Origin of the sequence: Cetobacterium sp. (assembly GCF_051653945.1) — a bacterium.
In the GTDB taxonomy this organism is placed as follows: domain Bacteria; phylum Fusobacteriota; class Fusobacteriia; order Fusobacteriales; family Fusobacteriaceae; genus Cetobacterium_A.
On sequence record NZ_JBOFXD010000121.1, the window covers coordinates 1 to 56,453 of the forward strand.

65 protein-coding genes, 3 tRNA genes and 1 pseudogene (1 of these 69 running past the window's edge) are annotated in these 56,453 nt (G+C 27.4%); 19 read left to right on the forward strand and 50 right to left on the reverse strand.

Features of this window, described 5'->3' with window-relative positions; all coding sequences use genetic code 11:
- The first annotated feature begins 31 nt into the window (after positions 1-31).
- Both ACRC8M_RS13505 and ACRC8M_RS13510 read left to right on the forward strand, forming a co-directional pair.
- Positions 32-926 (forward strand): annotated as a pseudogene (locus ACRC8M_RS13505) (IS256 family transposase).
- A 680-nt stretch (positions 927-1,606) separates the two neighbouring features.
- Entirely contained in the window at positions 1,607-2,332 is a 726-nt protein-coding gene (locus tag ACRC8M_RS13510; RefSeq protein ID WP_438529616.1) for a Fic family protein, read from the forward strand.
- 255 nt (positions 2,333-2,587) lie between these two features.
- Here ACRC8M_RS13510 and ACRC8M_RS13515 read toward each other — a convergent pair whose 3' ends face one another.
- The 23 genes from ACRC8M_RS13515 to ACRC8M_RS13625 all read right to left on the reverse strand — a co-directional run bounded on the left by ACRC8M_RS13515 (position 2,588) and on the right by ACRC8M_RS13625 (position 24,679).
- Positions 2,588-3,382, reverse strand: a complete 795-nt coding sequence (locus ACRC8M_RS13515) for a hypothetical protein (protein ID WP_438529617.1) — start codon at positions 3,380-3,382, stop codon at positions 2,588-2,590.
- A gap of 2 nt (positions 3,383-3,384) precedes the next feature.
- Positions 3,385-4,338, reverse strand: a complete 954-nt coding sequence (locus ACRC8M_RS13520) for an ATP-binding cassette domain-containing protein (RefSeq protein WP_438529618.1) — start codon at positions 4,336-4,338, stop codon at positions 3,385-3,387.
- Positions 4,307-5,791 carry a DUF262 domain-containing protein gene (locus ACRC8M_RS13525; protein ID WP_438529619.1) on the reverse strand — a complete coding sequence of 495 codons (1,485 nt, stop codon included), beginning with the start codon at positions 5,789-5,791 and terminating at the stop codon, positions 4,307-4,309. The genes ACRC8M_RS13520 and ACRC8M_RS13525 overlap by 32 nt, the downstream gene beginning before the upstream one ends.
- Before the next feature lie 109 nt (positions 5,792-5,900).
- Complete coding sequence (locus tag ACRC8M_RS13530; RefSeq protein ID WP_438529620.1) at positions 5,901-7,436, reverse strand: restriction endonuclease subunit S; 1,536 nt, start codon at positions 7,434-7,436, stop codon at positions 5,901-5,903.
- On the reverse strand, positions 7,429-8,856 hold the full coding sequence (locus ACRC8M_RS13535; protein ID WP_438529621.1) for a type I restriction-modification system subunit M: 1,428 nt from the start codon (positions 8,854-8,856) through the stop codon (positions 7,429-7,431). Before ACRC8M_RS13535 ends, ACRC8M_RS13530 begins: the two co-directional genes overlap by 8 nt.
- Before the next feature lie 12 nt (positions 8,857-8,868).
- Positions 8,869-12,135 carry a type I restriction-modification system endonuclease gene (gene hsdR / locus ACRC8M_RS13540; protein ID WP_438529622.1) on the reverse strand — a complete coding sequence of 1,089 codons (3,267 nt, stop codon included), beginning with the start codon at positions 12,133-12,135 and terminating at the stop codon, positions 8,869-8,871.
- A 127-nt stretch (positions 12,136-12,262) separates the two neighbouring features.
- A complete protein-coding gene (locus ACRC8M_RS13545; protein WP_438529623.1) occupies positions 12,263-12,388 on the reverse strand; it encodes a hypothetical protein in 126 nt (41 codons plus the stop codon).
- Positions 12,389-12,662: 274 nt separating this feature from the next.
- Positions 12,663-13,754, reverse strand: a complete 1,092-nt coding sequence (locus ACRC8M_RS13550) for a DUF2971 domain-containing protein (RefSeq protein ID WP_438529624.1) — start codon at positions 13,752-13,754, stop codon at positions 12,663-12,665.
- Between the two features lie 366 nt (positions 13,755-14,120).
- Positions 14,121-14,771, reverse strand: coding sequence for a hypothetical protein (locus ACRC8M_RS13555; RefSeq protein ID WP_438529625.1), 651 nt, complete (start codon positions 14,769-14,771; stop codon positions 14,121-14,123).
- On the reverse strand, positions 14,772-15,863 hold the full coding sequence (locus ACRC8M_RS13560; RefSeq protein ID WP_438529626.1) for a hypothetical protein: 1,092 nt from the start codon (positions 15,861-15,863) through the stop codon (positions 14,772-14,774). It abuts the gene before it with no gap.
- Positions 15,864-16,513: 650 nt separating this feature from the next.
- A complete protein-coding gene (locus ACRC8M_RS13565; protein ID WP_438529627.1) occupies positions 16,514-17,395 on the reverse strand; it encodes a hypothetical protein in 882 nt (293 codons plus the stop codon).
- A gap of 75 nt (positions 17,396-17,470) precedes the next feature.
- Positions 17,471-18,556 carry a hypothetical protein gene (locus ACRC8M_RS13570; RefSeq protein WP_438529628.1) on the reverse strand — a complete coding sequence of 362 codons (1,086 nt, stop codon included), beginning with the start codon at positions 18,554-18,556 and terminating at the stop codon, positions 17,471-17,473.
- A 29-nt stretch (positions 18,557-18,585) separates the two neighbouring features.
- Positions 18,586-18,708, reverse strand: coding sequence for a hypothetical protein (locus ACRC8M_RS13575; protein ID WP_438529629.1), 123 nt, complete (start codon positions 18,706-18,708; stop codon positions 18,586-18,588).
- 139 nt (positions 18,709-18,847) lie between these two features.
- Positions 18,848-19,345: a hypothetical protein gene (locus ACRC8M_RS13580; RefSeq protein WP_438529630.1), complete on the reverse strand. Its 498-nt coding sequence runs from the start codon at positions 19,343-19,345 to the stop codon at positions 18,848-18,850.
- A 166-nt stretch (positions 19,346-19,511) separates the two neighbouring features.
- The gene (locus ACRC8M_RS13585) at positions 19,512-19,652 is read right to left on the reverse strand and encodes a hypothetical protein (RefSeq protein ID WP_438529631.1); all 141 of its coding nucleotides are present in this window, start codon (positions 19,650-19,652) and stop codon (positions 19,512-19,514) included.
- On the reverse strand, positions 19,652-20,284 hold the full coding sequence (locus ACRC8M_RS13590; RefSeq protein ID WP_438529632.1) for a hypothetical protein: 633 nt from the start codon (positions 20,282-20,284) through the stop codon (positions 19,652-19,654). The genes ACRC8M_RS13585 and ACRC8M_RS13590 overlap by 1 nt, the downstream gene beginning before the upstream one ends.
- Complete coding sequence (locus tag ACRC8M_RS13595; RefSeq protein WP_438529633.1) at positions 20,277-20,495, reverse strand: hypothetical protein; 219 nt, start codon at positions 20,493-20,495, stop codon at positions 20,277-20,279. The genes ACRC8M_RS13590 and ACRC8M_RS13595 overlap by 8 nt, the downstream gene beginning before the upstream one ends.
- A 14-nt stretch (positions 20,496-20,509) precedes the next feature.
- The gene (locus ACRC8M_RS13600; protein WP_438529634.1) at positions 20,510-21,037 is read right to left on the reverse strand and encodes a JAB domain-containing protein; all 528 of its coding nucleotides are present in this window, start codon (positions 21,035-21,037) and stop codon (positions 20,510-20,512) included.
- Entirely contained in the window at positions 21,034-21,489 is a 456-nt protein-coding gene (locus ACRC8M_RS13605; RefSeq protein ID WP_438529635.1) for a hypothetical protein, read from the reverse strand. Before ACRC8M_RS13605 ends, ACRC8M_RS13600 begins: the two co-directional genes overlap by 4 nt.
- Positions 21,490-21,542: 53 nt before the next feature.
- Complete coding sequence (locus tag ACRC8M_RS13610; protein ID WP_438529636.1) at positions 21,543-21,740, reverse strand: hypothetical protein; 198 nt, start codon at positions 21,738-21,740, stop codon at positions 21,543-21,545.
- A gap of 12 nt (positions 21,741-21,752) precedes the next feature.
- Complete coding sequence (locus ACRC8M_RS13615) at positions 21,753-22,247, reverse strand: siphovirus Gp157 family protein (protein ID WP_438529637.1); 495 nt, start codon at positions 22,245-22,247, stop codon at positions 21,753-21,755.
- Between the two features lie 180 nt (positions 22,248-22,427).
- The gene (locus ACRC8M_RS13620) at positions 22,428-23,051 is read right to left on the reverse strand and encodes a Rad52/Rad22 family DNA repair protein (RefSeq protein ID WP_438529638.1); all 624 of its coding nucleotides are present in this window, start codon (positions 23,049-23,051) and stop codon (positions 22,428-22,430) included.
- 83 nt (positions 23,052-23,134) lie between these two features.
- Complete coding sequence (locus tag ACRC8M_RS13625; protein WP_438529639.1) at positions 23,135-24,679, reverse strand: hypothetical protein; 1,545 nt, start codon at positions 24,677-24,679, stop codon at positions 23,135-23,137.
- Between the two features lie 150 nt (positions 24,680-24,829).
- Here ACRC8M_RS13625 and ACRC8M_RS13630 point away from each other — a divergent pair, with 150 nt between their 5' ends.
- The 6 genes from ACRC8M_RS13630 (at position 24,830) to ACRC8M_RS13655 (ending at position 30,245) form a co-directional block, all read left to right on the forward strand.
- Positions 24,830-25,951 (forward strand): hypothetical protein, encoded by a 1,122-nt coding sequence (locus ACRC8M_RS13630; protein WP_438529640.1) that lies wholly within the window; start codon positions 24,830-24,832, stop codon positions 25,949-25,951.
- On the forward strand, positions 25,948-27,444 hold the full coding sequence (locus ACRC8M_RS13635) for a BREX system Lon protease-like protein BrxL (protein ID WP_438529641.1): 1,497 nt from the start codon (positions 25,948-25,950) through the stop codon (positions 27,442-27,444). The genes ACRC8M_RS13630 and ACRC8M_RS13635 overlap by 4 nt, the downstream gene beginning before the upstream one ends.
- An 84-nt stretch (positions 27,445-27,528) precedes the next feature.
- Positions 27,529-27,696 (forward strand): hypothetical protein, encoded by a 168-nt coding sequence (locus tag ACRC8M_RS13640; protein ID WP_438529642.1) that lies wholly within the window; start codon positions 27,529-27,531, stop codon positions 27,694-27,696.
- Positions 27,697-27,773: 77 nt separating this feature from the next.
- Positions 27,774-28,808 carry a tyrosine-type recombinase/integrase gene (locus ACRC8M_RS13645; protein ID WP_332579481.1) on the forward strand — a complete coding sequence of 345 codons (1,035 nt, stop codon included), beginning with the start codon at positions 27,774-27,776 and terminating at the stop codon, positions 28,806-28,808.
- 135 nt (positions 28,809-28,943) lie between these two features.
- Positions 28,944-29,999 carry a DNA polymerase IV gene (dinB, locus tag ACRC8M_RS13650; RefSeq protein WP_438529643.1) on the forward strand — a complete coding sequence of 352 codons (1,056 nt, stop codon included), beginning with the start codon at positions 28,944-28,946 and terminating at the stop codon, positions 29,997-29,999.
- A gap of 78 nt (positions 30,000-30,077) precedes the next feature.
- Complete coding sequence (locus ACRC8M_RS13655; RefSeq protein ID WP_240220740.1) at positions 30,078-30,245, forward strand: hypothetical protein; 168 nt, start codon at positions 30,078-30,080, stop codon at positions 30,243-30,245.
- Positions 30,246-30,365: 120 nt separating this feature from the next.
- Here ACRC8M_RS13655 and ACRC8M_RS13660 read toward each other — a convergent pair whose 3' ends face one another.
- On the reverse strand, positions 30,366-31,397 hold the full coding sequence (locus ACRC8M_RS13660; RefSeq protein ID WP_438529644.1) for a FomA family porin-like outer membrane protein: 1,032 nt from the start codon (positions 31,395-31,397) through the stop codon (positions 30,366-30,368).
- 166 nt (positions 31,398-31,563) lie between these two features.
- On the opposite strand from ACRC8M_RS13660, the gene ACRC8M_RS13665 reads away from it, so the two are divergent.
- Positions 31,564-32,187, forward strand: a complete 624-nt coding sequence (locus ACRC8M_RS13665; RefSeq protein ID WP_438529645.1) for a hypothetical protein — start codon at positions 31,564-31,566, stop codon at positions 32,185-32,187.
- A gap of 44 nt (positions 32,188-32,231) precedes the next feature.
- Here the strand turns inward: ACRC8M_RS13665 and ACRC8M_RS13670 are convergent, their stop codons facing one another.
- The gene (locus ACRC8M_RS13670) at positions 32,232-32,405 is read right to left on the reverse strand and encodes a (2Fe-2S)-binding protein (protein WP_438529646.1); all 174 of its coding nucleotides are present in this window, start codon (positions 32,403-32,405) and stop codon (positions 32,232-32,234) included.
- Positions 32,406-32,545: 140 nt separating this feature from the next.
- Between ACRC8M_RS13670 and ACRC8M_RS13675 the strand changes: the two genes are divergently transcribed.
- Positions 32,546-33,091 (forward strand): helix-turn-helix domain-containing protein, encoded by a 546-nt coding sequence (locus ACRC8M_RS13675; RefSeq protein ID WP_438529647.1) that lies wholly within the window; start codon positions 32,546-32,548, stop codon positions 33,089-33,091.
- A 33-nt stretch (positions 33,092-33,124) separates the two neighbouring features.
- Here the strand turns inward: ACRC8M_RS13675 and ACRC8M_RS13680 are convergent, their stop codons facing one another.
- From ACRC8M_RS13680 to ACRC8M_RS13695, 4 genes are all read right to left on the reverse strand, one after another.
- Complete coding sequence (locus ACRC8M_RS13680) at positions 33,125-33,745, reverse strand: MarC family protein (protein ID WP_438529648.1); 621 nt, start codon at positions 33,743-33,745, stop codon at positions 33,125-33,127.
- A 252-nt stretch (positions 33,746-33,997) separates the two neighbouring features.
- Positions 33,998-34,074 (reverse strand) — tRNA-Met (locus tag ACRC8M_RS13685).
- Positions 34,075-34,081: 7 nt separating this feature from the next.
- Positions 34,082-34,157, reverse strand: a tRNA-Trp gene (locus ACRC8M_RS13690).
- 3 nt (positions 34,158-34,160) lie between these two features.
- Positions 34,161-34,237: transfer RNA gene (locus tag ACRC8M_RS13695), tRNA-Pro, on the reverse strand.
- Between the two features lie 152 nt (positions 34,238-34,389).
- On the opposite strand from ACRC8M_RS13695, the gene ACRC8M_RS13700 reads away from it, so the two are divergent.
- The 3 genes from ACRC8M_RS13700 to ACRC8M_RS13710 all read left to right on the forward strand — a co-directional run bounded on the left by ACRC8M_RS13700 (position 34,390) and on the right by ACRC8M_RS13710 (position 37,014).
- A complete protein-coding gene (locus ACRC8M_RS13700) occupies positions 34,390-35,154 on the forward strand; it encodes an exodeoxyribonuclease III (RefSeq protein WP_438529649.1) in 765 nt (254 codons plus the stop codon).
- Between the two features lie 98 nt (positions 35,155-35,252).
- A complete protein-coding gene (locus tag ACRC8M_RS13705) occupies positions 35,253-35,666 on the forward strand; it encodes an Hsp20/alpha crystallin family protein (RefSeq protein ID WP_438529650.1) in 414 nt (137 codons plus the stop codon).
- Positions 35,667-35,730: 64 nt separating this feature from the next.
- Entirely contained in the window at positions 35,731-37,014 is a 1,284-nt protein-coding gene (locus ACRC8M_RS13710) for an MFS transporter (protein ID WP_438529651.1), read from the forward strand.
- A 54-nt stretch (positions 37,015-37,068) separates the two neighbouring features.
- Here ACRC8M_RS13710 and ACRC8M_RS13715 read toward each other — a convergent pair whose 3' ends face one another.
- The 4 genes from ACRC8M_RS13715 to ACRC8M_RS13730 form a co-directional block, all read right to left on the reverse strand.
- On the reverse strand, positions 37,069-37,704 hold the full coding sequence (locus ACRC8M_RS13715) for a hypothetical protein (RefSeq protein ID WP_438529652.1): 636 nt from the start codon (positions 37,702-37,704) through the stop codon (positions 37,069-37,071).
- Positions 37,705-37,780: 76 nt separating this feature from the next.
- Positions 37,781-37,975: a hypothetical protein gene (locus ACRC8M_RS13720; RefSeq protein ID WP_438529653.1), complete on the reverse strand. Its 195-nt coding sequence runs from the start codon at positions 37,973-37,975 to the stop codon at positions 37,781-37,783.
- 80 nt (positions 37,976-38,055) lie between these two features.
- Complete coding sequence (gene gltS / locus ACRC8M_RS13725; protein ID WP_438529654.1) at positions 38,056-39,243, reverse strand: sodium/glutamate symporter; 1,188 nt, start codon at positions 39,241-39,243, stop codon at positions 38,056-38,058.
- 243 nt (positions 39,244-39,486) lie between these two features.
- Positions 39,487-40,422 (reverse strand): nucleoside hydrolase, encoded by a 936-nt coding sequence (locus ACRC8M_RS13730; protein ID WP_438529655.1) that lies wholly within the window; start codon positions 40,420-40,422, stop codon positions 39,487-39,489.
- Positions 40,423-40,556: 134 nt separating this feature from the next.
- Here ACRC8M_RS13730 and ACRC8M_RS13735 point away from each other — a divergent pair, with 134 nt between their 5' ends.
- The gene (locus tag ACRC8M_RS13735; RefSeq protein ID WP_438529656.1) at positions 40,557-42,065 is read left to right on the forward strand and encodes a DUF1846 domain-containing protein; all 1,509 of its coding nucleotides are present in this window, start codon (positions 40,557-40,559) and stop codon (positions 42,063-42,065) included.
- A 41-nt stretch (positions 42,066-42,106) separates the two neighbouring features.
- Here ACRC8M_RS13735 and ACRC8M_RS13740 read toward each other — a convergent pair whose 3' ends face one another.
- Positions 42,107-42,856 (reverse strand): hypothetical protein, encoded by a 750-nt coding sequence (locus ACRC8M_RS13740; RefSeq protein ID WP_438529657.1) that lies wholly within the window; start codon positions 42,854-42,856, stop codon positions 42,107-42,109.
- A gap of 75 nt (positions 42,857-42,931) precedes the next feature.
- On the reverse strand, positions 42,932-43,759 hold the full coding sequence (locus tag ACRC8M_RS13745) for a mechanosensitive ion channel family protein (RefSeq protein WP_438529658.1): 828 nt from the start codon (positions 43,757-43,759) through the stop codon (positions 42,932-42,934).
- 145 nt (positions 43,760-43,904) lie between these two features.
- Here ACRC8M_RS13745 and ACRC8M_RS13750 point away from each other — a divergent pair, with 145 nt between their 5' ends.
- A complete protein-coding gene (locus tag ACRC8M_RS13750; RefSeq protein ID WP_438529659.1) occupies positions 43,905-45,284 on the forward strand; it encodes a TldD/PmbA family protein in 1,380 nt (459 codons plus the stop codon).
- Between the two features lie 23 nt (positions 45,285-45,307).
- Here the strand turns inward: ACRC8M_RS13750 and ACRC8M_RS13755 are convergent, their stop codons facing one another.
- The 15 genes from ACRC8M_RS13755 to ACRC8M_RS13825 all read right to left on the reverse strand — a co-directional run bounded on the left by ACRC8M_RS13755 (position 45,308) and on the right by ACRC8M_RS13825 (position 53,693).
- Entirely contained in the window at positions 45,308-46,402 is a 1,095-nt protein-coding gene (locus tag ACRC8M_RS13755) for a hypothetical protein (protein WP_438529660.1), read from the reverse strand.
- Positions 46,365-46,817: a Panacea domain-containing protein gene (locus ACRC8M_RS13760; RefSeq protein ID WP_438529661.1), complete on the reverse strand. Its 453-nt coding sequence runs from the start codon at positions 46,815-46,817 to the stop codon at positions 46,365-46,367. Before ACRC8M_RS13760 ends, ACRC8M_RS13755 begins: the two co-directional genes overlap by 38 nt.
- 516 nt (positions 46,818-47,333) lie before the next feature.
- The gene (locus ACRC8M_RS13765) at positions 47,334-48,686 is read right to left on the reverse strand and encodes a recombinase family protein (protein WP_438529662.1); all 1,353 of its coding nucleotides are present in this window, start codon (positions 48,684-48,686) and stop codon (positions 47,334-47,336) included.
- Positions 48,687-48,828: 142 nt separating this feature from the next.
- Positions 48,829-49,032, reverse strand: a complete 204-nt coding sequence (locus tag ACRC8M_RS13770; RefSeq protein ID WP_438529663.1) for a hypothetical protein — start codon at positions 49,030-49,032, stop codon at positions 48,829-48,831.
- A gap of 79 nt (positions 49,033-49,111) precedes the next feature.
- The gene (locus ACRC8M_RS13775) at positions 49,112-49,483 is read right to left on the reverse strand and encodes a hypothetical protein (protein ID WP_438529664.1); all 372 of its coding nucleotides are present in this window, start codon (positions 49,481-49,483) and stop codon (positions 49,112-49,114) included.
- A complete protein-coding gene (locus tag ACRC8M_RS13780) occupies positions 49,480-49,896 on the reverse strand; it encodes a hypothetical protein (protein ID WP_438529665.1) in 417 nt (138 codons plus the stop codon). Before ACRC8M_RS13780 ends, ACRC8M_RS13775 begins: the two co-directional genes overlap by 4 nt.
- Positions 49,896-50,282 carry a hypothetical protein gene (locus tag ACRC8M_RS13785; protein WP_438529666.1) on the reverse strand — a complete coding sequence of 129 codons (387 nt, stop codon included), beginning with the start codon at positions 50,280-50,282 and terminating at the stop codon, positions 49,896-49,898. Before ACRC8M_RS13785 ends, ACRC8M_RS13780 begins: the two co-directional genes overlap by 1 nt.
- Positions 50,283-50,561 carry a hypothetical protein gene (locus ACRC8M_RS13790; RefSeq protein ID WP_438529667.1) on the reverse strand — a complete coding sequence of 93 codons (279 nt, stop codon included), beginning with the start codon at positions 50,559-50,561 and terminating at the stop codon, positions 50,283-50,285.
- 3 nt (positions 50,562-50,564) lie between these two features.
- Positions 50,565-50,783, reverse strand: a complete 219-nt coding sequence (locus ACRC8M_RS13795; RefSeq protein WP_438529668.1) for a hypothetical protein — start codon at positions 50,781-50,783, stop codon at positions 50,565-50,567.
- Positions 50,770-51,807 (reverse strand): hypothetical protein, encoded by a 1,038-nt coding sequence (locus ACRC8M_RS13800; protein WP_438529669.1) that lies wholly within the window; start codon positions 51,805-51,807, stop codon positions 50,770-50,772. Before ACRC8M_RS13800 ends, ACRC8M_RS13795 begins: the two co-directional genes overlap by 14 nt.
- Complete coding sequence (locus ACRC8M_RS13805) at positions 51,804-52,505, reverse strand: ParA family protein (protein ID WP_438529670.1); 702 nt, start codon at positions 52,503-52,505, stop codon at positions 51,804-51,806. Before ACRC8M_RS13805 ends, ACRC8M_RS13800 begins: the two co-directional genes overlap by 4 nt.
- Complete coding sequence (locus tag ACRC8M_RS13810) at positions 52,477-52,812, reverse strand: hypothetical protein (protein WP_438529671.1); 336 nt, start codon at positions 52,810-52,812, stop codon at positions 52,477-52,479. The genes ACRC8M_RS13805 and ACRC8M_RS13810 overlap by 29 nt, the downstream gene beginning before the upstream one ends.
- Positions 52,806-52,928 carry a hypothetical protein gene (locus ACRC8M_RS13815; protein ID WP_438529672.1) on the reverse strand — a complete coding sequence of 41 codons (123 nt, stop codon included), beginning with the start codon at positions 52,926-52,928 and terminating at the stop codon, positions 52,806-52,808. The genes ACRC8M_RS13810 and ACRC8M_RS13815 overlap by 7 nt, the downstream gene beginning before the upstream one ends.
- A 101-nt stretch (positions 52,929-53,029) precedes the next feature.
- Positions 53,030-53,431, reverse strand: coding sequence for a hypothetical protein (locus ACRC8M_RS13820; RefSeq protein ID WP_438529673.1), 402 nt, complete (start codon positions 53,429-53,431; stop codon positions 53,030-53,032).
- Between the two features lies 1 nt (position 53,432).
- On the reverse strand, positions 53,433-53,693 hold the full coding sequence (locus tag ACRC8M_RS13825) for a hypothetical protein (protein ID WP_438529674.1): 261 nt from the start codon (positions 53,691-53,693) through the stop codon (positions 53,433-53,435).
- A gap of 194 nt (positions 53,694-53,887) precedes the next feature.
- Here ACRC8M_RS13825 and ACRC8M_RS13830 point away from each other — a divergent pair, with 194 nt between their 5' ends.
- From ACRC8M_RS13830 to ACRC8M_RS13845, 4 genes are all read left to right on the forward strand, one after another.
- Positions 53,888-54,562 carry an XRE family transcriptional regulator gene (locus ACRC8M_RS13830; protein ID WP_438529675.1) on the forward strand — a complete coding sequence of 225 codons (675 nt, stop codon included), beginning with the start codon at positions 53,888-53,890 and terminating at the stop codon, positions 54,560-54,562.
- A gap of 130 nt (positions 54,563-54,692) precedes the next feature.
- A complete protein-coding gene (locus ACRC8M_RS13835; protein WP_438529676.1) occupies positions 54,693-54,920 on the forward strand; it encodes a hypothetical protein in 228 nt (75 codons plus the stop codon).
- Between the two features lie 94 nt (positions 54,921-55,014).
- Entirely contained in the window at positions 55,015-55,218 is a 204-nt protein-coding gene (locus tag ACRC8M_RS13840; protein ID WP_438529677.1) for a hypothetical protein, read from the forward strand.
- A 210-nt stretch (positions 55,219-55,428) separates the two neighbouring features.
- A protein-coding gene (locus ACRC8M_RS13845; protein WP_438529678.1) for a replication initiator protein A crosses the window boundary here: on the forward strand, positions 55,429-56,453 show its 5' portion. It continues 7 nt past the right edge of the window; 1,025 of the gene's 1,032 nt are visible here — the first part of the coding sequence; it begins with the start codon at positions 55,429-55,431; its stop codon lies off the right edge, out of view.

Here is a 56,453-nt window from a genome sequence, read left to right on the forward strand (position 1 = left end):
TAATTAAATTAATAACTGAGGAGGTTTTTTTATGGCTAGAAAAAATTCAGAAGTAAATCCACTTGTTAAACAATTAATTGAACAAAATAAAATTAAATCTGCTGATGATGCTCAAGATTTTATGAAAAATATGTTTAAAGATATGGTTAATATCTTGATGCAAGCTGAATTTGATGAATCTATTGGATATGATAAATATGACAGAGAATCAAGCGCTAATACTACTAACAGTAGAAATGGGTATAATTCTAAGCAAGTTAATACCTCTCTTGGAAAAGTTCAAGTTGATATTTCTAGAGATAGAGAGGGGCAGTTTGAATCAACAGTTGTTCCTAAATATTCTAGAGATATCTCTGATATTGAAGATAAAATTATCTCTATGTATGGGCGTGGAATGACTATTTCTGAGATTAATGCTCATCTTGAAGAGATTTATGGATTAACATTTTCAGCATCACAAATTAGTAGAATAACTGATAGAGTTTTCGAAGAGATAGATACTTGGAAAAATAGACCATTACAAAAATGCTATCCTTTTGTATTCATGGACGCAATATATTTTAATATTAAAAGTAATGGAAAAGTTTCAAATAGAGCTGCATATGCTGTTTTAGGAATAGATTTAGAAGGAAAAAAAGATATTTTAAGTATTGTAATAGGAGAGAATTATCGCATTTTTTTATTTTCCTATGGAAATTAGAAAGATGATCTACACTACCAATATAATTGAAAGTTTAAATAGTCAATTTAGAAAAGTTAGTAATTCTAGATCTGTTTATCCTAGTGAAGATACTTTGTTAAAGGTCCTTTTTCTTTCTAGTAAAAATATTATGAAAAAATGGAACCAAAAAGTAAGAGGATGGGAAGGAATCCTAAGAATGTTAGCAATAGAGTATGAAAGTCGTTTAGAGAAATATTTGAAATAAAAAAGCTATCTTAGCAACAAGTACCTTGGAGTACCCAATCTAAGATAGCCTATTTGGACATTTAAAATTTGATAGCTAAGAAGTAAATTTACACTAAATTTGGTACACTCCCACGCTAAATTTAAAAAATATAAACTTTAAAACTTTTTTATAAAACCTGCAGTCTAAATATTATAATAAGTGTTAAAAGTAATAAATAATTTAATCCCCCCAGATAAGAACCTCTCTCCCCCAGAGGTTCTTATTATTTTTTGATATTTTCATAAATATATTCTCTTTCTATACAACTTAATTAATCTAATTTTGTTACTAAATTGTTACCAAAATAAAAAAAATATGATAAAATTTAGTGATAATCTTAATTATAATAACCTAAAAAATAGTAAAAAAATACCAATTAGACTAATAACCAAATTAATCAAGAGGAGGAGATATGAGAAAATTAATAATGCACTACGATATGGACGGTCATTTTTCTTTTTAGTACTTCCTTTTATTTACAAGGCTTATCAATGGTCTATTTTATTAATTGTTAGCTACATGTTAGCTATGTCAAAAAAAGAGAGGATTTTTATAAAATTTTTCTAACTTTTCTAAAACTCAATTTTATATTCTAAGATTGTATTTAGATAGATTAAATATTATAATATTACTATAATCATTAAAAGTGAGGTGTTATCATGAATAATAAATTAGAGAAAATTTACGAATTAAAAAATGAACTAGATCATAGAAGACCTCTTAATCAAGGTGAAATAAAAAGAATAAAAGAAAATTATATAATTAAAAATACATATAACTCAAATGCTATTGAAGGAAACACTCTTACTGAAATGGAAACTAGAGTTATTATTGAAACTGGAATTACTGTTGCTAAAAAAACTTTAAGAGAACATTTAGAAGTAAAAAATCATGCTGAAGCTTTATTTTTTATTGAAGATTTAAAAAAAGTAACTTTATCTGAATATATTATAAAATCTATTCATGCTATTATTTTAGATGGAATTGATAGAGCTAATGCAGGAAAATATAGAAGTGTTGATGTTAGAATTGGGGGTGCTACTCATGATGTTACCAGTTCTCATTTAATTCCTCAAGAAATGAATGATTTATTGGCTTGGTATACTTCTGAACCTATTACTATTAACAGAATTATTGAATTTACTTGTAAGTTTATTAATATCCATCCATTCATTGATGGAAATGGTAGAACTTCAAGATTATTAACTAATCTTGAGCTTCTAAAGCTTGGATATCCTCCTATAACTATTTTGGCTACTGATAGATTAGAATACTATCAAGCTCTTGATAAAAGCTACTATAAAGATTATGAAGAAGCCTACGACTTCTTTTATAATTGTATAATTGAAAGTTTAAATGAATATTTAAGTTTTACAACTTTTTAAAAATAAGAATTTCTATGTAGTTAAAAAAATATCATTTTTATTGATATATTTTGATATTTTATTCTTTTTGTGAACATCCACTTTAGTTTCTTAATAACACAATAACTTACATTATTAAAATAATTTTATTTCTATTAATACTCTTTTTTACTTCTTATGTTAGAATTCTTTCAAATTAGTAATAATGAAAAGAGGTTGGACAGTAAGGTCAACCTCTTTAATTCTTTCTATTTCTTTATTTAAATTATAACTTTTTTATTCTAAAACTTCTAGCAAAGTTATCATTTCTATCAATTCATCTCTTTTTTGAACTTCACCTTTACTACATTTTAGAATTCCACAATTTTCTAAATATTCTAAAAATTCATCATCCAAACTTGATTCTGAGAATTGCTTAATATGGTTTTTTAAACTACTGCATTTTAAAAAATTAGTTTTATACATACTCTTAAAAATATTAGTAAATATAATATCTACTCTCGAATTTAAGTCAAATTTTTCAATATATTTACTATCTCCTATAAAAACTTTAAATAATAAATCAAACTCAATTGTAGGATAATGTCTATAATTTCTGCTTGATAAATTATAATCAAAATTTTCATCTTTAAAATAAGTCAAAGAATCTTCAAAAGAACAGCTCATATCATTTCTTGTACTCAATTTACAATTAATATCTAAAAAACACAGATCACCTCTTAGCAACTCACTACTATTTACCTTTGTTTTTTTTCCATTACAAATTCTACAAATAGGAATGATATTTTTTTTGCATTTTTTAGTGCTCTCTTTCGTTATTGATTGATTTATAATATGCTCTCTTTCAAAATAGATTCCATTACTATGATTTATTTCTAGAGAAAATCCACAAATATAACATTTATTTTTTGAAATCTCTAGTAACTCTTTCATATATCTATCGCTTTGCTGTGTTCCTTTTGCAAAATAATCTTTCTGATTAAAATTAACTGTATAACATAAGTGCCTATCACTGTCAACTATCTCTCGGTACTTATTATAATCATATATATAAAATGGTATCTTTATCATAACTATAATCCAATACTCCTTTTTAAAGAGTTATATATAACCTTCTCTTTAAAAGATAAAGTTTCATAATTTAAAGTCCCAAAAATTCTTTCATTAAAAGAACCTTTCTCCAAATAATCTTTATATAAACTCACTAATGTTTTTAATTTTTCACTTATATAGTGCTCTCTCGTAGAAGCATCAAATACAGCTTTCTCTAATCTATCTTTTGTTGGAAAATCTTGTGAATAGTAAACTTTAATCACTTTTCCTCTTTGAATTTTCAAAATTTTATAATTTTCTGGTAAATTAAATACTGTTTCAGAATTATGTGTTACTAATACTATCGCTGCTTCAGATTTTTTAATTTTTTTAATATTTTCTAAAAAATTAACAAAATTAGTTTTATGATTATAATCAATAGAGTCATCAGCTTCATCTAATAGGATATACTTTATTTGGGGAGTCAATAGTTTGTATAAAATAACAAAAGTTCTTATTAAAGAAATATATCCACTCGATTCTAATTCTACAAACCCTTCTGAATCCTGATCTTTTATTAAAACTCTATCTTCTACTCTAATCTCTATATCTAGGAATTCTTTTAAAAGCATGTTATACTCATCCTCATGATTAGCTAGCTCTCCATATATCAACTGACTTATTGGTGATTCATTTAACAAATCATTTTTATAATCAATTTTTATTTCTGTTTCTATTAGTGAAGATAGATCAGACTCCACCCCTTCCTTAAATTCAGCATCTTCTCCTATTTTCCCTTGAGTCATTTCTTTACTCAAAAATATAAACTCTTTAGCTGAATATTCATATGCAGGCTTTTTCTTTCCTTCTATTCTTGAAAAAATGTCCAGTAATTGATATGTTTTTCCAGAATTATTCTGTCCCACAACAACATACCCTGATAGCCTTAAGTCATTTTTTTGGTCATCTGTTATTAAATCCACTACATTTTGCATAAGTTTCAACAACCTCCCCTAACATTTTTTTCAACTCCTGCAACCTTATTGAACTTAAAAGACCATTGTCTTTTATATCATAATTTAATATCTCATTTGAAATTTTTATCTCTGAGTAATTAAAATTTTCTTTTTCTAATATCTTATAGTATTTTAAAATTATATAAATACAGATATAGTTCTTTATTTTTCCAGTTCCTTCAAAACTTATTTCAAAAAATCTTTTTAAAGTTTCAAACTCTAAATTTAAAAGTTCGGTATTACTTCCATTTATAGATATATAGTCTGAATAATTATTTATTATCTCTTCTGACTTCTCTTCTATAATATCATTTGTTGTAAATATCTCTTCATCTAATATAAACTTTAATTTATCTTTTAAATTATAATAATATGATAAAAATTTAAATAGTTGCTTCACGTCCTCTTGTCCTGATTGCTTTGTTCTTATTCTATTCCAAACTTCATTTTTAACTTTTCTACTACCTGGAATTCTTCCTGTTTCTTTATTATAATCATTTATTTTTTTATATAAGAGATTTTTATAATAAATTCCATTTCTTATTTCTTGAGCTGTTAATGGACTTCCAGCACTATTATATAATCTAAATATATCAACAGCTTCTGATGGATTATCTCCTTTTACTAATATAAACCCTAGCTCTTTTGTCAATATTTTACTTTTTTGTTTTTCTGTTAAAATACCTTTATTTTTCTGGCTAACACGATAGCTTATATTTAAAGTTTTTTTATTATTTTCGCTGTCAAATATATCCACTTCAAATACCTCGTCAACTGTTAGTTTAAATTTTTGTTCTAAAATATTTTTAGCATTTTTTATCTCATCTAGTCTTTTTTCTAAGTCCAAATTTTCTAACTGTCTCAAAGCTTCTCTTTCGTAAACCTCAGGATTATAATAATAATTACAATACTTAACAATTTCATTCATATTTTCACTATAATTTATTTTTCTTACTTTATATTTAGGAAAAATACCATAGTAATACATTAGTAAACTCGTCAATCTTTGTTGTCCATCAATTATAAGTTTTATATTCCTTTGTTTCTCCTCTTCCCTAGAGCTGTAGGCATAAAGTTTTGGAATAGGGATATCTCTCAAAATAGATAAAATAAACTCTCCAACCTTTTTTTTATCCCAAACATACATTCTTTGAAATTCAGGCATTTGCATTTTTTGTTTAGAAAATTCTTCAATTAAATACTCTATCTCATAACTTACTTCTGAGTAACTTGTTGTTTTGCTTATATAGTTATTGAAAACTTCCGCTTCATTTTTTGATAATAATTTACACAACTCTTGATATTTTAATTCTATTTCTTCTTCTGTAGCTTCATTTATAAAATCTTTTATCTCTTGAATATCTTCAATTTCATCTTTATTTTCTTCTAATAATTCAAGTGTTTTTTCAATTAATTTTTTTCTATTCTCCATTTCAACCTCCAAGTTTTAGCTTTATTCAGTTTATCTTATTATAGCTTCTACTTTAGAATATTTATCACTCATCAATCATATCTCACCTATAGTTTTATCTTTTAAAATTTTATTTCTCCAAGATATTCTTCAATACTTCAAGTGAAGGAACGTCTTCAAGATTTCCTGTCCCCAGTTCACCTCTAAACGCCTTATCTAGAATTGATTTTTCTAAAAGCTCAATCATCTCTTCTATCTCTAGGATTTCATTGATTTTATCTTCTTTTTCTAAAACATTATCTAAAATTCTTACTATCTCTTTTTGTTCTTCTATTGGAGGTAATGCTACCTTTTGTTCTTTCATATCTGTTAAATGATAATTTTTTATAACTCCACCTTTTATATCACTATCTATATTTATTTTATTCATGTAATCATCTATGCCATAACATAAATATTCACTTAAAATAATATTTTTATAGTTTTTTATTAAAGCTACACTTACGAATAAACTAAATTCTTTTTTTGTTTTAACTACCGCTGTCCTTCCTATAGTCCCTGATTTAGTTATTAGTATATCACCTAATTCTGGATTGCATCTTTTATATAAAATTTCATGCTCTTCTTTTGAGATATATTTTACATCACTAAAATTTATATTTCCATTTTTTATATTTTTAACAGAAATAAATGGTATTCCATTTTCTATATATGTAGGTGTTTTATGCGCTCCATCTGTTATTTTTGAAGTAATTGTTGACATTTTTATCCATTCCCAATTTTCTGGTATTTCATAAGGTTGTTCTTCTTTTGGGATAGCCATTTCTTCCACTGACTGTAATTTAGGTTTTAACGGTCTCTTTTTCCCTTCTTCTAATGCTTTTTCACATTCTTCTTCCCATAATCTAATTTTTTCTTTGTTTAAATTTTCTAATAAAATTTTAGAACTTTCTATTGAATTAGATTCACGCCATTTTCTTGTTAGTTCTCCACTAAATGCTAAATTTAAAATACTAGCTCTTCTATTTTCAAAAGTTTCTTTTGCTTGTGCTATTAATTCCTTAGCTTCGTTTATTCTTCCAAGCATAGAGTCTAATTTTTTTACTATTCTTTCTTGCTCTTCTAATGAAGGTAATGGAACTTTAAAATTTTCTATTCTAAAAATTGCTAATTTAGGTTGACCACTAGAAACTATCGATTTAGATATTTCATTTTTTATAAAAGAACTTTCTAGATAATTTAAAAGATATTTCTTTTTTACATAATGTAAATTTGTTAATTTCACTGCATTTTCAGTTAAATGAGAATTATTTAATTCTTCTGGAATTAACCCAACCTTACCTATTGTCCCAGCAATTGACATATATATATCTTTATTTGTAATCTTATATTTTTCAATTTTTTTTGAAACTTCATCTGTTATATATTTTAAATTATTTAAATTTATTGTTTTATTTTCAAAATCTGTAACTCTTAAATAAAAATTAGCCGTCTTTTTTTCAGAGTAAGAATACCCTTTGGGTATTCTTTTTCCTCCTTTAACTTCACAGATTCCTTTTAATTTAATCCACTTCCAACTACTTGGTATTACATATGGTTGGTCTTTGACTAATATAAGAGCCTCTTTTAGTTTGTCTTCTATTGTTACCTCTTTTTTCTTACTCATTGCTTTCAACTCCACAAATATGAAGTTCTTTTATAACTCCTCTTAATAAATCCATAGCTTCTTCTAATTTTGATATAGCTTCCTCTGCACTATCAATCGGATTTGGTAAATCTTCTGAATCTATAATACTTTCATCCTTTATAAGTCCTAAATCTAAAGAGTAATCTTTTTTTACAATATCATCTAGTGAGAATCTATTCCATCTCTCGATTTTTTCTTTCTCTTCTTCATTATTAAAAGTTCTTTCAAACTCTTCAAAATGCTCTTTTGTCAATGGTGTTGTCTTTCCAAAATTAGGCATATTGGTTCTTAAATCATAGTACCAAATCTCTTTAGTATTCCCATGTTCTGTAACTCCTCTATCAAAGAATAAAACATTTGTTTTTACTCCTTGTGCATAAAATATTCCCGTAGGTAATCTTAATATTGTATGAACATTACATTTATTCAACAAATCAATTCTTATATCCTTACCAACTCCACCTTCAAATAAAACATTGTCTGGAATTATTACTGCTGCTCTCGATTTTCCATTTTTCTTTAGTGAGTTGTAAATTATTTGCATAAAGTTTAATTGCTTATTTGATGTTTCATGCATTAAATCATCTCTTGTTGCTCTTTCTCCACCTTTCTTAGTTCCAAATGGTGGATTAGATAATATTAAATCATAGTTTTTTAAAGATTTTCCTAACTCAGATAAAGTATCTCCTTGGATAAAATAATTACTATCTATTCCATGTAATAAAGCATTCATAACACCAAGTCTATGAGTATCTGGAACTAGTTCACAAGCTGAAAAAGCTTCTTTTTCTTGAAACTCGTATTGCTCTGCTGTTAATGTAAAATAATTATCTGTTTTACTTTTTAAATATTTATCTGCTTCTATTATAAATCCAAATGTTCCACCAGCTGGATCAAATATTCTTTCTCCAATTTCTGGCTTTGTCATTCTAACTATTGAATCTATTAAAACTCTAGGAGTAAAATATTGTCCCGCTCCAGATTTTTTTTCAGAAGCATTCTTTTCTAAAAGTCCTTCATATAAATCTCCTAAATCTTCTTTATCGACAGAATACCAATCTATCTTATCTATTTCACTAAATATCTTTTTTAAGTTAGCAGGTTCTTCTATTTTTGTTTGAGCATTTCTATATATAATTCCTAAACTTCCACTCTTATTACTTAAATCTATTAACATTTGTTGATATGTTTTTTTCAACTCAATTCCATCTAATTTTTTTAATTCATTCCAAGTATATTTATTATCTATACCTATTTTCTTTTCTGTATCTAACTCTGAAGCCATTTTTAAGAATAATATGTATGTTAGTTCTGTAACATATTCATGATATGTTATTCCATCATCTCTTAATACATTACATAAATTCCATAATTTTTGTACAATTTCATTATTTGTCATTTGTTTCTCCCATTAATTTAAAATTAAATCTTGTTTTAATATGCCTATTATTTCATTTAACATCCCATCTAACTGCTTATCAATTCTATTATAGCCACCATACTGTTTAAATTGAGATGTTTCTAAATCATCCTCTGTTAAAATTTCATTATTTTCTAGATATTTTTCTATTCTTTCTAAAATTATTTTTTGTGGTGCTGTCCACCGATTTAATTTTTTTATTTTAGACATAACATCATTAATCTTTTCTTTTTTATCTATTATTGGTGAACCTTTTATAGCATATTTTATAAAAGTCATCATATTTGTTAGAATATCTTCATTCTTTACTATATTATAAGCCACTTCTAAGTTCTTTTGTTTAAATCCTTCTTCATCTAGTAAAGCAATAATCTCTTTCAATTCTTTTCTAGTAAATCTTTCTGGTGACATTTTTAAAAGTTTTAAAGCATCTATTTTATCTTCATTTTCAATAATAAATTCTTTGAAACTCTCTAAATAATCCTCTGGCCTTCTATTTTCAAACTCTTGATAAACTTCTTGAACTTCATCTTCGTGATCTGCTATAACTTGTTTATTTATTCCTAACTTTAAGCTATCTATATAAATTAAAAACTCTTTTTCTTTAATCAGTTCCTCATACATAATTTCTTTTGGAAGATTATTTAAATACTCTACATATTCATCTACACTTGAGACTTCATCTTCCCTTTTAGCATTAAAAAGAGCTTTAATATAATCTTGGCCCCTTTTTTCTAATCTTTTCTTTTTTCTTTGAAGTCTTCCTACTATTTCATCCTTAAAATAGTTAGTAGCTTCTATATTCCCACTAGAACTTTCTAAGTCAGAATATAATTTTTTTATATTTGATTTAGGGTTTGTTACAACTGGCTTCATGTCGCTATGCTCTTCTAAATCTACATAAATGTCAACAGCATCATATATTTTAAAACAATCCTTTCCAATATCATCACATCTTCTTGTAGCTCTTCCTATCATCTGCTCGTATAAAATTCTACTTTTTACTTTTCTTAAAAATACTAAATTAGATATTGCAGGTACATCTACTCCTGTTGTTAATAAATCTACCGTTACCGCTATCGTTGGATAAGGTTCATTTTTAAATTTCTTTATTAGCCTTCCTACATCCTTCACTGAACCTGTTAATTTTTCTATCATATCATTATTCATTTGAGGTTGCCCATAAGTATCAAACTCTTCTTTTAAAATTCTAACAATCATATCTGCATGTTCATCTGTCGCTGCAAATATAAGTGTCTTTTCTGGTCCAAAAGGATTTATATATTTTACTAAAGCCGAGCATACAGCTCTGTTAAATCCTTCTGTTATAACTGTTGTATTGAATTTATCTACATCAAAATCTAATTGATCTTCAATATTCTTTATAACATTTACTTTTTTTGTTTCATTATCATAGATTTTAACATCTGCCCCTTTTTCATAATGAATCCCATCTGATGATAATTTTGTTTTTATAATATAAGGTGGCTCAAAATCTACTAAATATCCATCTAAAACTGCTTGTCTATAAGAATATTGATATACTGGCTCTCCAAATATTTCATATGTATGTAAAGCTGGTGTTGCCGTTAATGCTATTTTATCAGCTTGAAAATAATCAACAACACTTCTATACTTACTTCTATAATCCAACTCGTCCCTAAAGTTCTCTTCATTTTCATCTTGAATTTTATCTAAAATATATCCTCTATGAGCTTCATCTATTATAATACAGTCATACTGTCCTACTGTTGGTTTATTATCTGAGTATAAAATTCTTTTCATTAACCCCTGAACAGTAGCTATATGAACTCTTGTTGTATCCTCTGGAAATTTATCAGTTAAACCTTTTATATCATAAATTTTTGAAATAGGTAACTCACTTTCAATTTTAGCATTATCAAAAGTATCTTTTGTTTGTTCTCCTAAAGTTGATCTATCCACTACAAATAAAACACGCTTATATTTTTCTGCTTTTAATATTCTATAAAGAATAGCTAACGCTGTCCTCGTTTTTCCTGTTCCTGTTGCCATTGTTAAAAGTACTTTATTTTGTCCATTTATCAAAGCATTCTCAACAGCTTTAACTGCATCTATTTGATATGTTCTAAGATTCAACCCTGTACTTGATGATAGGTAATCTAAAGATGTTTCTTTTAATGTGTGATTAGCTAACATCTCATCTTTTTCTAATAGTTCTTTCAAATCTCTTGGAGAATAAAATCCTTTTAATGGTTTTACTGAATTTTTTTCTCTTCTACCATCCAAAAACCATATTCCAGATTTATCTATTAAATGGGGGTTAAAATCTCTTCCATTACTTGAAAACATAAAAGGAGCTTTGTATTTATTTAAAAATGGAGCTCCTTCACATAATTCAACTTCATCTTTTAAAATTAGACCTTCTGAATACATTCGACTATCTCTTTTTAAAGCTCCACCTATATCTACACTATATCTTTTAGCCTCTAGTACTCCATATAACTTTTTACCATAAAACAGTGCGTAATCTACATATCCTACTGCACCATTATCTTTTTCACATGGCCATTCTGCTATGGCTAAAAACTTTTTTGATTCAGGTAAACTTTTTTTAGTTTTATAATTCAAATTTATTGTATCTGCTTCCCACCCTGCATCTATCAACTGTTGATCTATTAAAATTCTAGTTTCTGCTTCTGATAAGTCTACATTATTTTTAATACTTTTTCTAAAATTATTTCTTTCATCAATAGTTTTCACTACTATTTTATCTATATCTATTTTTTCAAATACCTTTTCTTTTTCGTCCTTCTCAACTATTTCTAATAGTTTCTCATAGGCTTCTTTATAATTTATATCTTGTGGACTATGAAAAGATACCTTTGTAGAATCAAATTTTATATCACTTCCATAAAGTTCATTAAACCATGCTGATAGCTTTACTACCAAAGAAAGTAATACTTCCGCTTCTTTTTTGTCTTCAAATCCTTTATGAACAGCGTCGTTTCCTTTTCTTCTTATTAAATGAAGTATATCTTCTATCTCTGGTGATATTAATTCGTTATTCTTTAAGATTCGAATTCTATCTAATTGATTATCACTTTCAACATCTTGCATCCTTTCGGCTTTTATAATTGCCTTTGCGATATATTCACCAAGTTGTCTTATTTTTATCATAGCTGTATTCGGATCATTATTCAGATTATACTCTGCCATCTCTCCAATTCTAGCCAATATATTCCAATCTTTTCTCAAAAAACCAAAGTTACTTTGCATGGAACACTCCCCCTAATATGGTAATTAATATTTTGTATTTTTCAATTATATTTTACCATAAAACTATAATAAAAAGCAAAAAGCTATTGATACTAGATTTACCAATAGCTTTTCTTATATTAACAACTTATTCTTCCCCAAAATAATCTAAATCGATTCTTTTTATTTCGTAAATTTGTTCTGTATATAATCCAACATCTACAAATGCAATCTCTTCTTTCATTGCATTTATATTTTTTAATATCAGTTTCATTACTTTTAATACTCTAGCTATACTTTGGAAAAAATTATGGTCTACTTTTCTTATCTCTAAATTTTCTTACACTATAATACCATAAAAAAAAAAAGTGGATTGTCCACTTTTAAGTTAAATTAATATATTCTGCTTGTAACTAAAATCTATCTCACATTACTAATTAAATTATTAAGAACTTTTTTAATTTATATTTCTCTTATTTAACAATAGTCATTTAATCTATATTATTCGGTTAAAATTTTAATAAAAAATTATTAAACAAATTGGTTAACTAATTAAACTTAGCATCTTTATTTAATTCAAATTTTAATTTATAACTATCTTCTTCTATTTTAGAAATAAATAAATCAATATTTTTTTCTCTGATTATCTCTTCTATTTTTTCTATTTCTTCTTTAGACATTTTACAACCACAATACACTGCTTTTATTGGAAAAAATTTTATAATCTGATCTGGATACTCCTGTTTTAACAAAGCTAATCTCCATTCCTTCTCATAAGACCATACGTGATATTTTCTTAAGAGCCCTAACAAATACCAGGATAAAAAAGTATCACCATTAAAATTATAATTTATAATTTCTTTTCTATTTTCTGAATACACAACTGGAAATAGGTTATTAAAAGTATTTTTTTCTTCCTCATTAAGTTTTAAGTAATTATTTTTAGCTTCAGATAAATCATACTCTATACAAAATCCTTTATGATTATTAGCATAATGTGACCACATTAAAATATTATCTTTTTCTGTTGTTAAACAAGATACTAAAAATTTATCAGTTAAATTATTTTTTTTCTCTAAAAAATCATCATTTAAAGCCTTTAATATACCATAACAGATTTTATCTGGAACAGGTACTTTTTCAAAGCTATAATTTCTAACTTTATAAATAAAAATACTTAACCTTAATCTTTCTTCTTCTGTATGACAATAATTAAAATTAATAGAAGTTTCTATATCTAAAGTTTTATCAAAGAATTTTTTTAATTTTTCAATCAATAACTCCTTAGAATTATCTTTATTTTCTATACCCATTAATCTAGCATAATAATTTATAAAATAATTCCAATGCTTTTCTCGATTAATATAAATACCACAATCATAAGGGTCATTAAAATTACTAGGATTACTCAAATATATATCATTTGTTTTCAGAGCTAACTGAGAATAATTAATATCTTTATTTATTTCTTTATTAAAGGTTAAAGTATTTGGAAAAAATTTAAATATAGTTTCTGGTTTTTCATAAAAAACTTTTAAAAAAAATTTTTCATTACTATTTGAGAGTTGTTCTAATTCTTCATTTGAAATTGCTTTTCCATTTATTAGATTATAATTCATAAAATCTATATTATTTATCATAATTTTCTCCTCTCAAAATCTATAATGCAAAAGAGAGTCCAACAAATTTAAATGAAATTTACCTAACAAAATATTTATGTGAATATTTCTTCTATTCATATTTTACTTGATAAAACTCCATATATTCTCATTAGTTAGTTTTGTATTTTTACTAGATTATATCTCACATTCTTTCTTTTTTCAATAAATCCCTTTGATTGATGATTTCCCACTAAATAAAATTACAGTAATTTTAAGAAAAACCTTGACAAATATACTTTTTTGTTTTATCCTATCTTTGATAGGATAAAACAAGATTTTCATAAAAACATATATAATAACAAAATTTTTAAAAAATATTTTTGGATTTTTTTAATTTTTTTTATTTTAATAATATCCATATCCAGATAACGTAATTTTTCTGATAAAATTATCATCCATCTCAATCTCCACTTTATTAAATTTCCTAATTTTTCCTAGATACACGCATTTATATCTGTTGTAGCTATTATTAATAAATTCTTCCTCCGTTAGATCTATGCTGAAATTATCCAATAACCTCAAATACGAATTTTGCAAAATTACTGAAACATCATACAAAGTTATTTTTCTAGCTCTCTTCACTCCTATATTACTTCTTATTTTTATTAAATTATCTGGATTATTTTTTGATAAGTTATACCTTACAAACACTGGTTTTAATAAACTGTGAACATCTTGTAAACTTAATCCAGATGAAAACCTAGCTATAGCTTGGTTCCAATCAACGATTCGGTTATCTATTAAAAAAGCCATAAAAGAATCTGAAATAGTTATATAACCTTGTAATAAAGTTGTTGGTAATGTATTGTATTTTAAATACTCATATTTCATCTCACCATAGTTTTCACCATAATTGGGGAATACAGTTTTTATAGCCGTATCGTAATCTACATTTTTTTCTCCTAATATTTCATTCATATAAATTCTACCTTTTTCTGTTATTATAGCTTGTTCTATAACCATTTTTTGCTCTGGGGCTTTATTTTCTAAATACATTTATTTTTCACCTCTTATTTTTATTAAATCTTTTTGGATCTTTTCAAAAGTTTCTTTCATATTGAAAAATTTTATTCCTGTTGCCTTTTCATATATTTTTAAAATTTCTCTAATAGTTGAACACGCTTGGTATGCTGAATTCAAGTTATCCGTAGTTTCCATTACAGCTTTTCTAACTAATTCGTAATCCCATATTTCATCAATGAATCTATAGATAAATGCCTGATAATTAAAATTAGGGTATTCTCTTTCCTTTTTTATAGTTTCCTTTAGCCACTCTATCCTATCTTTAGAAGCACTATCAAATAACTCTTTATTAAATAGATTATTGAGTATATCATCCGCAAACTGCTGAACATAAGCATTGAATATATCAAACTCCATAAAATCCAATACTTCAAAAGGTTTTCTTCTAATCCTTTTACTAGCTTCAATCCTAACCCGTCTTGGCAAATCTGGATATTTCTGTAAAATGGAATGTAACCGCAACGAATCTTTACTATAATAATCACAAAACTTCCTATACTGATTGTAGATTACTATTTTTCTATTATATGCTCCTACATTTTGTGTGTCGCTAAATATTAATGTTTCTACCTCATTATTTCCTGTAACAGATACATTTTTAGGTATTGAAAATGGATTCCTTTTTATATAAATACTATTTAATAACTGATATAAGTTTCTATATCCATTAAAACTATCACCACTATTAAGCAAATGTGTAAAAGCCACATCTACTCTTTTAATCTTTATCGCTACATTTGCTTCAAACCATCCTAGCAATACTTCAGCATTAGCTCTTACTCCAACACCTATCCCTTCAAAATAAATAAACTTTTCTATTGCTTCTATAAAAGCTTCATTGACCTTTAAGCACTCTTCTTTAGTTGTTATTAGATAAGCATTGGTATTATCAAAGAATCTAGGATAGGATAATCTAATACTCAAACTTTTTCCATCACTCTCCTTTAGCAAATCATAATAGCTTCCTTTACTAAAAAATTTCCTTAACAAATTAAATATCTCAACTTCAATATAATCACCTACCGTATTTTCCAATTCAAAAACAACATTAATCGTATCCAACATTTTTATTCATCCTCCTAAAAAAATAACTCTTTATGTCAGCTGACGCACATAAAGAGCTTCCCTAGAAGAAACAACCCCAAGAAAATTTTACTCACATAACTTCACATCTCTATTTACAGTGAGTGTAGTTCTACCAAACTTAACTAGCATCCGTCTCAAACTCTTATTTATCAATCATTTTTTAGTTTTTTTATAGCTTTTAACCTTAATTATCTCTATTTTAACTAATTTTACTTTAATATATAAAAAAATAAGATAAGTTTCTATTTAGTGAATCTGTACTAGATAATACAGAATTTCTATGTGTTTAATAATTTTTTTATTAAAGCTGTCCTTCTAATTTACATTCTTTTGTTTAAAAAACTTTATATTTTTAAAGGAAATGATAAAATTAGCTATTTTAAGGGTGTTATAAGGGAATTGCCTATCTAAAGTCATTTGTACCCTGTAAGAGCCGTTTAACAGCATTTTAGAGGGTATTGAGGATTAATAAATGACTCTATTTAGTTTTGAATTTTAAAAGTTATTAATAATTAAAATACATATATCGTTCCTCCTTAGATAGTCGTCACTCTATAATATATATTTATCTCTTTTTACAAAAAAAGAGATTGATATTTTAACCAATCTCTTTCTAATTTATTTTTTATTTAGTTAGCCCAATGCTTTTGTGCTTGTTCAAATATACCTTTTTGGATTTTTATTAAATCATTTAAATTTTCTTTTTCTTCTTTTGTTAATTTTTTAGATAATGCAAACCCTTCTAGTCTTAACTCCATTTCATTAACTTCCATGCTCAAATAATAAGTATCCCCTTCTTCATCAACTTTAAAATTTTTAACCTTCTCATTTAAGTTTTTTAATATAGCTAACAACTCTGACGTGTTTATAGGTTTATCCTCATAATGGTATTCACCACCACCTGCTGAAACCATTTTTATTCTTCCATTTGGATAAAATTCAACCTCATCATACCAAGGTTCATCTTCTATTATTTCTTCTTTTACTATAGGTTTATATCCATATCTATCTATAATATCTAAGTAAACCATCCCTATATCTGCTGTATCTATACTGATCTTTGTGTTATCTTTTTTATTATAAATTTGTATATTTTTTGTATCTAAACTAACATAGTCGCCATCTTGTTCAGTTGGAATCTTTATTAATATTAAATCTGTTGACACTGCTACAACTTTACCTTTTTTAGTTTTTCCATCTATTTTCCATTTTAATTTTTTCATCTCTGGTAATCGAGAATTTTCCCTTTTTATTTGTTCAAGCAATACGTTTGGTGCTACTTGATAAGCTAAGAATATCCCTTGCATTTGATAATCCTCAAAACCTAAAGAATCTTTATTTAATAAATAAAACTCACTCTGTCTTAGCAATCTATTTGCTAAATCTTCAATTTTCTCATTATTATTTGTATTTATACTTTTTACTGTATTTATATAGTCAGAATCACTAACTCCACCACAACCTGTTAATAATCCTAGCATTAAAATAAACAATATCAACATTTTTTTCATTTTATTTTTTCCCCCTTTTTATAATAATTCTATATCTGAAATGCTAAATTATATTTTTATTCTCTGTTGTTCTATCTAAAAATATTTTACTTTCCCCAGTACGTATTCTGGTAAATAGAAATCTTTTTTCTTAACCTTTTCTTTTATTATTATATCTAGTCCATCTATTATCATTTTATTAGCTTCTAAAACTTTATCTATTTGTGTAGATAATTTTTCTTCTCTCTTATCTCCTAATTTTTTTAGTTGTTCTATTTTTTTATCTACATTCCCAGCTTTAGTTGATAGTTCTACTAATCTTTTATTTATATATTTTACTTCGTCAAAGTCTCCTGCTTGTATTGTAAAGCCCAACTCCATATTAGCACAATTATATTCATCCCATATTTTCTTTGATTCTTCTTCTAATTTTTCAAGATTATTATTTTGAATATCTAATATAATATCTAAAGTATCTACAACATCTGAGTTAATAATCCCTTTGTATAATTCTTTTAACTCTTGCAAATCGGAGTCATTTTCATTTAATTCTATTTGTGAAATAACATTTGATTCAAAATTAGTTTTTTGATTCGCAATACTTGAAACAACAAAATTAAATAAAAAATCTTCTGTAATCTCTTCTTTTTCCTCCACTTTTCCTTTAAGTAACAATTCTAAATAATCTAAAAAATTTATATACTCCTCTTTTGAATTTAGCCAAGAACTTCTCCAACCATTTTTTAGCTCTAATACTTCTGTAGCTTTTTTAACAAATTTATCTCCTAAATCTTCAGTTGTTGGATACAACACTATTTTCTCTATTTGATTTTCAACTTCTTTAAATTTTTTAAGAATCTCTTCTTTTCTTCTTTCAATTTCCTCTTGATTTTTATTAATGTTTTCATTCATATTTAAATCTGATACTTTTTTACTTTCTAATAATTCTATCTCTTTTAGTTCTATAGATTTAATTAGAGAGGATTTTTTCAAATTGCTTTTCAATTCTTCTACTTTTGATGTAAACTCTTTAATATTCATGACAGTATTTAACTCTAATTTTAATTCATCTATTTCTTTTTGAATCTTATTAGTATCTTCTACATTTTCTTGCACTTTTACAGTTGTTAACTCTTCAATTTTTAAAATCTCTTGTTCCATTTGTTCTAAAAATTTTTCCATTTATTTCTCCTCCAAGTATTATATATTTTTTAGTTTCCACCTTTATATTCAACATAATGCCCACATCCAGATCCACTCCCAGACCAAACCCTATTCCCTGTTACTTTACAATACTTCCCATCAAAAAATCTACAATTTTTACAAGCTTTCATTATAACCCCTCCATATATTTTTAGATATAATCCAATTAAAAATTATATCTTAATTTATAACTTTTCTCTATTTGAAACTTTTTTAATTTTTTTTAAAATTTCTTCTAGAATAATTTTCAGTTATAGTTATACTAAATTTTCAGAATATTATCCTTAGTTCATTCATATAAAATTCACCTTTATCTGTTCTTAGTTTTATATAATCAGTCATCTGACACCTTTTTATCTCCTCTACAATTACCTCTTCTAATCTATTTCCTATTGAAATGTGGAGTTTCTCCCTTTTCGAGCAATAATCTTTTAAGACAATAAGCTTATCTCTAAAGAGAATAATCTCTCTATAAAAAGGATTTAGATGAGCATATCCAGTAAATATACCTCTAATAAATTTTGGCTCATCTTGAATACCATTACTAATAACCTTATAGTACTCTGTTGTAGATTGAGTTAAAGTAAACTGTAAGTATGTTTTTTGATCTAACTCTTCTCGCTCTATTCCTTCTATCTTTCTAATAGAGAATATTATTAATATCTCATTGCATAGTTTTTCTCTAGTCATATTAAAATGCTTAGAATCTCTATCTAATATATCTAAAATAAGTTTAGACACCATTATTTTTATCCTTTTTTTAGACATTTATCTCCCCTTTCTAATTAATAATTATACCATGTATTTCATGGCGTAGAAATACAACTTCTTCAAAGTAACTTCTCTTTATTTATAAAGGGTTTATCTAAGTTTATATAACAATATTAACTAAAAAATGAGTTGTACTTTTACAACTCATTTATCTTTTTAGCTATTATTCTATCCATGCTTCTATATCACTCTCTATTTCTTTAGTTTCATACAAATCCTCTAAGTAGCTTTCTGCTCTATTTTTACTCTTGAACTCTCCATAGGAATATTCCTCACCATCCAACATTACAATGATTTCATACATTATGCTACCTCTTCTTTGTAATCATAGTCATGAATAATCTCTCCATCTAATATATAGTATCTTCCGTATAGATTAAATCCACACTCCTCATAATATAGCCATATGTCATTTGCCTTTTCTCCTATTGTCTCTTTACAGATATTTACAAAACTTTCAAATAGCTTTAGCGATATTGGACTCCAAGCAGTGCTAAATAAAAGTTCTTCTGTTGTTATTCCAGAAAATAGAGAGTTCCACTTAGTTCCCCAGTTATTTACACACCAGTCATACCACAATACTAACTTTTCTCCTGTGTAGCTTCTTAGTTCCTCATGGGAATATTTTTCATCTACATAACGGTCTATGTTTACTAACTTTCCATCTATTTTAACTTTTAAAATCTCATTTTTAATAATACTTTCTAATAGTTTCTGCTCTAAATTATCTGGATTCTCATAGTAATACTTACTAAACGCTTCTAAAGTATTAGCTTTAAAAGCTCTAAGTAACATGTTATTAGGTCTTTTAACAACCTTGTTGAAGTCAAAATATAGATCTCCAAATTCATCTCTTGATAAAACTTTCTCTTTTATTTTCTCTAGTTCTTCTTGTGTTACATTCAATCTGATTCTATTAAAACAGTAGTTAGGCATTTTTTATTCTCTCCTTTATCTCATTTATTGTATATTGCTGTACATTGAATTCATTTAACAGTTCTTCTAGTTCCTTTACATTCTTAGCTTCTTCTGTATACCATTCTCCCCAAGCTATAATATTTACTACAAATCCATCCCCCGTAATGTCTACTTGAATATCCTTAGTACCCAAGCAATTGATGCTATCTGCTGATATAATCTTATCCATAATCTCATCTCCGCTTAATATTCAATCAGCCCATTTTCATAGAAGCTAAAATGGTTTTCATCACTTATAATGATATGATCCAAGAGCTTAATATCAATTACCTCTAGTAACTCTTTTAATTCTGTTGTAAGCTCAATATCTTTTCTACTTGGTTTCAAATCTCCACTAGGATGATTATGAGCGAATATAACGCCCTTAGTTGCATATTTTAAGGCTCTCTCTACTATCAGTCGAGGATAGACTACACTTCTATCTACAGTGCCTCTAAATAGTGTTTCTTCCCCTAATAAACGATTAGAAGAGCTAAGGTATATAATCTTAAACTCTTCTGTATTTTTTAACGATATATCACTTCTCAAATAATTAAGAAGCTCTGTTTTGCCCTTTACTGTTGCGAGATCTTTCTTTCCTATGTTTCCTTTGCTTATTGTAGTCATTAATTCTTTGAACTGTGATAGCTCCTCATTTATCTCATAAGATTTGATTTTACTTACTACCTCGTCTATATCCTTACATTTTAAAAACTTTAATATTTTCTTCATAAATTTCCTCCTATCTCTATAAAGAATGAATTTCTTTTATCTTCATATTTTTTCATCTCATATAAAAACTCATCACAAGCTTTCTGGTAATTAGTTTCAAGTATTAAGAATATATCTTGTGCTACTCCATACTCTGGGTCTGTCTCTAAATATTCTCTACAACATCTATACTTACTTGTAGGTGGATTTAATGTTAATACCTGAAATGCTCTTAATGGTGGTTTATACAATTTTGCTCTAATCTTTTTCTTTGTTGTAGTTATTCTCATAGCTATTTTCTTCTCTGTACTGAATCCCCTTTGCTCTATATCTCCTTCTAGTAAGAAGTCTCTCTTATATACTTCTAAAGCTTTCTTAAACGATTCAAACTCTTGGATTGTATATTCTGTTATTTTAAACTTCTTAGTATCTTTTGGTTTATGTGCTACTGCTCTATGTAAATAATATTTCATAATTTCCTCCTAAATTAAAAGAGGTCATCTCTAAGGACAACCTCTTTATGATTTTATTTTTTATCTATTCTACTATTAAATATGAAATTCTCTAGCTCTTGGTTATATTCTGTAGTTCCAACCTCATATTCGAAATTTTCCATATATTCACTCTCTGCTCTTTGAAATTCTTCCATCGCTTCATCTAAAGTTTGAAAATATCCTCTAAACTCTAGTTGATATGTTCCATTATATGTATTTACACTATACAAAATATCCTCTCCTTATCTGATCTGTAGTGAATATTTATCTTCTAAATGTACACCTTTTATATTTTTTCCTTGCTTCAATATTTCTGATAACATTCTTTTATCTGGTACTAACTCAATCTTCTTTTGAATATATTTTTTAGGTATAAGGTCTAAATTATCTATTGCTACTGACACACTCTTTCTAAGTCCTAAGTTCCCAAGCTCTGTTTCAATTTTATTTTTGTCTAAATTTAAAAGGATATCTGTTAGATATTTTTTTAAACTATTAACCTTTTTCTCTTTTTGTTTTCTGAGCTTTTCAAGCCTATCTTCCTCTTGTAATAAAACTTCAACCTCTAGAGAAACATTCCTAATGTATTTTATGATGTTACTACTCTTACTTTGTAGCTCATCTTTTAGAAACTCCATTACAAACTCATAGTTTTCTCTATCTCCTTCATTTTGCTCTGACTCTAGAAAAATATCTAAAGTATCTATCATCCCATTAACAATTTCATATGCTTTCATTAACTTCCTCCTCTAAAATAAAACCTCTGGAATAGTGTCCAGAGGTCGCTTAGTATTATCTAATTTTTCTAATGCTTCATATATTTCCATACCAAAACTCCTATTTTTTATTTATTATGCTATCTAAAGCACCTACTGCTGTTCCTACTATAACTAAAACTCCACCTATCATTCCTAACATTACGCAACCTCCTTAAAATTTAATAAATATTTACAAGCATTTATAATCTTTGTATCTTTGCTGTTCGTTGTTAAATATATTAGATAATCCTTATTTTCTTTAAAAACTTCTCCCAAAGTTTTACCTTTGTATTTTCCAAAAGTAAGCTCAATATTTTTAGCTCTCTCTTCCTTTGATTCTTCAATTGAAACATCAGAATGATGTTTATTTATTTTAGGTGTCTCTTTAAAAATATAACTTTTTCCTCTTTGCTCTATTGGCAGCCATTGTCCTTCAACTTCATAAAGATACCTTCCAATACCCCAAACAGAAGCAACTCTTTTAAAAGCACAAGATATTCCACCTTTTATTGCTTCATAATCTGTAGTTCCCGACCCATCCTCTTTAGCTATCCACTCATTATTAATTTTAAGTTCTAGCTTAGCAATAAATCCACCATTTATCTCCTTATATGAAACTCTCCAATTTTCAATTCCTACAACTTCATCTAGCCTATTTTGTATTGCTCTGGCTTGAATGTATGCTAGAGCTAATCCTTTAGTTTTATCTGAGTTAGTAGCACCAACTCTAAATTCTAGTTCATCATCTGAAAATGGTTTTTCTAATTTTTCTTTTAGATTCATTCTAATACCTCCATTCAAAAAATTAAAAAATCCTAAGCTCTATTTGTCTTAGGATTTATTATTATACAGTTTATAATATATATTTAATATTGTCTTAATTTTTGATTTATAGAGATTACTTGATAATTATTTAAATTATATTTTTCTACCAACACATTTAAAAAATAAATTACTCTCTTTATAAATTCAAGTAATTTTTTTAATTCAAAATTTTCATCATTAAATTTAAATAGTTCTTTTGTATATTCAAGTAGTTCCTTTTCTATTTTTTTAGTCAATTTATATTCAGTTTCCATTCCTTCCGAAAGATACATACCTCTTGTTATTTTTTCGGAAATATAAATTTTTTCTTCTTCTGAAAAAAAATTATTAAATTCTTCTTTATATCTTAAATAAAACTCATTTTGTGATAATTCTAAAATATTTTTCTCTTTTTTGAAGTTTTCTATCTCTCTATGAAATTTTAAAATCTGTTGTCTCGGTGTATTTCTACTACTTGGTAATTTTGTATTATTTATAAAAATTTCTTGGTAAACAACTTTTAAATTTTTAAAATTATCAATATCTAATCTTCTTCCTGTTATTAAATTTAAATATTCTATAATCGCTTTTATCATAGAATACTTTTGCTGTATTTTATTATCTCTAATACCTTCTTTTTCTGAAAGAATATTATTCATTTTAGAATTACTCCACTCACTTACAACATCTCCGTCATTATCATCTACAGTTAAAGAATCAAAATACTCTTTTATTTCACTCTCAGATATTGGAGTAAATTCAAAAGAATCATCTACAACAACACTTTGAATCTTTTCTATTAGTTTTTCTTTATATTCAATTTCATATCTACAATAATGTTTAAAAAAAATCAAATATATTTCTTTAGGATTATATTTATCTTTAACTTGTTTTGAAGTGTCATTAATTAATGAAATTTCTCTTATTCTATCTACTTCATCTTTTACTTCATCTAAAATTTCAGTTAAAATAGATACTCTATCTTCATTTGGTATTTTCTCATGAGAAAAATGATAAATTATTATTTGAAGAACCATATCAAAAAAAAGGTCTCTTTTTTCTATTAACTCTATCAATTTTTCACAAGAGTTTACTTTATCTTTTTTATTTTTTTTATTTTTTTTATTTATTGCACCTAATAAAATCTTTTCAAATGAAATTTTCTCAACTAAAATATCTTCAAAAAATTCCAAAAGTTGATGCAAATCTTGTATTACTACATCATCAAATTTACCTTCAAAAAATCCTGTTCTTAATACTGTTCTAGAATGTTGTTTATCATTTTTTAACTTCTTCTTACGTTTTCTTAAATTTTCAATTTCTTCTTTTCTCAAACTTTTTTTCAATAAAATTTTATTTAGCTTTTCTATATTTTTCAATTGATTAGATGATAAATTTTCATTATCAAAAAATATAATCTTACTTTCGTCTTCACCCTTTAATTCCTTAACGATATTTTCAATAACTAAGTCTAATTTTTCAAAATTATTTTTATCGATTTCTTTCAACTGAAAAATTTGTGATTTAAATCCTTTTTTCCATCTATTTTTTAAAGCTCTTTTTCTTTCCGCTTCATATTTATCTAAATCGTAAATTTCTTCATTCATAAAATATCTTTTCTCCTTTTATGCACAATTTTTGAAGTATCAACGTACTTTGAACTTTGAACTATTTTAACGTAACATTGTAGTATATTTAATTTTACATTTAAGTATACTACAAAACAAATAAATAATAAATAATAAGGAGAAAATTTAATGAACAGAATATCAGGTATGACACAACAACTAGCCAGAGTAGCAGTACCAGGACAGTCACAAACTTATAACCAATATGCTATCCCAGGACAAATTCAACAACCACAAACACATAATCCTTATGGACAAGTACAACCAGTTATGGCACCAAATCCTTATACAGCACCTGCAATGGCTCAACCAGGATTTAACTCGAGTGTAGCTCCTAGCCCCTATGTATATGCATCACCTTATGCTCCACAACCTGCAACTCAATCTAACTACGGTGTACCAGGAATGATGCAACCTACTTATAATCCGTATATAGCTTCTGCACCAGTACAGCAACAAGCATATAACCCATATATGCCTGCTCCAACTTATAATCCATATGCACCAACTGCACCTATGCAACCTGTAGCTAATCCATATGTAGTACCTCAACATCCTGGAATGCCTACATACAACCCATATACAACTGTACAACCACAAGCTAATTATTCACAAAATGGAATTCCTAGTGAATCAGAACATATATATAATTTTCTTTATTCATCTTCAAAAACAAAAGAAGAAATAGTTGACTATATTAAAAATCAAGATCCTTTCTATTCATCGCAAGAGAATGGAGATATTACTATTTACTCGACAAATATTGGAATTTATTTCGTATGTAACAACACTATTACCAACTCTAATTTTTTGGAAGCAGTCTTAAAATCTGCTCTAATTAGAAATTATCGTATCCTTGATAATGGATATGTAGCTTTTATTAGTGAAATTGCAATCTCATATACTGAATCAATTACAAGAGATAGTATCATAAATTTTGCAAAATATCTTTGTAAAAAAAATTATCTATTAACTTTGAGAAAAGAACAGTTTATTTTTACGAATTCTGGAAATCTAATATTTATAGATTTTTCTAATTTAATTCCTAAAGAGTATATGATGGGATTAGAAAAGTATCTTTACTCTCCTTCGGGGGAAGTCCTTTATCAAGAACCGTCTATTCTTTTTAATAATGTCGACTGTTTATTCATCGATATTTTGGGAAAAAAATATTTTAAAAGAAATGAGATTATTGAAATTGAAAAAAGAATAACAAATTTTAATCAATTAAAAAGGAGTGTTTGTAGATGAGGAATATTGGAATAAAATTAGATGAAATTATTGAAAAAGTAGGATTAGATCCTAAAAAATTAACTATAACAAATAAATTAATTTATCTTTCACATCTAATACCAGCATTAATAAAAGATGGTCATGCAATTAGTCTAGGTGGTCCTGGAACTGGTAAAACTACAATTATAAAAAATAGTTCTTCAAAAAGCACTCTTGCGTCCACCCTTACTTCTGCAAGCTTCTTTGGAGATATAAAAAAAAGGGAAGATGGTTTAATCTCTTCGAAGTCAGATATCGTCTTTACAGAGCAAATAACTGCTATTAAAAAAATAGATGATATACTCATTAATCTTATTTTAAGTCATTGTAACGGAGATGATGTAGGTAGATTAGGAGAAGATTTTCCTAACCGAACAAGTATAGTTCTTCTTGGTAATTGCTTACCCGATTATTATATAAGTAATTCTAAAGGTGAGCTTAGATTCTCTAAAAAAATAGATTCTTATTTTTTTGATGTTTTACCAGAAGAGTTTAAATCAGAACAAGGACTTGAACGTTTTTTGTTACTTCCTAGCTTTTTATTAAAAAAAATAACTAATAAACTCACTCTTGGGGAATTTGATAAAGGTTTTTCAAATTATATTACTAAAAATCGTATGGATTTTTTTAAATACAATCTTGAAGAAATGAGTGAAAGAGAATATAAAGCCCATTGTAAAATAATTACTGCTTTTAATTTTTTTCTAAACGATAACCAACATATTAATGAAGACTCTGATATCTTTAAAGGTTTTAAAGCCTTTGCTTCGTCTATTGTTAATTTATCCATCAATAAAAAATATCAAAATTTTTATTATAAAAACGAAGAAGGTCGAAAATTAGCTTTAGTTCTGATTTTGGATAAACTACCCAAAAATTCAACTATAGAAGAAGCTCATTTCTTAGAAAATAGAGCCTTGGTTAAATTAAAAGAAGAAGATATTTGGTATAAAATAGCTTTGACACCTATTGGAGAACTTGAAAATGAAATTGAATATAACGCTTATAAAAAAGAGAATTATAGCTTCATTAGCGAAATTATTAGTATTTCAAATGATAACTTAATTTTAAAACAAAAATATAAACCTTTGTGTTCTAACTTCTTCAAAATTAAAGATTTAAGCTATGTCTATCCAACATTTGATAATGAAATTGATTGTCTCAAAGAAGAATTAAATTTCCAAGGACAAGTTATAAAATACCAAAAATTAGAAATAAATGAATTAAAAAATTATATAAATAAACTTATAGATTCTATTGAGGATATTAAGAAAGGATATATGACCATACCCATTGATAAATTGGAAGTAGAAAGCTTTAATGAACAAATTAATAAAGATTTAGCCTTAGAAAAAATGATGAATACAGCAATAAATTTTTTCAAAATCAAAAAAAATGATTTTAAAAAAAGAAATATTGGATTCGATGGTGAAAATGCTTTTTTAATAAATTTTTATGAGGTTCTTAATTAACAAATAACTATATATCATAATATGAATAACGAAAATAAAGGAGTGATTAAAATAAAAACCAAAAAAAATTATGGTAATGCCAATATGTATACTAGCGATGATATCGCTGAATTATGTGGATGCTCTAAAAATAAAGCTTATAATATGATTAGAGCATTAAACCACAAACTTATCTCTTTAGGAACACCTAAAGCAGCTGTTATTGCTGGAAAAATTAGTCGAAAATTTTTCCACGAGCAAATTAAAATTTAATTGAAAATTCTTAGTTAAGAGAGTATTATATAGTATAATCCTCTCTTTTTTAAATATAATTTAAGGAGGAGAAATTTATGAAAAATATAAATGGAAGTGGTTCTGTTTACAAGTTATCTGGCAAAAGGAGAAAACCTTGGGCTGCTGCCATAACTACTGGCTATTCTCTTGATGGGAGACAAATTAGAAAGTTAATAGGAACTTTTGAAACAAAAAGAGAAGCACAAGAAGTTTTAATAAAATATGTAAAAAATCCAAGTTTATTTAATAAAGCAACATTTAAAGAAATTAAAGAACTATGGTGGGAAACTTACAAAAGAAAAGTTAGTAATGAATCTACAATCAATACAAATATCTATAGATTAAGAGCTTTAGAACCTTTAGATAATTTTAAAATAAGCGAAATAAAAGTTTTTAATATGCAAGAAATATTTGACAGTATGGAAACTTCTTGGAGCTTTAAAAATGCTTGTAAAAGCGTTCTTAATATGATTTTTGATTTTGCATTTAAAAATGAAATTGTTGATTCTAACAAAGTTAAATTTATTGATTTAGGTAAAAGAGTAAAAGTTATAGATAGACGAGTATTTTCTAAGGATGAAATTGAAACCCTATGGAAAAATCTTGATACTGAAACATATTACTGTAAATATATCTATATAATTTTAATTCTTATCTATACTGGAATGAGAATTGGTGAACTTCTTAATCTAAAAAATGAAGATATTGATTTACACAACTCATGTCTTACTATAAAAGAAAGTAAAACAGATGCTGGTGTTAGAGTAATTCCAATATCTTCTAAAATCTTTAACTTATTTCTTACTAATATGATAAAAGATCAAGAATATTTTGTAAAAGGGGAGACCACTAAAAAGTTAGCTTATTCAACTTTTAAGCCTAGATTTCAAAAGCTATTAAAAGAGTTGAATATTGAAGCTCATACTATTCATGATACTCGTCATACTTTTGCTACTTTATTAAATAATGCTAATGCCAATCAGACTTCAATTATTAAGCTTATTGGTCACTCAGATTTTTCTATTACAGAAAGTGTTTACACACATAAAGATACTGAGGAACTAAGAAAAGCTGTAGAATTATTGAATTAATATTTTGTTAGCTATTTGTTAGCTACTTGTTAGCTACATATAAAAAAACTAAATAATTTATAAAATAATCAAAATTGAGAAACTCTTATTTTATGAGGGTTTCTATAACCTTAAATAAAATCAAAAGGAGGAGATATGAAAAAATTAATATGCCACTACGATATGGACGCTTTTTATGCTTCTATTGAGATTAGAGATAATCCTAAATATAAGGATAAACCCATTGTTGTTGCTGGAGGAGTTGTCACAACTGCTAGTTATCCCGCTCGCAAGTTTGGCATCCACTCTGCTATGAACACCTTAGATGCTAAAAGATTATGTCCTAAACTTATTGTCCTTCCTGTGAATAAAAATAAATATGACTATGAGTCTAAAATTATTCAAGAACTTGTTTTAAGGATTACTCATAAAGTAGAATTTATAGCTCTCGATGAGGGTTTTGTTGATATAACTGATATTATTTCAAAGTTTCAATCAAAAGAGGGTTTTGCTACACTTTTTAGAAAAAGAATCTACGAGATTACAGGACTCACTTGCTCTGTTGGAATTGGTCCTAACAAATTAACAGCTAAAATTGCTTCTGATATAAATAAACCTGGTGGACAACATATCTTCAATAACGAAGAGGAGTTCATTGAATTTATAAAAGAAAAAAATATTCGTAAACTTCCTGGTGTTGGAAAGCAATTTGAAAAGATCTTAAATAAAAACAATATCCATTTTGTTAAAGATATCTATCCATTTTCACTAAAAGAACTCATTGCAAAATATGGAACTTCTCGAGGAGGTCTACTATATACCTATAGTCGTGGAATTGACCACCGTGAAGTTGATTTCAATAGAGCTATTCACTCTATTGGGAATGAAAATACATTTAGAATCCCACTTGATACAGAAGAGGAAATTAATAGAGAGATTGAGGCCCTTTTCCAATGGTCATATAATCGTCTCCAAAAGAAAAATCTTCTTACCAAAACAGTTTCTTTAAAGGTACGTTTTAAAAATAGAGAAACTCTAACTCGTTCTAAGACTCGATCTATTCCTAGTGACAATCAGGAGATTTTAAAGGGGATGCTCGATGAAATTTTAAGCTCTTTAGATTTAGTAAACAATATTAAACTTCTTGGCGTTTCCTTTTCTAATCTGGAAAACTATTCTAGTAGGCAACTCGTTTTTGAAAAACTTTATTAATTCTCTCTTAGAAAAAAGAAGTTTCTTTAATCCTCGGTATATTATGTTAATTCAAAATATCAAAGGAGGCCAAAAATTATGAAAAAAGTTGTTTTAGCAAGTATTTTCTTTAGTTTATTCTTCGTTGGATGCTCTAGTTCTGAACCTCAGCCAGAGCCTGTTGTTGAAGAGGTTGTAGTTGTAGAGCCTGTTGTTGTTGGAAAAGAAGTTATCGTAGCCCCTGTTTTAGACAAACAAAGTTATTAGCAAGAGAAATACATATTATGAAAAAAGGCCACTTTTAAAGTGACCTTTTTTTATAAATCTATAAAACTACTCTCTTTATTGTCACTTTTAAGTTTTCAACAAAATTTATTGAAAAATATATTAGAAATTGTATACTACAGCAACTCCACCTTGTGGTTGTAGTTTCCAATCTTTTTCTGTATCTCCCCAGACTTGGTTTGAGTATTTAACTTGTGCAAAAACAGAAAATGATAAATCATCTGTATAGTTATAAGTTAATTCTAATTGAGGTAAAGCAAATACTGCATAACTATTTTTGTTATTTCCGCTATCTACTGCTGGTCCTAACCACTCATACATTTGGTTTCCTACTATAAACGGATCCCAATTTGCACTTCTATTAGATGAGATATAAGGGTCAAATCCTCCAGTAAAGTTAAATGCTAATGATGTTTGGTTATTAAATTTATACAACTCTTTTGAGTAACCTAACCAAGCTAAAACCATAAAGTAATTTGCTGAATTATAACTCGCTCCTGATGTTTGATTATCTATTTCAAAACTTCCATTATACCATTCTCTAAATGCATACGCATTAAATGTAAATGTAAAGTTAGCTGGTAATTGCCAATTTGTTAATAAACTTAAGATTCCTGTATTAACATGTCCTGACGGCCCTTTTGTACTCCAACCATAAATATACATTGGTGATATTGCAAATTGTGTTGCTCGTACATATTGTCCCTTTGGAATATACTCAGAAAAATCAAATGCTGTTTGAGCAAGTACATAAGTTTGATTTGTTCCATTAAACTCAGCTTCATTCTCTATCATTAAGGATGAAGTCCATTTAATTTTTGAGTTTTCTATCATTCCGTGATTGTAACTTAATGTTGCTTTTGGTCCACTAAAATTATTATCTTGTTCATTCTCTTCACCATTATAGTCATACATATTCCAAACTCTATCCCACTGTAAACTTATATCCCAATCTTTTGCAAAGTTATAACTTAAAACTGCTGATGGATGTGAGGATTCAGTTTTATATTTTCCTGCATTTCCATAAAAAGTTTGAGTGAACCCTAAACTACCATTAGGCGTAAACTCTTCTGCATAAGACGCTCCTGCAATAAGTAGTGCACCTATAAAAGTTTTTAAAAATAATTTTTTCATAATTTACCTCCCATAATAAACCATGTTTTTTCCATTTTCAGATTAAATATACAAAAGATTAATTCTTTTTCCTCTTTAAAAGGGGTTTTATTTTACTTTATTAAAAGGAATTAAAAAAAAATTTCGAATAGAAACTATAATTATTCCTTATAGGAGGTTAAATTTTATGATAAAAAGAATTTCTATTTTATTTTCCTTTTTAATGCTTTTACTTCAAGGATGTAGTGCGTTAGATAGTCGAGTTGTTGCTGTAGATTCATACTCAACTATGCAAGCTTATGGAGGTACTTATTACCTTTCTACAAATACTCCTGGGTTACAACTTCAACAACAATCATTTGAAGTTATTTTACAAAATATGTTACAAGATAAAGGTTATACTCGAACCTTTAATCAAAAAAATGCCTTGTATAATATAGTTTATAACTATAAAATCAAAGGTCCCTATACTTCAATTGAATCATATCCCGCTCCTATAAATCCATGGTGGAATGGTCCTTATGGAGGTGTCTATAATGGATTCTACGGAGACATGTGGATGAATTCTATAAATACTTCTACATATTTTGTTAAAAGATTAGAGCTTTCAGCTTTCACTAAAAATAACAATGCAGTTTGGCAAGTTGTTGGAAGTTTAAAAAGTGATAATAGTGACCCTAGAAGTAGCTTTCCTTATTTAGTATCCGCTATTTCAAATTATGTTAATACTAATTCAAATCAAGTTGTTTACCTCAATGTTGAGGAAAATTCTAAAACAGGTCAATATACTGCAACTCCTTCAATGTGGTAATAAATAAAAATAAGCTCTATCATGTTTAGTGATAGAGCTTATTTTTATTTGTTTTCTTCTATTATTGATTCTATTCTATCTGCACATCTTCCACAACCTGAACCTGCTCCAGTTGTATCCATTACTTCTATTAAAGTTGTTGCTCCACCTTCGATTGCAGCTAAAACTTTTCCTAAAGTAACTCCCTTGCAATAACATATCATTGTATTTTCAGACATTTTTAACCTCCAATTGTTTTTCTAAATTATACTACATTTGTATGATATTTGCAATATTTTTATTTAGTCTAATTTTTGCAAATAAAGCTAAAATAAGTTATACTTTAATATAGCAAATTATATTTAGGAGATATTTAAAAATGAACGAAATCAATTTAGGATTAAAAATAAAAAAATTTAGAACTGACCAAAAATTAAGCTTAAAAGAATTAGCAGAAATGATAAACTCCACATCCGCTCTTTTAAGTCAAATTGAAAAAGGGATTACAAACCCGTCTATCAATACATTAAAAGGTCTATCTAAAGCCCTAAATATACCACTTTATAAATTTTTTTTAGAAGAAACTTTGAAAAAAATACACATAGTTAGGGCTCAAGAAAGAAAAGTTATCAAACCCTCTAAAAGCGAAGGGGTTTCTTATGAAATTTTAAGTCCTGAACCACAAACACAAGTTGAATTTATGATTTTAAATTTAGAACCATACTCATCCACTAAAGAAAAAGAAGTTGGCCACGAAGGTCAAGAGGTTGCATTTATACTAGAAGGTGAAGTTAAGCTTCATTTAGATAATGAATCATACGTTCTTTTCCAAGGAGATAGTATTAAAATTGAAAAATTTGTTAAACACTGTTGGGAAAATTTCACTTCAAAATATACAAAAATAATTTTCGCAGTTACAATCTAAATAAAAAAATAGGAGAGGTTATCTCTCCTATTTTTATCCTAAAAATATCCCCTTTATTCCAGTTGATACCAGTTTTACACCTGCGGACATTATAAATATTTGCATTACCCTCGATAGTACAAATAAAACAACCTCTCCTAAAACTTTATCTAACCAATCTGAAATACTAAATAAAAACTTCATTATTAAAAAAGTAACCGCAACAGCACCCACAGATATAATTAGACCTGCTTCTTTATGAATAATCATAACAGTTGATATTGTTCCAGGCCCTACAAGCATAGGAAAAGTTAATGGTGTTATTGCATATCGTATGGCATCTTTTTCTGACATCACATTTCCAGAACTCTCTTTAGATGTTCCCAAACCTAATAAATTTCTAAAAGCAACAACAACTAGTATCATTCCTCCTGCCACCCTCAATTCATTCATACCTATTTTATATAGATAGTTCATGAAAAAATCTCCAGCAACTATAAATCCTGTTACAATTCCAAACCCAGAAATAACAATAGCATTATACATCTTTTTTCTTATTTCAGGATTTTGATCTTTTGTTAATGTCATAAATAATGGCACATTTCCAAAGGGATTTAAAATTCCAATAATTGTAAGAACATATGTCATTATATCTATAACAAACTCTTTTCCCATACTTTAGTAATCTCCTCTTTCAATTTATTTACACACTATGATATATAAATAAATTAATAAAGTAAAGTTTTTTATATATTATTTCTATAATTCTAATAAAATGTTCTTTTTTCCTTTTCTATAAACTTAAAAATTACTATTTTTATATTTTATTATGACTTGTTTATCTTACTGATAGAAGTATTAGTAGATTTTTTATCATAAAGTTACAAAAAATAAAAAAAACTCTTTTTACAGAGTTTAAATTTCAAATGGTGCCTAGAAAAGGATTCGAACCTTCGACCGCCCGGGTATGAACCGGGTGCTCTAGCCAACTGAGCTATCTAGGCAAATAAATGGCAGGTCAAGAGGGACTCGAACCCCCAACCCTCGGTTTTGGAGACCGATGCTCTACCAATTGAGCCATTGACCTGCATGGTCGGAATAGCAAGATTCGAACTTGCGGCCCCCTGCTCCCAAGGCAGGTGCGCTACCGGACTGCGCTATATTCCGAACTATTTTGTTTTCGTAGCTGGTTGCTTGCTACATAATTATAGTATCATAAAATATTGTTTGTGTCAACAAACTTTTTCATTTTTTTTATTTTTTATTTTATGGTATAATCACCAGTAGATATTTTAGAACTAATAATATGGAGGTTACATATGAAAAAATTGATTTCTTGGAACGTTAATGGCTTTAGAGCTGTTCTTCAAAAAAATTTTTTAGAATACTTTAATTCAGTTAATGCAGATGTTTTTTGCTTGCAAGAGATAAAACTTCAAGAGGGGCAAGTTGATTTTAATCCAGAAGGATATAGTTGTTACTGGAACTATGCTGAAAAAAAAGGTTATTCAGGAACTGCTATATTTACCAAAGAAAATCCAATATCTATATCATACGATATTGGGATAGACCATCACGATAAAGAGGGGAGAGTTATTACTTTAGAATTTAAAGATTATTATTTAGTAAATGTTTATACTCCTAACTCACAAACTGAATTAGCTAGACTAGAGTATCGAATGACTTGGGAAGATGATTTTAGAAACTATCTTTTAAATTTAGATTCTAAAAAACCTGTTATTCTTTGTGGAGATCTAAATGTTGCTCATACAGAAATTGATTTAAAAAATCCAAAGTCAAATAAAACAAATGCAGGATTCACTATTGAAGAGAGAAATAAATTTAGTGAGCTTCTTCAAAGTGGATTTGTAGATAGTTTTAGATATCTACACCCAGATGTTGTTGAAAAATACTCTTGGTGGTCATATAGATTCAGTGCTCGAAAAAATAATGCAGGATGGAGGATTGACTATTTTGTAGTTTCTGACAAGATAAAAGATAAAATTGTAGAAGCTAACATTCATAATGATATTATGGGGTCTGACCATTGTCCTGTAGAACTTATTATAAAAGAACTTTTTTAATTTTTATTTCCTTTTAAATTTAAAAGGAATCTCAATTTTTTTTAGTAGATGTAAGTATATGTTGTAAATTTATTTATAATTTTAAGGGAGGTTTTATTATGAATTTAATTAAAAAAAATGATTGGTTTTCTAATTTTTTATCTGACCCTTTCGATGAGGATAAACTACAAAATCCTTTTAAAAAATCTTTTCCTGCAGTTAATATATCAGAGAACGAAAAAGAATATCTCATTGATGTCTGTGTTCCTGGAATAAAAAAAGAGGATTTAAAGTTGAATATTAGCGAAGGGACCCTTACTCTTTCTTATAAAACTGAAGAAACTAAGGAAGAAAAAAACAAAACTTATTTTAAAAAAGAATTTTCTGCTAACTCCTTTGAAAGAAAAATGACTTTACCGAAAAATTGTTTAGAGAACGAAATAAAAGCATCTTTTAACGATGGAATTCTTAATATTATAATTCCTAAAGATGAAACAAAAAAACCAGAAACAACTTCTATTCCAATTGATTAAATACAAATTAAAACAGGTGGTGTTAGCTAACATTACCTGTTTTTATTAACAGGGGGTATTACTTATGTTTCGTGACTCTTATGAAAGAAATAAATTTCTTATTACTGTTGAGGGTATGAGTGCTAATATGCTTTCCTTAGGTATTCAAGGATTTGCTCTAACTGCTCTAGCATTATACTTTAAATGTGAACCATTTTGGATATCAGTTATTACAACTCTACCTTTAGGACTGCAATTACTTCAAATTTTTCTAGGAACATATTATAAACTTTTTAAAACAAAAAAAAGGGCCTTACTATTTAGTGCTGCTGCTGCTAGAATTCCAATGTGTTTTTTATTTTTTATTGTGCTTTTTGATAAAATAGATTATCGACTCCTCGTTGGAATAGTTTTTATATATTCAGTTTTTTCAGCTTTTGTAAGTGGAATATGGACAAGTTCTGTTGGAGATATTATAAAAAAAGAGGACCGTGGAACTTTTTTTTCTAGAAGATTCACTCTGATCTCTATGTCAACAGTAGTTTTTTCATATATAGTTTCCAAAGCTCTGAACTATACCCCTGGAAAATCAAGTATTTTAATACTAACTTTTATAATTGCTATAGCTGCTATTACAACATTGGTTCTACTTTTTTTTCACGAAATTCCAAATTTCAAAGAAAATCAAATAAGCTTCTCTATAAAAAAGCCTTTAAAAGATAGTAATTTCTTCAACTTTTTAATGTTTATTGCAATGTGGAACTTTTCTATTGAATTTACAAAACCTTATTTTTATTATTTTGCCGTTGTTGATCTAAATGCTTCCTATAATATATTAGGATTATCTAGTTCTTTAACTGCTATATTATCTATTATCGCATTTTTTATATATGGAAAGTTAGTTCAACGAATTGGTTATAAAAAACTTTTGTCTTTTGGAATTGGAGTTTCTAGTTATGTTGTTATTTTTTATTTTTTAATGACAAAAGAAACTGTTAATAGTTTAATTATGTTAGATGCTATTGGAACTGCTGTGGGATGGTCAGCTATAAATCTTTCTTTATTTAGCTTACTTTTAGAATTATCCTCTCCTGATAGAGATTCCTATACAGCAGCCTACTCTCTTTCTGTTGGAGTTTTAGGACTAACTGGTGCATTTTTAGGTGGTTATCTCGCTAATTTTTTACAAGGAAAAACCATTTTAATTTTTGGAGATTCCTACGCTGGATTAAAACTTATGTTCTTTATAAGTTTATTCCTACGATTCTATTGTATGCTCCTTTTAACTAAAGTTAGAGCCTACCAAAAAAGTCTTTATTATCCAGGTTTATATCCATCTATCATTTATCTACTTAGAAATAGAAGGTAATAAAAAGCTCCCACCAGATTAAATTAATCTGTCAGGAGCTTTTTTCAATTTGTTTTATTTATTATTTTTTAAGCAAAACTCTTCAAAATGAGGAAGTGTTAAACACCAATCACAGAAATTTCCCCAATCTTCTTTTAATTTATGATATCTTCTCTGAAGATATATTGTCTTTAACTGTAAATATGATGTTGTAACTCTCATTGTTTGCTCTAATCCCATTGGACAGTTAGAAATTATTTTCATATAAATTTCATACTTTGTATAAATTTTTCCATCTACTTCAACCTCTTTTTGTTCTTTCTCAAAAGAGTTAAAAATTTCAATCCATCTATTTAAGTTTTCAATAACCACATCATCCACATATTCATTACATGATTTTTTTAAATCCATTTTTGTTAATCTATGCATTTTTGATGTTGATGATACTATATCAGCAAAATGATATCTTTGAAATTGCGGTGTCCAGTAGTTTGGGTATGTTATATCAAATTGAACAATTATTCCTTTAAGAAAATTATCGTGTCCTGTTCCTGTAGGAACATTTCCTAATTTTCCTGCTCTTTTAAAATCTTTTTCATCTAAACCTGGAGTTTCATCCCACTCCTCTATTGATTCGGCTACCATTGGATATCCGCTAGCTATTAAACTTTCTTCTAGTCCATACACTCTATCATTAAATATTTTAAGCACGATATACCTCCATAAAACTTTTTATAAATTATATCATACTTTTTTTTTTAATGCATTTAAAATATGTAGACTTATTTTAAACCTCTTTTATATTCAACCACTCTATATGATCATTTTTTCTTTTAATCTCTTCTATTGCTTTATCCCTAGCTTCCCCCTCTTTTATTTCCTCATCAATCTTCTTTAACTCTGCTAATAATTTATGAAGTTCTTCAGTTTTTTCAACTTTTAATTTTTCCTCTACTTTTGATATTACCTGTTTTAATTTCATAAAATCACCTCCTAATTTCTACTATACTTCTTCTTACTTTTTTTAAAATTCCTTTAATTTTTAGAAGGTGTTTTCCAAAATTAATGTAAAATATTCATAAATAGAGTTATTATTCCAGCATTGAAGAAATCTATAAACAATCCACCTACAATAGGAATAACAAAGAAAGCTTTTGGAGATGGAAAATATTTTGCTGTTAATGCTTCCATATTTGCTAAAGCTTTTGGTGTTGTTCCAAATCCACATCCACAATGACCACTTGTCATTACAACTGCATCATAATCTTTTCCAGTTAATCTAAAGGTTATAAAATATGTGAATACTCCAATTAATATTGTTTGTGCAACTAACATTATTACTAGAGGTAGTGCTAATCCTTGTAATTCCCATAGTTTAAAACTCATTAAAGTCATTGAAAGGAATATAGTTAATGTGAATCCTCCTATTATATTTATAATATCCAAATGAACTTCATATGCTCCTGTAAAATCTGAAATATTTCTAATCAAAGCTGCTGCAAACATAGCACCTATATAAGACGGTAAAACTATTCCCGCTTTTGATAAATAGTTAGATATTAAACTTCCTATTCCCATTGCCATTATTATCTGAAAAGAAGCTGTTGAAACATGTTTTGGGTCTAATGGAGCCTTTTTATCCTCATCTGAATCATACATGCTAACTCCATCTCTTTTTTCTAAAAGATTATGTTTTTTTATTAATCTATTTGCTAAAGGACCTGATATTAAACTTCCAACTATCAAAGCATATGTTGCAGTAGCCATTGCAACTACTGTGGCTCCCTCTGCTCCATAGCTTTCTAAAATTGGGGCAAAGGCACCTGCTGTTCCTGGTCCACCTGTTGTCGACATAGATCCTGTTGCTAATCCTATTAGCGGATTTAATTTTAAAATTTGTGCTAAGCCTACTCCTAAAATATTTTGTGATATAGCTAAGCCTACTGAAGCTATTAAAAACATAAATACAGGCATACCAGCTTTTTTTAATAACTTTAAACTAGCCGAATACCCCACTGTTGTAAAAAATGCAATCATAAATATATTTCTTAATGAATCTTCGAATATAAAATTAAACATACCTGTTTTATATCCAATAAAAGTAATTACTGAGAAAGCTGTTCCTCCTGTAACTGACTCTGGAATACAATTTTCCTTTAAAAATTTGAAATTGTGATTTAAAAATTTGCCTATATACAATACAACAACTGCCATTGCTATAGTTTGAATTGTTGATAATTCAATTACCATCTTGATACCTCCTATTAATGTTTATAAAGTGTGCGTGTTTTTCGATTATAACACCTAATTATTCTTTTTTGAAATAGAATATATAAATAATTTAAATAATTAATTATTTAATTCATTGATATATCCCCAAAAAGTGTGAAAAAAAATAGCTCAAAAAATAAAACGTAATACTTCATTATACTATTTTTTATAAAAAATACCAAATAAAAAAAACCAAAGTTATTTTCTTTGGTTTTTTTATTATTATTTTTTTAAAATTTTTACTGAATTTTTTATAAGTCTTATAAACTCTTCTCTATCAATATCATTTAAAACTAATACATTTTTTTCTTTTCTAAGTTTATCTCTATAATCTATTATCGTTTCACCATAAGTAAATTCACCTTTTAATTCTATTCCTAAAAAAACATGTTGTCCTTTAAATATACTTGGATTTAATAAATATGCAATTGTACAAGGGTCATGCATTGGAACTTCTGTCTTTTGATAAAACTCTTTATAGAAATCAAGAGCATTTTTTATGGCTCCATGAGCCACTTCAGCTGCTAGTCCTCCAATTTTTCCTATCTCCTCTAACTCTTTTTCAGTTACAAAAGCCTTCATTGTTACATCTAATGGACATAAAACAATTTCAATCCCAGATTTAAAAACAATATCTGCAGCTTCTGCATCAACGTATATATTAAATTCTGCTGAAGGAGTCACATTTCCACCGATTGATGATCCTCCCATTATTACAAATTTTCCTATCTTTGATTTTAGTTCTGGATACATCATTAAAAATACAGCTATATTTGTCATTGGTCCTGTTATTACTATAGTTATTTTTTCTTCACTTTCTCTTAAAGTTTGAGCAATAAATTCAACTGCATTTATACTTTCAATTACTTTTCCTGTTTCAGGTAAAACTACACATCCAAGTCCTGTTTCACCGTGTACTTCTGGAGCTGTTACTATAGTTTTAAATAGTGGTTTCTCACAACCTTTTGCAACTTTGATCTCCTGTCTAAAAGCTCCTACTAACTTTCTTGCATTCTCTGTTGTATTATTTATATGAACATTTCCTGCTGAAACTGTAACTCCTTTTATATCTAAACCCTCACTGGCAAAAGCTAAGAGTAAAGCTATTGTGTCGTCACATCCTGGATCACAATCTATTATTATCGGTAACTTTTTCATCTCATCCTCCATCAAAATTTTTATAATTATATCATAAAAAAATATTTTTAAGCTAGATTTTTTTTTTATATCATGCTATGATATAGAGTCAGGAATAGCTCTGATAAATATGAAAAAAAATGAAGGAGTGAGTCATGAAAATAGGTTTTGATCACAATAAATATCTAGAGGAACAATCGAAGTATATCCTAGAAAGAGTTAATAATTTTGACAAATTATATCTTGAGTTTGGTGGTAAACTGTTATTTGACTTACATGCAAAAAGAGTTTTACCGGGATTTGATGAAAATGCAAAAATCAAATTACTTCAAAAATTAAAAGAAAAAGTTGAAGTTATAATCTGTGTTTATGCTGGAGATATCGAAAGAAACAAAATTAGAGGAGATTTCGGTATTACATATGATATGGATGTATTTAGATTAATTGATGATTTAAGAGAACGTGAACTAGAAGTAAATAGTGTTGTTATAACAAGATATGACGACCAACCATCTACCTCTCTTTTTATAACAAAGCTTGAGAGAAGAGGAATTAAAGTTTACAAACATAGAGCTACAAAAGGATATCCTACCGATGTTGACACTATTGTTAGTGAAGAAGGATACGGAAAAAATCCATTTATCGAAACAACTAAGCCAATTGTTGTTGTTACTGCTCCAGGACCTGGAAGTGGAAAATTAGCTACTTGTTTAAGTCAACTTTATCATGAAAATAAAAGAGGAAACGCTGTTGGATATTCTAAATTTGAAACTTTCCCTGTTTGGAATGTACCTTTAAAGCACCCTTTAAATATAGCTTATGAAGCTGCAACTGTGGATTTAAAAGACGTTAATATGATTGACTCGTTCCACCTTGAAGCATACGGTGAGACTGCTGTTAACTACAATAGAGATATTGAAGCATTCCCTGTATTAAAAAGAATTATTGAAAAAATAACAAATAAAGAATCAATCTATAAATCTCCAACTGATATGGGAGTTAATAGAGTAGGTTACGGAATTACTGATGATGAGGTTGTTAGAGAGGCTTCTAAACAAGAGATTATCAGAAGATATTTCAAAACTGGATGTGAATATAAAAAAGGATATGTTGATAAAGAAACTTTCCAAAGAGCTAAACTTATTATGGAAGAGTTAGATTTAAAAGAAAGTGATAGAAAAGTAGTTACTGCTGCTAGAGAACATTTAGATAAGCAAAAACAAGTTTGTGAAAAGAACGAACTTTTAACATCTGTGGCTATGGAACTTTCAAATGAAATGATTTTCACTGGTAAAAAATCTAATGTTTTAGATGCTTCATCAGCTGTTCTAATCAATACTTTAAAAGCTATCGCTGGAATTAATGACAATATCCACTTAATATCTCCAACAATAATTGAAGATATTACTAAATTAAAGAAAAATACACTACAAAGTAAAAATTTAGGATTAGATTGCGAAGAGATGCTTATTGCTCTTACTATTTCAGCTGCAACTAACCCTATGGCTCAAGCTGCTCTTGATCAACTTCCAATGTTAAAAGGAGCACAACTTCACTCAACTACTATTTTAGGAAAAGGTGATGAGCAAACATTGAGAAAACTTGGTGTTGATGTAACGTCTGATCCAGTATTTCCAACTGAAAATTTATATTACAACGAATAATAATTATACAAATAGCAGAGTCAATTGACTCTGCTATTTTTTCATCCTATAAATATCGGTTTAATTGCTTTTTCTATTATCTCTACTCCCATACGTTTAGTTATTTTTTCAAAGAAAAATGATTTACTTAAGTTTCCCATTACAATAAAATCAAACTCATTCATTCTTTGGAAAAATTCATCTTTCGTATTAAAATGCTGATTTAACATCTCTACTTTTACTTCAATACCTTTTCTCTTTAATAATTCAAATAAATGATTTTCTTGATACTTATAATTCCAACTTAACAGTGTAACATTTTTTATTTGAGGAAAATCTCTTATAAAACTATTTACACTTTTATTAATTTTAACTCCATCATCTGAAATTATTACAACATTCTCAAACATTGATACATTTTTATTTACAATAATAACTGGTTTATACATAATTTTCAATATATCCAAAAAATCTTCATCTAAATACTCAGTTTCTTCTACCATTAAACAATCAACCTTTTTTAAGTATTCTTGGATTATATCCTTATTTATTCCTATTTCAACTACAAGTTCCTCTTCTATTCCCTCTTTTAATAGTAAATTTTTTAAATCTTCAATATATTCATCCTCATATTCTTTTAAAATATCCATTGTCATACTTGGACTTAAAAATGTAACTCCTGTAGGAACTTTTAACTCTTTTACATAAAGTGGTAACATTTCAAAATTGAATCTTTTTTTTAACGACTTAAAATTTTCTATAGCTAGCTTTGCATCATTATAATATTTGAATAATACTAATATTTTCTCCATAAATCCCTCCTATAAACTACTGGGTATTTATGTCTACTAAGATTTTATAATTTATCCTTTATTTCATTTCATTTTTTAAACAAATTTTTTTATTTCATATGACTCATAAGGAATTCTTATTCCCTCTTTATCAAATCTTTTTTTAACCTCTTCTTGAATATCAGCATTTAAATCTCTAAAATTTTCTTTTAACGTCCAAACTCTTACAATAAATTCCGATGCTATTGCTGTTTCTTTTGCAAATTTAACAAATATATCTTTATCTTTTAAAACAGATGGATGGCTATTTACCACATCAAAAAGTACTTCTCTCACCTTATCTATATTACACTTTTTATCTGCAAAAAATAAAAAGTCTGCTCTTCTTTGTGGATTAGCTGTAACTGTTGTTACTATTGATGATGACAATTTTCCATTTGGAACTATAATTTTTTTATTATCTACACTGTTTAAAATAGTATATAAAAAACTTATCTTTTGAACTGCTCCCTCTGTTCCTGCAGCAATGATAAAATCACCTTTTTTAAATGGCTTTGATACTAAAATTTGTATTCCTCCAGCTACATCTGATAAACTTCCTTTTAAGGCCAATCCTACTCCAACACCTACTGACCCTATTAATGCTAAAATTGATGTAGTTTTTAAACCTAAAACTTCCAATAAATTAAGAAAATAAAAAATCATTATCATTAAATTTGTTAATGTTAATAAAAAATTTATTAGTAGCTCATCTAAAACTTTTTTTCTTAATATTTTTTTTAATGAACCTATTAAAAACTCTTTAACTGGTTTATATGTAAAATATAGTATTAACAAATATATCCCCTTTTTTATAAGTAGTGGAGAATATTTCGCTATATACAATATAATTTCATCCGACATATTTCCTAAAAAATTTTCCATAAAAAATTCCTCCATATTATTATTTATTAGAATATTATACTATATTTTCATTTTTTTTTCCATCTTATTACCTCTAATTATTCATCTATCTAAAAAAAATTACATATGATATACTCTAAGAAAAACATCAAAAGGAGAAATCTATATGATAGACAAGAGTTTAGTTGAAAATATATTAAATGAAGCACTTTCTACTGGTGGAGATTTTGCAGAGATTTTTGTAGAAAATAAAGTCGGTGATTCCTTCTATTTAGTTGATGGAAAAATTGAACAAGCTATTTCAGGAAAAGACTTTGGAATCGGAATAAGAATCTTCAAAGATTTATTTTCTGTTTATGCTTATACCAATGATATGAGTAAAGAAAATCTTATAAAAGTAGCACAAAAAGCTTCCAAAGCTATAAGGGGAACTAAAAAAGATATTATTATAAATCTTATTAAACAAGAAGTTGAAAACAAACATAAAATAATTTTATCTCCTGGAAGCATTTTAAAAGATGATAAAATTTTGGTTATGAAAGAAGCTTATAATGCTGCTAAAGAATACGATGAGTGTATAAGTCAGGTTAGAATAAACTATAGCGACTCTACACAGAATATTCTAGTTGCCAATTCTGAAGGTACTTGGGCGGAAGATACGAGAGTTAGAAGCAGACTTGGAATCGAAAGTATTGCTTCTGATATGAATGATATGCAAACTGGTTCATATAGACCTGGTGCTACTAAAGGCTTTGAATTTTTTAAAGAGATTGATATAAAATCATATGCCAAAGAAGCTTCAAGAATTGCTAAAACTATGCTTGGTGCTAAGTATGCTCCAAGTGGAAAAATGCCCGTTATTATTGAAAATGAGTTTGGAGGAGTTATATTCCATGAAGCATGTGGACACGGACTTGAAGCTACAAGTGTAGCTAAAGGACTTTCTATTTTTGCTGGAAAAATTGGTGAGCAAGTTGCAAGCAGCGTTGTTTCTGCCGTAGACGATGGAACTCTATCACATGAATGGGGGTCTTCAAATATTGATGATGAAGGTACACCCACAAGAAGAAATCTTTTAATTGAAAATGGTATTTTAAAAGGATATATGGTAGATAAACTAAATGGAAGAAGGATGGGAGTTGAAAGTACAGGAAGTGCTAGAAGAGAGTCTTATAAATATGCTCCTACATCTAGAATGACTAATACATTCATTTTAAATGGAACTTCATCTTTAGATGATATGTTATCTAATATTGAAAATGGAATCTATGCAAAATATATGGGTGGAGGCTCTGTTAATCCTAGTACAGGGGACTTTAATTTTTCTATTATGGAAGGTTATTTAATAAAAGATGGTAAAATTACAGAGCCTGTTAGAGGAGCAACTTTAATTGGTAACGGTCCTGAAGTTCTTCATAAAATAGATATGGTCGGAGATAATTTAGCTCACGGACAAGGTATGTGTGGATCTGTTTCTGGAAGTATTCCTGCTAATGTTGGGCAACCTAGGATTAAGATTAGGGATATCGTAATCGGTGGAAGATAATTTAAAACAATGAAAAAAGCCTCTTATTCTTGGAGGCTTTTACTATTTTCATTATTTAAATTTATTTTTTTTTCAAGCTCAAATATTTCTCTTTCAATTCTAAGAATTTCTTTTTTTACATAATCACTTTCTTCAGATTTTTTTATTTCTGATTTTAAGTTTAAAACATAATTTTTCAATTCATTTACTTTCTCTAAATTACTTTGAACATTTACTTCCATTTTATCTAAGCTGTCTTTAATATTTCCTTCTATTTTTTTCAAATCTTTTTCTACAACAGATTTATTTTCTAAAATTTTTGATTCCAATTTTTTAAATCTATTATCTGAATTATTTTTTAAAAAAAATAATGAAATACCAAGTATTAACACAATACTTACTATTCCTAAAACTACAACTTTAGTTAATCTATTTTTGTCCTTATCATAAATTCCCTTAAGCATTCTAGGATCTTTATGTACAATAAAATCTATAATCATAAACATAAAAAATATTCCCAATAAGAAAACTAAATTAAACACTAATAAATATAGGACTCTATCAAAAGCATCATACTTTCCCAAATTATCCATTTGAGAAAAATTTAATTGAAAAAATATAAAAACTCCTATAAATAGCCCCATTATACTTACTAGATCTTTTTTAGATTCTCTAGCTTCTTCAGTAGCTCTTTTCATATCTCTTCTAACAATATTTAAATCTATTGATTGCTGCCTATTTTTTATTTGAAGTTCATTACAAAAATGCTGTGCTTTGGTAGATAAATTTTCAGTATCTTTTACTATCATTTTAAATAAAATATAATCATTATTCTTTATTTCATCTTCTATTTGAGATTTTAAATTTAAAAATTTTCTTTTTAGAGCTTCCTCTGAATTATTTAAAACTTCTTCAATTCCATCATTTTTTATTATATCATCAAAAGTTTTATTTATTCGCACCAAGCCTTTTTCCAAATTATTTCTGGCAAATTTACCTGAAAAATTATTTTTATTTTTTTTAAAGTTCTGCAAATCTCCAATTAAATTTTCTAGCTCTTTTATTTTTATCTCTAAAAATCTTTCTGGGTTTGGGTTTGGATTAGAACAATGCTCTACCCTGAAGCTGTCTCGACTCATGATACTCCTTTATTTTTTCTTTTGAAATTTTATTACTTTTATTTTTTTCATAATTTTCAATCCATGTTGGATACGAATGAGTCAACTCAACTAAATCAAAAGAACTCATATTTTCCAATCCCTCTAAAACCTCATCAATTAATTCACGATCTCTATCGTCCCAAAAGAAATCACTAAAATATTCTGGTGATGGAATTTCTTCTGCTCCCCAATATTTATATTTATCATAAACTTCTTTAACTACAGGACCATATTCCCAAGCATTTATTTCTTCATTAAACATAGGTTTATCAAGAGAAACTAATGAAAATGCTTGGACAAAATATAATATTTTTTGTAATCTTAAATTTGTCATTTTCTTTTTTGTTAGTATATAATCAACTATTTGAATAACATTATAATCAGCTCTTTTCATTTCAGTCACCTCCTAATATATTATTTATCACTTATATAATACTATATACTCACAATTTTCACAATACCTTTTATTTTTATTATCTGAAATAATTGTAATTAATTAAGACATTACTATTATAGAAATACTGTTATAATCTATAAAAAAGGAAGAGATTTTTTATCTCTTCCTTTATATTTTATAGTGTATTTAAGACCCCAAAGGGTGCGAGGTGTGGTGCTACTTCTTGTTAACCCAAACAAATAGCATTACAAAAGCTAAAATAGCAATTGCTCCGCCATCCAAGTTTAGGTTTGTAACATTGAATGTAATCAATCCTAACACCTCCCAATTGATCTAAGAATATAATGTCTGCCTTGTTCAAGGGCAGAATAAAAGCCCCCAATAAATGAGGGCTAATATTCTGAACATGAGCTTACCGCTCCATTATACTTATCTCAATTGGTACCCTTTAGGTTTTCCTTAAGGTACTTTTAGTATATATGATATTTTTCAAAAAGTCAAATATCTAAATTTTTATATTTTATAATATATTTTTATATCTTCAGCATCACTAATGTCTATTTTCTCTATCACAAGTCCTAAAACAGCCTGTTGTTTCTTTATATCTAAATTCTCAATATCTTCTATAATAGCTATAACCTCTTCTTTGAAGGTCTTATTTATCTGAGTAGTCACTTCTATTTCCTCTTTAGATACAAGAGCTTCTAATTCCTTATTTATTTCGCCAACCCTTTCTTTTTGGGTATCTCTATCTATCAATCCATCAATATAACTGTCTATGATCCTTTTCTTTTTATCCTCTAATTTCTTTATTATCTCTTTTATAGATTTAGAATTTTTTTTATTTTCTATTCTAGTATCTAAGAATTTTAAGTTTAAAATATAATCTTTTACTTCCTCTAAGATAATACTTTCTATTTTATCAGCACCTATACTTTTACCACATACTGGGCATGAGTAGTATTTATAATAAAATGGTTCTGTTTTTCTAGCTTGAACCTTAATATACATCTTCCATTTATCACAATGGTTAATTAATCCTGATAAAAGGCTTGTTCCTTTACTTCTTCTTGAATGCTTAAAAGTCTCTAATCTCCTTTGAGCTAAGTTAAACACATCATCTGATATAATTGACTCATGTTTCCCTTCAAAAACTTCTCCTTCTTTATTTCTTTCCCATTTGCCTGTATTATGATTTTTACCCTCAAATCCAAATTTGGTTTTTCCATTATAAGCTACATTTGTTAATCTCCTCCATACTCCAGGATGACTAACATTATATTTTCTTCTTAATTGAGCTATTGAATATCCATCAATAAAATCTTGAAAAAACTCTTTTATTACTTCAGCCTCTTCTTCAACTATTTCTAAAATATTATTCACGTTCCTATATCCAAAAGGAGCTTTAAAAGGGTAGTATCCTTGAGATGTTAAAAATTTCATCCTTGTTTTTACCCTTTTTGATATTATGTCACTTTCTGTTTCAGCTAAAGATGCAATCATACCTAACATTATTTTAGAGGTTGGAGCATCTGAGTTTAAATAACTTTCTGTTATACTTTCAAAGGAGATCTCTTTTACTCTCATAGAATGAACCAAATTATGGATTGTTACACAACTTCTAGCTAGTCTAGATAACTCATAAAAAATTAAAACATCAAAATTATTTTCTGATATTTCATTTTGTAGTTCAACAAACCCATCTCTATCAGAACTTCTTCCAGAAGCAACTTCTTTTATTATTTTATAAACTTTATACTTCTTAAAATTACAATATTCTATTGCTTGTTTCTCCTGATTACTCAAAGAGTCTTTCTCTTCCTGCATTATGTCAGAAACTCTTAAGTAAATTAAAGCTTTTTTCATAGCTAACTCCTAATTTATTTTGTAGTATTCTTTAAAAATTCAAGCAAAACTTTTCTATTCTCCTCAATTTTAGTATCATTTTTTATAGTAGAAATTCTAGTTATTTTCATAATATCCTCCTCTTGTTCGGAACTTCCGAACTCTATTTTTTCTTATAATTAGTTTTTCTATTCTTTTTTCTATTCTTATTCTTCTTAAATTTTCTAATTTCTGTGGTATTAAATTTAAATCCATCTGTTTCTGTTAATGCAAAGCCACAACTTTTTATAAAATCAACATGATTTTTTTGCAACATTCCAAATGGAGCTATTATTGTTTTATTATTTTTATCTAAATATATTTTCATGATTATCTTACTCCAGTAAGGAATACAAAGTCTATTTGTTCAAAGTATTCACGTTTTAAATTCAAGATTAGATTTTTCATTAAAACTCCTCTGCTTTAACATAGTTTTTTAATTCAAAAAACCATACCCTTTGTTTTAAAATTTCTTTGTTTTTATTTAGATTATTTATCAATGTAGATAGAACAAACTCTTCCCATTTTCCATCTTCTTCTTGACATACAAAGTCTTTTACAGGCTCTAGGTATTCTACATCATATGGAACACCCCAACCATTCAAATCTTCTATCGAATCTTTTAGTATCTTTTTAGCTTCATCTTTAGAAATTTTGCATCCATTACCTTGTGAGCGTCTAGGAATTACAACACCTTTGATAAAATCAGTATATCCACGATATATTGGTTGCGGGTCTATAAACATAACGCTTGCGTAACTATTATATTTTCCACTCATTTTTTATCCTCCAAGTTAGATATTATTTCACTCTTAGCTAAATTTCTAATATCAACGACACCTGCTCCATCCATTATATTAACTAGAGTATCTTTGCCTATAAAGATAACTTCGGAACAATAAACATCATCAGCGGTTAAGAATAAATGCTTATGCTTTTCCCCTTGAATATAACCTAAATATTTCATTTGATTTATATATTCTAATGTCCTTATCTTTGATTTTTCTTTACCCCATCTTTTTACCAAATTACCAGGAGTGATATATAAATTATCATCTATTTCAAGAGGTTCTTTTATTAATCTGTCCTTTATTTCTTCATAATAAGCTAGATTATACCCGCCAAGTATTCTATAAACAAAAACATCTGGAGCTATCGTTTCTTTTCTTCCATATTTACTTAAATCATCCATTATCTCACCTCAAATATTTCATATATTTTTATATAATAATACCCCTTATCTTCTCTAATTTTATAATTTTTCAGGTAATGAACATTTTCTTCTTTTAAACATTCGCCATGCCAACCACTAATTCTATCTTTTTTATATAATCCATCTATCTCTATAACAATACAAGCCTTATCTGATAAAATACCGATTACTTTCCCTTCACCTATTTCTCCACTAGAATTTTTAAACTTCACTTCTTTTCCTAGATAATTATCTGTCGATTCTGCTATACATTCTATTTTTTTACTATTATTACCACACTCTTGGCAAATATATTTGCTTTCAAAAGGATTTGTGTTTTCAAGTTCTATTGAATCGCTGCCACATTCTTTGCATAAATATTCCATTTATTTTACCTCTTTAATTTCAATCTTAAAATATCTCCAGTATTTTTTTTTAGCTTTTTTAAAAATACCTTTGAAATTTTCTTCATGAAATTTTTGTTTCATAATATTATTTCTGATTTTTTTATATTTATAAATTTCTATCTCTACCTCTTTTTTTGTTTCAAAAATTGTTGGAGCTGGATTTAGAAAAAACCAAAAACCTGTTTTTGTAATAACTCCATGAGAAATCATTTTAGTTTCTCCGCCTATTTCAAATCTCTCGATTGCGACATATCTCATTATCTAATCTACCTCCAATATTTTTTTAGGAGTCCTATTGATTATTTTCTTGTTATTTTTTATATGCTCTATATATTCTTTTACATTTGGAATAGACAGTTCTTTAGCTCTTTCAAGTATGAAATCTATCTCACCACTTTGCAATAACCTAACTTCACCATAAGCTAATCTTAGGCTACTCAAAAATTGAGCAGCCTCTTTAAACTCATTATTGATTTTCATTGTTCAACTCCTTTAAAACATCTAAAGCATTTTTATAAATTTCAATTTTTTCATTTATAGTTGTATCTTTATTAATAATTTTATTCCAATCTACTCGTTGAATAAACTTATCGTTTGATGTTTTATCTTCAAGACTAATCAAGCTAACCCTTATTTCATCAATAACAGCATCTAATTTATCATTTTTAATTAGCTTTGTTGCGTTACAATAATCTACTAGAGCTAAAAACATAGGTGTGTCCTTATTGTAAAAAAACAATTTTTTAATATCTTCTAATAAAAGGCATTCAGAATAAGTAACTCCTAGTTGTTCCTCAAAATCTATTCTTAAAGCTCCTTCATTGTCAAAACACTTACTTCTATCAGCTAAAGATTTTTTCAAGTTCTTTAAATAGTTTTCAAGAGACTCAATTTCTTTTTCAGTTTGCATAATTTGTTTTGCATCCATTTTTCCAATATTTTTCTCAAGCTTTTCAAAGCTTTTATAATTAACACACTTCTTAGTTTCTTTCTGAACTAAAGGATTAACTTTATACTCTCCATTATCCTCTAAGTCGATAATATCGGTTTTATCATTTGTTCTTGCCTCGATGAACACTTTCAAATCTTCTACTTTTTGAAGTTCTAACTCTACTGCATCATATAAAATCTTTGAATCTAATTTTTCTGCAGTTAAAATTTTAACAGCTTGATTTGAAAGACTTGTAACATAATTAAAATTTTTAGGGAATTTTATATATAAATCATATCTTTTTAAAAGTTCTGATACTTTATCTTTTCCAAGCCCAATATTTTCATACCAAGCTTGGAAGCTCTTATCAGCTTTTAATCTCACACTTGTTTCATATAAAGCTTTGCAAACCTTATAAGTGGATTCAGACATTGTTCGGAAGTTCCGAAATATAATAGCTTCATTTTCAATAACTTCTTTTTTGATGTCCTCTGCTATATCGTATTTTTCAAACTCAAATGTACTTTGATAGTCTTCTTGTAATCTTGCTTTTAAACTAGTTAAAGGATTCATACTATCGCCTCTATCACTTTTGCGAATATATCTTGAATATCCCTAACTTTTTTAGATCTAGACTCCCATATTGTTTTCCCTTCATCTATCAATTTTCCTATAATTGAGCAGTGTGATATTGGAGCAGGTAAAAGTATTCCACAAGGTTCTAAAATTTCTTTAAGACCTTTATAATAATGATTCTCTTTTGATGTATTTCCCCATCTATTAACTAAAACTGATTTTATTTTTCTAACCTCAGTTTGCTCCAATAAAGAAGTTATTGAGTTAATTGTTACTTTATCTGCAAACCCAGGTATAATAACTTCATCAGCTAATTCAACAAAATATTTATCAATACCAATAGTCGGTGTAGAATCTATTAAAATATATTCATATTCCTCTTTAAATACCTCAAATAGACATTCTAGTTTCACTTTGGACTGTAAGTTCAAGTGTGATGTTTTGAGAGGGATAAAAAATAGATTTTCTCTTAGTCTTACTAGATCACCAGCTCCAGTTTTTATCCATTTTTCTAATCCAGAATCTGAGATAACTTTTTCTTTCCCTGCATATTCTAAAATATTATTCTGATTATCTGATGTTATGATTAATACTTTTTTATCTGATATTAATTGAAGTCCATGTCCTAATTGGAATGTAATCCAACTTTTTCCAACTCCACCTTTATTATTTTTTATTATTATCACTTTCGACACCTGGAACCTCCTCAAAACTTATTTTGTAGAATTTTTCTAAGAAATATTTAAAATCAACTAACTTATCTCCTGGAAGCGTGAAACACTTATCGTTTTTTCTTTCATGGATAAAGTTGAAAAAATCTTTTTTATTTCTAAGTCTGCTAAATTCAACATTTAATTTAGCAGAGTTCAAAACATGCTCATAATTAAAATTAAACGCCTTTATACTTAAAGTCTCTTTTCCACAAGTACATGTCTCTAATCCATGCTTTTCCATTAACTCTATAATCTCTATTAATTCTTTTTCATTTTTAGCTATTAACATAAAACCTCCGATAATTTCTCAAATAATCCATCTATACTTTCAGCTTTTAATACTTTAACTTTCCCTTTGATCATTACACTTCCAAAGAAAAATACTCCTATTCTTTTTATTGCCATTGAAATTCCTCCTTGACATTTTAGAAGGCTCAATGTTATACTCCAATTACCAGTCGGGGTTTAACGTTCGTTGAGCCTCTTTTTTATTTTTTGTAACTTTTTCACTTTAGCCCTCTAAAGACTTTATCAATAACTCCATTATCAACCTCATTACTTTCTTCTGCAAGTCTCTCCCTAGAAAAAATAATATGTGATTTCATTTTATGTCTTATATTGTCACTCAGTTCCTCATAGTAAAGTTGCTCTTCAAGATCTTTTAATAATTCTCTTTCTAGCTTTACTACAAAATTAGTAAAATCTCTATTATTAAATTTTTCCATGAAGCCTTTCAAATCTTTAATTGATGTTTTTATTAGCTTAATATAATTTTCTCTTCTTTTGTCATCTGCACTATCTATACTGTAGTCGTAATCTATCATTTGTTCAGTAGCATATAAAGCTCCTGTTCCGCCCATTCTAACTTTTAATAGCTCATCTGTTATACTTGAAGTTCTTGTTCTCATACTAACCAACTCCATTTTGAACCTTTATAAAAATTAGTCCATATCGGTCAGATTTATTTTTCATAAACCTCCATCTAAAATCTCCAATATCGTGCTGGAGTATTCCTCTATCTTTCTCACTAATACCCTTTATACTAGTCATTCCATCTAGCTCTGTAGCTGTTACAGCAAAGCATGTAGTTCTTTGTTCTAATTTTTCTTTGTAAAATTCATTAAATATATCCATAACTTGATATTCAAGTTCTTGTTCTCTTGTTCTCATAACCCCTCCTAATATTGAAAAGTAAAAAATACAAACTTTAATTCTTATGTTAATATAAACCTAAAACTTTATAACGTTTTTACGTTATGTTGTTAATGTAACATTTTAACGTTATAATGTCAACAAAAAAGTTGTCATTTTTTAAAAAAATAATATAAAATATAATATAGATATGTTGATGGAAGGGTGGTTTAATGAAATTTGGAGAAATATTAAAAAAAGTAAGGAAACAAAATGATGATAGTCTATATACTTTAGGGGAAAAACTAGGAGTATCTCATTCTTATATTGATAAAATTGAAAAAGCTCAGTCTCCAATAAGTGAAAAAATGTATAGCAAATTAATAGAGGTGTATACTGATAATATCGATGAATTAACGTTGGCATACTTAGAAGAAAAATTACCTAATCCAATATTAGAAAAATTAGTTTATAAAAATGATTCTTTATCAGTGGCATCAAATCCAATGAAAGCATATAGATTTAAAGCGTATGAGCTTAATTCTTCTGGGGATGGGTCTTTGCTCCAAGATTTTAAAATCAAGGAGATGATCATACCAATGGGAATACAAATAAAATCAAATTCATACTGTGTTGAAGTTAAGGGAGATGAGTTACAACCATTTTTTTATCAAGGAGATACTATTTTAGTAGAAGAAACTAAAGAGACGTGGCAGGAATTAAATAAAAAAATAGTTATGGTTGAAAAAAATGGCGTTAAATTTATACGAAAAGTACAAATTGTTAATTACGAGCCTCAATTTTTTAGTTTAAATGAAATATACCCTCCGTTCAAGGGAGATGAAATAAAATGTTTAGGTGTAGTTACTAGATTATTAGACAGAGATTTATCAAATATAAAATTCTAAAAAAAAAGGGATGGAGCTTAATTTATAAAGATGGGTAAAATAAAGAGGTTTTAATCTCTTTATTTTTTTATTGACATTGTAACGTTTAAAGGTTATATTATAAACAAAAATGTTTACAGAGGTGATTTTTTTGAATCAAAAAGATTTAGGGTTTTTTATAGATGCTGAAATTCGAAAAAAATATAAAAGTAGAAGACAGTTTGCTAGTAAAACTGGAAGATCGTATACATCCATGAACAAGATGTTATCTGATATGATAGAGAATGGAAAAAACGCAGGTATTTCAACAATATCTTCAATTTTAGACGACTTAGATTACGAGCTAACAATCAAAAAAAAAGATCCTACAGAAAAGTAGGCTCTTAATTAAAGCCTATCACTAGAACTTAACCCCCGAAAGTTCTTAATCCCCCCTATAATAAGTGGTAGGTTTCAATTAGGAGGTGATATGAATGAAATTTTCTTCATACTTTTTATTGTGCATAGGATTACATCTATTCTTTAGCGTAGTTTTTGGAAGTAAAACAACTGAAAAAAAACTTACATTCGAGGATGTAATCACAATTATTTTGTATACTTTTCTTACTACATTTGCATCTTGGTATTGTTTGAAAATAAGTTTACCAGAGTTAATAACTTATTTAACAAAACTATAAAACAAGAGATTCATAAATTTATTTTTTGGAGGTGTAAAAATTGAAATCAAATGATGCCACTCACTCATAATGTTATTTATAGCAAGCTTACTTCGGTAGGCATCTTATTTCAACTCTTCATGTATAGCCAGTGTACAAAACTACACATGGAGGGTTGTAATAAGATAAAGAGAGTACACTGGCACTGTCTCTCTAAATAGGAGGTATAAAATGAGAGCAATAAAAAGAGAAGATATAGAAAACAATTTGTATTACCAAACACCAAAGTGGTTGTTTGATTTATTACTAGAAGGAAAAATAACTCCTGGAGCATATTGCTTGTATGTTCTTATGTATGATAGAACTAGAATCTCTTTAGATAATAACTGGGTTGATGATGAAGGAGAAATATATATAGAGTATTCTTGGGAAAGTATGAGAAAAAATAGAAAAGTTAAATCTAATACTCAAATAAAAAGAGATCTAGAAAAACTTTATGAATTAAATTTATTACAAGTTAAACGTCAGTATAGAGAGTCTAACATCTATTACTTAAATATTTATTCTGAAAATTTAGAAAGTGAAACTACACAAATTGTGGAGGATGAAAAACAAGTGAAATTACACAATTTGTCTGAGTCAGATTACACAAATTGTAATAGTGAGATTACACAAATTGTAGACGGTATCAAGAATAATTCAAGCAAGAATAATATAAATAAAATCATGAATCATGAAGAACATGATTTCTTTGAAAATTTATTTAAAAATCTTGAAGTTAATTTTACAACTACAAATCAAAAATCTGTAAAGAAATTACTAAATAATAAAAATGCAACAACAGAAAGTGTAAAAGAATATTTACTTGAAACTTATGAAAATATGAAATCTAATCCAAGTGTGAAAAACCTTCCTGCAGCATTTAGTAGAAAAATATCTACTGGGAAAAGACAAGAAGAATATAAGACAAAAGAAAAACAACAAGACTCTATAGTTCCAGAACCTAAAAAAAAAGAAGTTGCAGTAGAACCAAAAATTTTAACACAAGATATAATTGCTGCTGAAAAAGAAGAGAAAGCAAATTTAGATATATTGTTTAATAGTTTTACAAAGCAAAAGCAGGAAAATCTTATGTCTGAAGCTCTTAAAATTGCAAAAATAGAAAGTAATGGGTTTGAGGCTGCAACAAAATTTCTTGCTAAATCAGTAATAAAATATAGATTACTAAGAGAAATTGTAAAAGGAGTCGAGGCTAA

What these genes read in the sequence shown, in the direction of transcription:
- ACRC8M_RS13510 (WP_438529616.1), top strand. Translation starts at nt 1,607, where the DNA reads ATGAATAATAAATTAGAGAAAATTTACGAATTAAAAAATGAACTAGAT.
- ACRC8M_RS13515 (WP_438529617.1), bottom strand. Translation starts at nt 3,382, where the DNA reads ATGATAAAGATACCATTTTATATATATGATTATAATAAGTACCGAGAG.
- ACRC8M_RS13520 (WP_438529618.1), bottom strand. Translation starts at nt 4,338, where the DNA reads ATGCAAAATGTAGTGGATTTAATAACAGATGACCAAAAAAATGACTTA.
- ACRC8M_RS13525 (WP_438529619.1), bottom strand. Translation starts at nt 5,791, where the DNA reads ATGGAGAATAGAAAAAAATTAATTGAAAAAACACTTGAATTATTAGAA.
- ACRC8M_RS13530 (WP_438529620.1), bottom strand. Translation starts at nt 7,436, where the DNA reads ATGAGTAAGAAAAAAGAGGTAACAATAGAAGACAAACTAAAAGAGGCT.
- ACRC8M_RS13535 (WP_438529621.1), bottom strand. Translation starts at nt 8,856, where the DNA reads ATGACAAATAATGAAATTGTACAAAAATTATGGAATTTATGTAATGTA.
- hsdR (WP_438529622.1), bottom strand. Translation starts at nt 12,135, where the DNA reads ATGCAAAGTAACTTTGGTTTTTTGAGAAAAGATTGGAATATATTGGCT.
- ACRC8M_RS13545 (WP_438529623.1), bottom strand. Translation starts at nt 12,388, where the DNA reads ATGAAACTGATATTAAAAAATATAAATGCAATGAAAGAAGAGATTGCA.
- ACRC8M_RS13550 (WP_438529624.1), bottom strand. Translation starts at nt 13,754, where the DNA reads ATGATAAATAATATAGATTTTATGAATTATAATCTAATAAATGGAAAA.
- ACRC8M_RS13555 (WP_438529625.1), bottom strand. Translation starts at nt 14,771, where the DNA reads ATGTATTTAGAAAATAAAGCCCCAGAGCAAAAAATGGTTATAGAACAA.
- ACRC8M_RS13560 (WP_438529626.1), bottom strand. Translation starts at nt 15,863, where the DNA reads ATGTTGGATACGATTAATGTTGTTTTTGAATTGGAAAATACGGTAGGT.
- ACRC8M_RS13565 (WP_438529627.1), bottom strand. Translation starts at nt 17,395, where the DNA reads ATGAAAAAAATGTTGATATTGTTTATTTTAATGCTAGGATTATTAACA.
- ACRC8M_RS13570 (WP_438529628.1), bottom strand. Translation starts at nt 18,556, where the DNA reads ATGGAAAAATTTTTAGAACAAATGGAACAAGAGATTTTAAAAATTGAA.
- ACRC8M_RS13575 (WP_438529629.1), bottom strand. Translation starts at nt 18,708, where the DNA reads ATGAAAGCTTGTAAAAATTGTAGATTTTTTGATGGGAAGTATTGTAAA.
- ACRC8M_RS13580 (WP_438529630.1), bottom strand. Translation starts at nt 19,345, where the DNA reads ATGTCTAAAAAAAGGATAAAAATAATGGTGTCTAAACTTATTTTAGAT.
- ACRC8M_RS13585 (WP_438529631.1), bottom strand. Translation starts at nt 19,652, where the DNA reads ATGTATGAAATCATTGTAATGTTGGATGGTGAGGAATATTCCTATGGA.
- ACRC8M_RS13590 (WP_438529632.1), bottom strand. Translation starts at nt 20,284, where the DNA reads ATGCCTAACTACTGTTTTAATAGAATCAGATTGAATGTAACACAAGAA.
- ACRC8M_RS13595 (WP_438529633.1), bottom strand. Translation starts at nt 20,495, where the DNA reads ATGGATAAGATTATATCAGCAGATAGCATCAATTGCTTGGGTACTAAG.
- ACRC8M_RS13600 (WP_438529634.1), bottom strand. Translation starts at nt 21,037, where the DNA reads ATGAAGAAAATATTAAAGTTTTTAAAATGTAAGGATATAGACGAGGTA.
- ACRC8M_RS13605 (WP_438529635.1), bottom strand. Translation starts at nt 21,489, where the DNA reads ATGAAATATTATTTACATAGAGCAGTAGCACATAAACCAAAAGATACT.
- ACRC8M_RS13615 (WP_438529637.1), bottom strand. Translation starts at nt 22,247, where the DNA reads ATGAAAGCATATGAAATTGTTAATGGGATGATAGATACTTTAGATATT.
- ACRC8M_RS13620 (WP_438529638.1), bottom strand. Translation starts at nt 23,051, where the DNA reads ATGAATCTAAAAGAAAAATTAGAAAAACCATTTTCAGATGATGAACTA.
- ACRC8M_RS13625 (WP_438529639.1), bottom strand. Translation starts at nt 24,679, where the DNA reads ATGAATGAAGAAATTTACGATTTAGATAAATATGAAGCGGAAAGAAAA.
- ACRC8M_RS13630 (WP_438529640.1), top strand. Translation starts at nt 24,830, where the DNA reads ATGAACAGAATATCAGGTATGACACAACAACTAGCCAGAGTAGCAGTA.
- ACRC8M_RS13635 (WP_438529641.1), top strand. Translation starts at nt 25,948, where the DNA reads ATGAGGAATATTGGAATAAAATTAGATGAAATTATTGAAAAAGTAGGA.
- ACRC8M_RS13640 (WP_438529642.1), top strand. Translation starts at nt 27,529, where the DNA reads ATGTATACTAGCGATGATATCGCTGAATTATGTGGATGCTCTAAAAAT.
- ACRC8M_RS13645 (WP_332579481.1), top strand. Translation starts at nt 27,774, where the DNA reads ATGAAAAATATAAATGGAAGTGGTTCTGTTTACAAGTTATCTGGCAAA.
- dinB (WP_438529643.1), top strand. Translation starts at nt 28,944, where the DNA reads ATGAAAAAATTAATATGCCACTACGATATGGACGCTTTTTATGCTTCT.
- ACRC8M_RS13655 (WP_240220740.1), top strand. Translation starts at nt 30,078, where the DNA reads ATGAAAAAAGTTGTTTTAGCAAGTATTTTCTTTAGTTTATTCTTCGTT.
- ACRC8M_RS13660 (WP_438529644.1), bottom strand. Translation starts at nt 31,397, where the DNA reads ATGAAAAAATTATTTTTAAAAACTTTTATAGGTGCACTACTTATTGCA.
- ACRC8M_RS13665 (WP_438529645.1), top strand. Translation starts at nt 31,564, where the DNA reads ATGATAAAAAGAATTTCTATTTTATTTTCCTTTTTAATGCTTTTACTT.
- ACRC8M_RS13670 (WP_438529646.1), bottom strand. Translation starts at nt 32,405, where the DNA reads ATGTCTGAAAATACAATGATATGTTATTGCAAGGGAGTTACTTTAGGA.
- ACRC8M_RS13675 (WP_438529647.1), top strand. Translation starts at nt 32,546, where the DNA reads ATGAACGAAATCAATTTAGGATTAAAAATAAAAAAATTTAGAACTGAC.
- ACRC8M_RS13680 (WP_438529648.1), bottom strand. Translation starts at nt 33,745, where the DNA reads ATGGGAAAAGAGTTTGTTATAGATATAATGACATATGTTCTTACAATT.
- ACRC8M_RS13700 (WP_438529649.1), top strand. Translation starts at nt 34,390, where the DNA reads ATGAAAAAATTGATTTCTTGGAACGTTAATGGCTTTAGAGCTGTTCTT.
- ACRC8M_RS13705 (WP_438529650.1), top strand. Translation starts at nt 35,253, where the DNA reads ATGAATTTAATTAAAAAAAATGATTGGTTTTCTAATTTTTTATCTGAC.
- ACRC8M_RS13710 (WP_438529651.1), top strand. Translation starts at nt 35,731, where the DNA reads ATGTTTCGTGACTCTTATGAAAGAAATAAATTTCTTATTACTGTTGAG.
- ACRC8M_RS13720 (WP_438529653.1), bottom strand. Translation starts at nt 37,975, where the DNA reads ATGAAATTAAAACAGGTAATATCAAAAGTAGAGGAAAAATTAAAAGTT.
- gltS (WP_438529654.1), bottom strand. Translation starts at nt 39,243, where the DNA reads ATGGTAATTGAATTATCAACAATTCAAACTATAGCAATGGCAGTTGTT.
- ACRC8M_RS13730 (WP_438529655.1), bottom strand. Translation starts at nt 40,422, where the DNA reads ATGAAAAAGTTACCGATAATAATAGATTGTGATCCAGGATGTGACGAC.
- ACRC8M_RS13735 (WP_438529656.1), top strand. Translation starts at nt 40,557, where the DNA reads ATGAAAATAGGTTTTGATCACAATAAATATCTAGAGGAACAATCGAAG.
- ACRC8M_RS13740 (WP_438529657.1), bottom strand. Translation starts at nt 42,856, where the DNA reads ATGGAGAAAATATTAGTATTATTCAAATATTATAATGATGCAAAGCTA.
- ACRC8M_RS13745 (WP_438529658.1), bottom strand. Translation starts at nt 43,759, where the DNA reads ATGGAAAATTTTTTAGGAAATATGTCGGATGAAATTATATTGTATATA.
- ACRC8M_RS13750 (WP_438529659.1), top strand. Translation starts at nt 43,905, where the DNA reads ATGATAGACAAGAGTTTAGTTGAAAATATATTAAATGAAGCACTTTCT.
- ACRC8M_RS13755 (WP_438529660.1), bottom strand. Translation starts at nt 46,402, where the DNA reads ATGAGTCGAGACAGCTTCAGGGTAGAGCATTGTTCTAATCCAAACCCA.
- ACRC8M_RS13760 (WP_438529661.1), bottom strand. Translation starts at nt 46,817, where the DNA reads ATGAAAAGAGCTGATTATAATGTTATTCAAATAGTTGATTATATACTA.
- ACRC8M_RS13765 (WP_438529662.1), bottom strand. Translation starts at nt 48,686, where the DNA reads ATGAAAAAAGCTTTAATTTACTTAAGAGTTTCTGACATAATGCAGGAA.
- ACRC8M_RS13770 (WP_438529663.1), bottom strand. Translation starts at nt 49,032, where the DNA reads ATGAAAATATATTTAGATAAAAATAATAAAACAATAATAGCTCCATTT.
- ACRC8M_RS13775 (WP_438529664.1), bottom strand. Translation starts at nt 49,483, where the DNA reads ATGAGTGGAAAATATAATAGTTACGCAAGCGTTATGTTTATAGACCCG.
- ACRC8M_RS13780 (WP_438529665.1), bottom strand. Translation starts at nt 49,896, where the DNA reads ATGGATGATTTAAGTAAATATGGAAGAAAAGAAACGATAGCTCCAGAT.
- ACRC8M_RS13785 (WP_438529666.1), bottom strand. Translation starts at nt 50,282, where the DNA reads ATGGAATATTTATGCAAAGAATGTGGCAGCGATTCAATAGAACTTGAA.
- ACRC8M_RS13790 (WP_438529667.1), bottom strand. Translation starts at nt 50,561, where the DNA reads ATGAGATATGTCGCAATCGAGAGATTTGAAATAGGCGGAGAAACTAAA.
- ACRC8M_RS13795 (WP_438529668.1), bottom strand. Translation starts at nt 50,783, where the DNA reads ATGAAAATCAATAATGAGTTTAAAGAGGCTGCTCAATTTTTGAGTAGC.
- ACRC8M_RS13800 (WP_438529669.1), bottom strand. Translation starts at nt 51,807, where the DNA reads ATGAATCCTTTAACTAGTTTAAAAGCAAGATTACAAGAAGACTATCAA.
- ACRC8M_RS13810 (WP_438529671.1), bottom strand. Translation starts at nt 52,812, where the DNA reads ATGTTAATAGCTAAAAATGAAAAAGAATTAATAGAGATTATAGAGTTA.
- ACRC8M_RS13815 (WP_438529672.1), bottom strand. Translation starts at nt 52,928, where the DNA reads ATGGCAATAAAAAGAATAGGAGTATTTTTCTTTGGAAGTGTAATGATC.
- ACRC8M_RS13820 (WP_438529673.1), bottom strand. Translation starts at nt 53,431, where the DNA reads ATGAGAACAAGAACTTCAAGTATAACAGATGAGCTATTAAAAGTTAGA.
- ACRC8M_RS13825 (WP_438529674.1), bottom strand. Translation starts at nt 53,693, where the DNA reads ATGAGAACAAGAGAACAAGAACTTGAATATCAAGTTATGGATATATTT.
- ACRC8M_RS13830 (WP_438529675.1), top strand. Translation starts at nt 53,888, where the DNA reads ATGAAATTTGGAGAAATATTAAAAAAAGTAAGGAAACAAAATGATGAT.
- ACRC8M_RS13840 (WP_438529677.1), top strand. Translation starts at nt 55,015, where the DNA reads ATGAAATTTTCTTCATACTTTTTATTGTGCATAGGATTACATCTATTC.